This window comes from Micromonospora humi (assembly GCF_900090105.1).
Taxonomy (GTDB): domain Bacteria; phylum Actinomycetota; class Actinomycetes; order Mycobacteriales; family Micromonosporaceae; genus Micromonospora; species Micromonospora humi.
Genome location: NZ_FMDM01000007.1, coordinates 338,465 through 380,190 on the forward strand (window position 1 = coordinate 338,465; position 41,726 = coordinate 380,190).

Here is a 41,726-nt window from a genome sequence, read left to right on the forward strand (position 1 = left end):
CAGGCCGGCCTCGCGCAGCAGCGGGGCCAGCGGGGTGCCCGTCCACTCGGCGTTCCCCACCGCCTCCACCAGCCAGGGCTGGCTCACCGGGCGCGGGTGCAGCAACGCCCGGCCGTTGCCGGCACATTCCAACGTGACCTGACGGGTGACCCGGGGCCGCGCCCGCAGCGCCGCCAGGTCCAGCCGGAGCGGACGCGCCACGGCCCCGGACACGGTCAGCGTGTGCGCGTCCGGGTCGACGTCCGGGATGTCGTAGTGGATGAGCAGGTAGTGCAGGCCCGCCGGGGTCACGTCGTAGCGCAACGCCTCCAGCGGGATGCCGTGGTTGCGCGCGGCGAGCTGAAGCTCCTCGACGCTGATCGCCTCGTCCGGCCCGGCCACCCGGGAGGGCCGGCTGACGTCGTCCACCGTGGTCATCGCTGCTCCAACACGTCGTAACCGACGAACGCGAACATTCGCGCGCCCGGCGCCAGCGGTCGGGGCGGGCCGGTGAACCGGTGCGCGCCGACGCCCACCCCGTCGGCGGGGCTGTTCACCGCGACCGGCACGAAGCCCTCCTCGGCGAACCAGTCGCAGATGGTGGGCACCAGGTCCGGCTCGCGACGGTGCCGGGTCCACAGCACGGTGCCGCCGGTGGCGCAGAGCGACGCGCAGTGCCGCACCGTCGACCGGATGTCGTCGTCGGTGATGTTGCCGAAGATGCCGCACACGAGCACCAGGTCCGCCGGCGCCAGGTCGGCGTACCGATCGGTCACCGCCGCGTCGCCGGTCACCACCTCCACGCCGGTCAGCCCCGCCTCCGCGACGGCGCGGCGGGCCAGCTCGGTGTTGCGCGGATCCAGCTCGACCAGGCGGGCGGTCACCTCGCCACCGCGCGGATGGGCGGCGAGCACGGGGATCAGGTCGCGGCCCTGACCCGCGCAGAGGCTGATCGCGCGCAGCGGGCCGGGCGGCGCCGCGTCCAACGCCTCGGCGATCTGCCGCCGCACCTCGACGAGCCGCCGGGACAGCGCGGAGTCGGGTTGGTCGTAGTCACGGTGCCAGTCCAGCCAGTCCTTCGCCACGCGGTCAGCATAGGCGGCCCGGCCCTAGCAGATCCGTCCCGATTTCGAGGGCGGTCCACAACCGGCCGTTGTCCACAGTGTCGCTCCCCGGCGGGTATCCCGGCTCGGGCGTGCCCGGCAGAGTGCGCGGCATGAGGTTTCCGACCCGCCCGGTTCTGCTCCCGATCCTGCTCGTCGTGCCGACCCTGTCCGCCGAACCGGGCGCGCCGCCGGCCGGCTCCTCGTCGTCCGCGGGTCCGTCGTCGTCCGCGGGTCCGGCGTCGTCCGCGGGTCCGGCGCCGGACGGGGCGCTGCCGCCCGCCGCCGGGACGGCGGCACGCTTCCGGTGGCCGCTGCTCGGCCCGCCCCGGCCGGCGCGGCGGTTCGACCCGCCAGCGGCGCCCTGGCTACCCGGGCACCGGGGCGTGGACCTGGTGGCCGAGCCGGGTGCCGAGGTCCGGGCCGCGGGCGCCGGAACGGTCCTCTTCGCCGGCGTGGTGGCCGGACGGCCGGTGGTCACCGTCGGGCACGGCGACGGGCTGCGCACCACCTACGAACCGGTCCGGCCCGGGCTGGCGGCCGGCGACCGGGTCGACGCCGGCACCCCGATCGGCGACCTGCTCCCCGGGCATCCCGGCTGCGCCGCCGCGGCGTGCCTGCACTGGGGGCTGCGGCGCGGCGACGCCTACCTGGACCCCCTCGCCCTGCTCGGGCTGGGCCGGATCCGTCTGCTCCCGCTCGACCCGGCCGGTTCCTGAACCGGCACCCGCGTCGCTCAGCGTCGGGCGAGCAACGTGGGCAGCCGCACGGCCAGCCGGTCGTACTCTTCCGGGGTGTTGTAGACCTGGCCGCACAGCCGCAGGTAGCCGCGCCCGTTCCAACCGGCGACCGACACCTCCGCGGCGAGCCGGTCGGCGATCTCGGCCCGCAACGCCCGGGCGGCGTCCAACGTCGTCGCGACACCCGGCGGCAGCGGCACGAGCCGCATGGCGACCGCCGGTCCGCCGGGCGCCGGCAACCGCTCCGGCGCCACCCCCAACGCGTCCCCGACGACCCGTTGCCCGTACGCGGCCAGCGCCGCGTTGTGCGCGCGGACCCGGTCCACGCCGAGGCTGCGCAGGACGAACAGGCCGACCGGGGCGGCCAGCCAGCCGGTGTAGTCGAGGGTGGCCTGCCACTCGACCCGGGTGGGAAACCCGCTGCCCTGCTCCCACGAGACGACGAGCGGCTGGATCCGCTCCCGCCACGGCTCCGCCACCACAAGCGCGGCGGTACCCCGTGGCGCGTACGCCCACTTGTGCAGGTTGCCGACCCAGAAGTCGGCGCCCACCGAGGCCACCGAGGCCGGCAGCATGCCCGGCGCGTGCGCCGCGTCCACCAGCACCGGCACGCCCCGTTCCCGCGCCACCGCCACGAGCGCCGCCGCCGGGAACAGCCGGGCGGTCGGCGAGGTGAGCTGGTCGACGATCAGCAGCCGGGTCCGCCCCGGGCGCAGCCCGGCCCGGACGATCTCGACCACCTCCTCGTCGGTGGCCGTCAACGGCACGGTCACGGTGCGGGACACCGCCCCGGTCCGCTCGCACTCCCGGGCCACCGACAGGGCGACCGCGCCGTAGCCGTGGTCGGTGGTGAGCACCTCGTCGCCGGGGCGCAGCGCGAGCGACTGCAACACCACGGCGGCACCGGCGGTGACGTTGCCGACGAGGGCGGTGCCGTCGGGATCGGCGCCGAGGAAGGCGGCCAGGTGCCGCCGGGCGTGGGTGATCCGGTCGACCAGGCCCTGGGTGAAGAACCGCAGCGGGTTCGACTCCATCTCGTCGCGCAGGCGCTGCTGGGCGCGCTGCACGGCGACGGGTACGGCGCCGAACGAGCCGTGGTTGAGATGGCTGACGGACGGGTCGAGGGAGAAGAGCAGCCGAGCCCCGGGGATCGGCTCGGGCGGCGGCGGCACCGGCATCCGTCGATCCTAGCCCGCCGTGGATCATCGCCTGGCCGCTTCGGTCAGGCCCGCGGATGCGCCTGCCGGTAGGCCGCCCGTAGCCGCTCGACCGAGACGTGCGTGTAGATCTGGGTGCTGGCGAGCGACGAGTGCCCCAGCAGCTCCTGGACGGCGCGTAGGTCCGCCCCGCCTTCGAGCAGGTGGGTGGCGGCGGAGTGCCGCAGCCCGTGCGGCGTCACCCGCGGTACCCCGGCGGCACCGGCCCACCCGGCCACGATCCGTCGTGCGGTGGTCGGGTTGAGCCGCCCGCCCCGGGCGCCGAGCAGCAGCGCGCGGCCCGCACCCGGCGCCACCAGGGCCGGCCGGCCGGTGTGGAGCCACGCGTCGAGCGCCCGCTGCGCCGGGACCCCGAAGGGCACCGCCCGTTCCCGCCCACCCTTGCCCAGCACGCGCACCACCCGACGGGCCTGGTCGACGTCCCCGACGTCCAGCCCGCAGGCCTCGCTGATCCGTACCCCGGTGCCGTAGAGCAGTTCGAGCAGCAGCCGGTCCCGCAGCAGGACCGCGTCCGGCGGCCCGTGGTCGACCGGCGTGGTGGTGGCGGTCGCGCCTGCCGTCGCGCTCGCGCCCGTCGCGCGGCCGGCCGGGGCGTCCATCAGCGCGGCTGCCTGGTCGGCGCGAAGGACGGTGGGCAGCTCCCGCCCGGCCCGCGGGCTGGCCAGCGGCGCGGCCACGTCGGCGGGGAGCAGGCCGGCCCGGTGCGCCCAGGCGCTGAACGTGCGCGCGGCGGCGGCCCGCCGGGCCATGGTCGTCCGGGCGGTCCCCATCGTCCGCTGCTTCGCCAGCCAGCTGCGCAAGACCGCGAGATCCAGCCCGGCCAGGTCGGCGCAGCCCATCCGCACCGCGTGGTCGAGCAGGGAGACGAGGTCGGTGACGTACGCCCGGACGGTGTGCGCGGAGCGGCTGCGCACCCGGACCAGGTGGTCGGCGAAGTCGTCCACCGCGTCACGCATCGGCGCCGGCAGCTCCTCGTGCGCGGCCCGGGTGCCGCGCCGTCGCTCAGCCACCGGACGCCTCCGCCCGAGCCCGACGCGTGCGGGGGTGCCGACGGAGGCGGGCGCTGTCGTCGGACACCGGTCCAGACTACGGGCGGAGCCGGTCGCCGGGGGACAGCCAGCCCGCGATCGCCGACGGCCCGGTGAGGTCCGCGAGGTTCGGCCGTCCGGTGGCGTCGTCCGCCCGCCGCGCCCGCCGCCGTCCTGGAGCCCCGGCGACCGGGTGCGTTCGTCGCTGCCGGGGCGACGAGAAACGCACCCAAACCCGACGGCCACGCGCGCCGGTGCCCGCCCACGCCGGACGGGGGTGGCCCGAGCAGCGCTGGACAGGGGAAACTCGTGTCGCGAGGAGGCGGGCGTCGGCGTCGGCCGGCCCCGCCGGCCTCGCTCGGACGAGGCGTCGCCAGGGCGGTGGCGCCGATGCGAGGAGGGACCGGGCGTGGGAGTCGATGCCGTCCTCTACCGGCGGGTGCGCGCCGGCGCCGACCGCCGCCGATCGTCGTACGTGTCGATCGAGGTCGTGGCGGACCGGCAGGACGTGCTGCTCGACCTGCTCACCCGGGTCCGGGGCGGCGGGCGCACGCCGATGCTGGACCGCGTCGAACCCCTCGGCGAGCTGACCGTGGACGCCGAGCAGGTGCCGCACCTGCTCACCGAGCTGCGTTGCCTGCTGGAGGCGGCCCGGGCGCCGCAGGAGGTCGACCAGATCCGCCGGCTGGCCCGCCTCGCGCACCGCTGCCGGGAGGGGCGCGACGTCGAGCTGCGCTTCGAAGGCGACTGACGCGACCCGGTCGGTCCGGCCCCCGACGCCGGCGGCACTCATCCGCCGTCACCGGGAGGCGGCGCGAGCGCGTAGCCGCCGTCGCGGCGTACGACCAGGGCCAACTCCTCCAGCATGGACAGCTTCCGCATCGCGGTCCGCAGGTCCACCCCGGCTCGCGCCGCCACGCTCTCCAGGTCGATCGGTCGCCGCCGGGGCAGCGCCTCCAGCACCTGGGTGGCGTCGTCGTCGAGCCGGTCCCGCGGGCGCTCCGGGGCCCGCGCGAGCGGCGCCAGGTCGTCCCCGATCCGGCCCACCTCCTCCAGCACGTGCGCGACGCCGGCGACCAGCCGGGACCGGGGCTTCTCGCGGAGCACCTCGTGCCCGCCCACGGACATCGCCGAGGTGACCGGCCCGGGCACCACCATCGCCGGCCGCCCGAGGCCGAGCGCCCGGTTGAGGGTCTGGGTGGCGCCGCTGCGCGCGGCGGCCTCGACCAGCACCGTGCCCCCGGTCGCCGCGGCGATGACCCGGTTGCGGATGAGGAACCGTGGCCGCAGCGGCTCGGCGCCCGGCATCCACTCGCTCACCAGCAGCCCGGTCTCCGCGATCCGGTCGAACAGCGCGGCGTTGCCCATCGGGTAGGGGCGGTCCAGGCCACAGGCCAGCACCGCGACGGTGCGCCCGCCCGCGGTCAACGCCCCGCGGTGCGCCGCCGAGTCGATGCCGAACGCCCCGCCGGACACCACCGTCCACTCCCGGTCGGCCAGGCCGTAGCCCAGCTCGGTGGCGACGTGCGAGCCGTAGGGGGTGGCCGCCCGGGCGCCGACCACGGCCACCGAGCGGGTCAGCGCGTCGTCGAGCGGCCAGGCGCCGCGTACCCAGAAGCAGAGCGGCGGGTCGGTCTCCACGTCGACCCGGCGGGTGGCGTCGGGCAGCACCAGGTTGCGGAGTGCGGCGACCTGCGGCGGCCACTCGTCGTCCTCCGGGGTGACCAGCCGCGCGCCGAGCCGGTCGCCGCGCGCGAGCGCCTCCGCCGCCACCGCGCGGGCGTCGCCGGTCGCCGTCCGGGCCGCCACCGCCGCCCGGAGCGCCCGCTCCGGTGCGCCCCCGGCCAGGAGCAGGTCGAGCGCGGCCACCGGGCCGAGCTGGTGGACCAGCCGGTGAACCGACCGGGTGCCCGGCTCGGCGAGCCAGGTCAGCGCGACCCGGGCCTGTCTGCGGTCGTCGACGCCGGTCACGTGCCCTCTCCCGTCCTGAGTTGGATGGCTTCTCCGATGTCGTGCTGGTCGGGCCGGTCCCGCCCGTCCAGGTCGGCGATGGTCCAGGAGAGCCGGAGGACCCGGTCGTATCCCCGCGCCGACAGCGATCCGGTGTCCAGACGGCGGCGCAGCTCCTGGGTGACCCGCGCCGGCAGGTGCCACGGTGGCCGGCGCAGGTGCGGGCCGGGGACCTCCGCGTTCACCCGGTGCCCGGTGGCGGCCCAGCGGTCGGCCGCGGCGCGGCGCGCCTCGACGACCCGGGCGGCCACCGCGGCCGAGGACTCGTGCGGCGTGCCCGTCTGCAACAGTTCGGCGGCGCGCACCGGCATCAGACCCACCTGCACGTCGACCCGGTCGAGCAGCGGCCCGGACAGCCGGCCCAGGTAGCGCCGCCGGGCCTGCGGGGTGCACTCGCAGTCGACATCGCCGGACGGCTTGGCGCAGGGGCACGGGTTCGCGGCCAGCACCAGCTGGCTGCGAGCCGGGTATTCGGTGGCGCCCCGGGTCCGGGCGACCCGGACCCGGCCGCTCTCCAGCGGCTGGCGCAGCGCCTCCAGCGCGCCCTTGCCGAACTCGGGCGCCTCGTCGAGGAAGAGCACGCCCCGGTGGGCCAGCGACACCGCGCCGGGGCGGGCCAGCCCGGAACCGCCGCCGACCAGCGCCGGCACCGTGGCGGTGTGGTGAGGTGCCTGGAACGGGGGACGGCGCAGCAGGCCGCCGCCGGGTGGGAGCAGGCCGGCGATCGAGTGCAACGCGGTCACCTCGAGGGCGGCCCCGTCGTCCAGCTCCGGCAGGATCGACGGCAGGCGCTCGGCGAGCATCGTCTTGCCGGCGCCGGGCGGGCCGAGCAACGCGAGGTGGTGACCGCCGGCGGCGGCGATCTCGAGGGCTCGGCGGCCCAGGGGCTGCCCGGCGACGTCGCTGAGGTCGGGACCGCCGGGATCGCCGGCCGGGGACTGCCCGGGCGGGACGAGCAGGGGTACGCCGTCGCGGACGTGGGCGACGAGCCGGTGCAGGGTGTCGACGGCGCGCACCCGTACGCCGGGGATGACGGCGGCCTCGGCGGCGTTGCCGGCGGGCACCACCACGCGCGGGTATCCGGCCCGGGCGGCGGCGGCGACCATGGGCAGGGTGCCGCGGACCGGCCGGACCGTGCCGTCGAGGCCGAGTTCGCCGAGGATGACGGTGGCGTCGAGGGCGACCGGCGGCAGTTCGCCGGAGCCGGCGAGCACGGCCGCGGCGATGGCGAGGTCGAACGCGGAGCCGTACTTGGGCAGGGTGGCCGGGAGCAGGTTGAGGGTGATCCGCCGGTTGGGCCACTTCTGCCCGGAGTTGACGATGGCGGCGCGGACCCGGTCACGGGCCTCGTGCAGCGCGGTGTCGGGCAGGCCGGAGATGACCACGGCGGGCAGGCCGGGTGCGAGGTCGGCCTCGACCTCGACCACGTGCCCGGCCACCCCGGCCAGGCCGACGCTGAGGATCTTGGCGTAGCCCATCTCAGAACGCGCCCCGGAGGTGCTCGACGCGGGCCTGGCCGGTGACCGGCAGCCGCACCGAGAGCACGTCGAAGCGGACCTCGTCGGCGGTGGTGCCGGTCTCGGCGAGCCACCGGGCGGCCAGGACGCGCAGCCGGCGCGCCTTCGACCGGACCACGGCCTCGGCGGGCGAGCCGTACCGCTCGGTGCGCCGCGTCTTCACCTCGCAGAAGGCGAGGACCGGGCCCTCCCAGGCGATGATGTCGATCTCCCCGTCGGGGCAGCGCCAGTTGCGCGCGATCGGGCGCAGCCCGCTCTCGATCAGGTGCCGCAGCGCGCACCGTTCGCCGTAGGCGCCGACGGCCTGGTTCCGGTTCGTCATGCCGGTGAGGATGTCGGCGGCCGGCATGATCGTGGGTGTCTGGTGGGGGCGGCTTGTGGACGACGGCCGCTTGTGGACGGACCCACGATCTTGCCGCCGGTGTGCTAGGTCGGGTGCGATGGCGGACGGTGATCGCGCCGCCGCTCTCGGGACCACATGGGCGGTTTGTGGCTACCAGTTGTGACGCCTCTTTACAGCGGAAGTTGACGTTCCTTACTGTCACGTCGCCGACAGGTACTGAACGGGGGCTCGGGTGGACCTGCGCAAGGCGTTAGCGACATATCGATGCGGTGCCGGCACGACGACGGCCGCACTCCCTTCGACGAACCCACGGTGCGGCCACTGATCACCGCCCCTCCGTGGTGATCCACGCACGTCGACATGGCCTGACCGTCGGCGCGGTGTCGGGCGTCGTCGCCCCTGCCGTACCTGATTGACCCTCACTCACTTTTCCCCGCGTACCGCGCGGGTCCTTCGGTGTGCTCACACACCTGCGCAATGAGGAGTGCTTTGGTGACAAGACGTGGAATCGCCCCCGAGCGGCGCCGTCGCGGCCTCGCCGCGTCGGTCGTCGCACTGGCCCTGGTGGCCGTCGCCGGTCCGACCGCGATGCCGTCGCCGGCCGGGGCGGAACCGGCGGCCCCCGAGCCGGCGGCCGCCCCCGAGGCGCCCGCGCTGAGCGAGGTCGACGCCCTGGCGCAGGCCGGGAAGCTCAAGGCGCCGGTGGAGGTGACGAGCCTCAGGAACGAGCACTCGCGTGTGCTGGCGACCCCGCGGGGCACCCTCGTGCTGGAGACCTACGCGGAGCCGCAGTGGACGAAGGGCCGCGACGGTGGTCCGTGGCGGAAGATCGACACGCGGCTCGAACGGCGGGCCGACGGATCGGTGGCGCCGGTGGCGACGCTGACGGACGTGTCGTTCACCGCCGGCGGCAGCGGCCCGACGATCCGGCTGCCCCTGGCCGAGGGGCAGGTTTCCCTGTCCTGGCCCGCTGACCTGCCGGCACCGACGCTCGACGGTGACACCGCCGTCTACGCCTCGGTGCTGCCGGACGTGGACCTGCGGCTGCGGGCGCTTCGTGACGGGTTCACCTGGGCTCTGGTGGTCAGGTCCGCGCAGGCGGCGGCGAACCCGGCGCTGGACGAGCTGCGCTTCGCGCTGCGTACCACGGGATCGCTCACCAAGCGGTCCCGGTCCGGCGGTGGGTTCGAGGTCGCCGACGGCAACGGTCGTTCCGTGCTGTCCGCTGGCGGAGCCCTGATGTGGGACTCGGCCGGTGTGGCGACGGGCGCCACGGGCCGGGCGGCGGCTGCGTTCGCGGCGCAGGACCGGCGTGACGCGCTGCGGGTGGTGCCGGACCGGGCGCGCAAGGCGGAGATCCCGACCGGGGTCCAGGGCGAGGATCTGGTGATCCGGCCGGACCGGTCGCTGCTGCGCGGCAAGAGCACCGTGTACCCGGTCGTCATCGACCCGTGGAGCACGATCGAGAAGACCCGGTGGGGTTACTCGAGCACCAACGACGCGACCCGCAACGACGGGGTGGCCCGGGTCGGCAAGGACCCTGAGGGATCCGGCACGTACCGCTCCTACTTCTCGTTCAAGCTCACCTCGCTGTCCGGCAAGACGATCCGCGACGCCAAGTTCCTGACCGAGATGACGCACTCGTGGGACTGCGGCAACACGCCGGTGAACCTGTGGCGTACGGCCGACATGGCGACCACCGGCAAGCAGGCCTGGTCCGGGCCGAGCTTCTCCAAGTGGTTGGAGGAGCGTTCGGCGCACGCGCACAAGCCGTCGGGCGGTGCCGGCTGCAGCGACGATCCGCAGCCGGACAAGCCGATGGAGTTCGCGAGCCAGAACGTCATCGACGACATCAGCGCCAACCGGGGCCAGGACATCTACACGCTGGCGCTGTCGATCCGGCAGTCCGACGGAACGTCGGAGTCGACGAGCAACTGGTGGAAGAAGTTCGACCCGGTGCAGACCAAGCTGACGATCGAGTACAACACCAACCCCAACACCCCGACCGCGGCGCAGCTGACGACCCACGCCGGCTACACCGCGCCGGCGCAGCCCTGCGTGACAGGCACGTCGCGGCCTGCGGTGCGCTCGGACTTCCCGTGGCTGAAGGCGACGGTGAGCGACCCGGACGGCAGCGGCGGCGGCAGCCTCGCCGGCGTCTTCACGCTCCAGAAGCTGGTGGGCAGCACCTGGACGAACGTGTCCGGCTGGCCGAAGACCGACTCCGGGGTCGCGCCCGGGGCCAAGGCGGAGCTGCAGTTGACCACGAAGACGGTGAACGGCGAGCTCTACCGGTGGCAGGTGCAGACCAGGGACACGCTGGGCGGGGTGTCGGCGAGCGCGTCACCGTGGTGCGAGTTCTCCATCGACTACTCGGCGCCCGCCTCGACCCCGACCGTCACGGCCGCCGACGGGCTCTACCCGGAGGCGCCACCGCGTGGCACCGATCTGGATTCGCACGGATCGCCAGGCTACTCGGGACGGTTCACGTTCTCGGCCAACGGCGCGGCGGACGTCTACGACTACGTCTACCAGGTCAACGGAGGCCCGGAGATGACGGTGCGGGCAAGCCAGCTGGGCGGCCCGGCGACGGTCTGGATCACGCCGACCGTGCGGCTGGAGAACGTGGTGACCGTGCGCAGCCGCGACCAGGCCGGCAACCCCTCCGCCACGTACGACTACGTCTTCTACGCCGGTGACCCCTCGGCCCCGGTCGCCCACTGGGCGATGGACGAGGGAACCGGCACCACCCTCGCCAACAAGATCGACGGTGGGGCCGCGGCGACGCTGACCCCCACGCCGAAGTGGGCGGACTCCCGAGTGCTGGGCACGCACAAGCAGTCCGGCAAGGACTGGGCGGTCGAACTCGACGGCGTCGACGACCAGGCCGCCACCGCGGGAGCGGTGATCGACACGACGCGCAGCTTCTCCTTCGCGGCGTGGGTGCGGGCCGACGCCGTCGGCGGAGTGGTCGTGGCGCAGGTGGGCGCCAACAAGAGCCCGTTCGAGCTGCAGTACTACCCGACGAAGCAACGCTGGTGTTTCGTCAGCTACGCCTCGGACACCGCCTATGCGGCTTCCACGCCTTCGCCCGCCTGCGCCACCGACCCGGTGCAGCCGGGAGTGTGGGTGCATCTGACGGGCGTCTACGACGCCGGCGCCAGCAGCCAACTCGCCCTCTACGTCAACGGCGTGCGCAAGGGCACCGGTGCGACCAGTGCCGCTCCGTGGTCCGCGACCGGTCCGCTGCTGATCGGCGCCGGGCGCAACGGCGCACCGACCGGATGGGTCAAGGGGGCGATCAGTGAGGTGCGCGTCTGGAACCGGGCGATCGATCCGGACATCGACCTGGTCGGCCTCGTGCGTCCCGTTCGCGTGGGCCAGTGGGAGATGGAGGACGACGACCAGGAGGAACCTCGACAGGCTGGTGACTCGTCCGGCTACCAACACCCGCTGAGCCTCACCGCTTCGCCCTCCGCCCAGTGGACGTCGGACGGCTTCGACTCCATGGGTCTGACCTTCAATGGGTCCGGTGGCGCTGTGTCGGACGGTCCGGTGTTGCGCACCGATCAGTCCTACACGGTCTCGGCGTGGGTACGTTTCACCGGCGGTACCGGCGCGCGGACCGTGATCGCGCAGGACGGTACGAACATCTCCAGTTCGTTCCTGAGCTGTCGTACCGACGCCAACGGTTCCCGGTGGTCGGTGATGGTCCGATCGGGTGACTCGACGGCCGCCTCCGGGTTCTACGTCTACGGCAGCAACTGCGTGGTCAACCAGTGGGCGCACCTCTCCGCTGTGCAGGACGTGACCACCAAGACCATCAGCCTCTACGTCAACGGCTTGCTGGTCAGTCAGAGCACGCCCACCTTCGCGCCGTGGCACGGCGCGGGCGGCCTGTCGGTCGGTCGGGGCAAGTGGGGTGCGCCGACCGACTACTTCAACGGCGACATCGACCGCGTCCAGGTGTGGCAGGGGGCGCTCAGCGCCGCCGAGGTCCAAGCCGTGGCCGCCGGATTCTGACACCGCACCGCATACGTCGATCTCTCGAACGGTTCGGGTGCCACGCGGAGAGCGTGGCGCCCGGACCTCCCAGCAACCTCCCGCGCGAGCCGGTGCGGGGGCGGACACCCGTGACCCTTCGAAGGGACCTGATGAGAACTGCCAGAGCTGGTCGGTCGCACCGCAATCGCGGGCGAATGCCGGCCGTCAACGCCATGAGGAGCGGAACCCGACGGGCCGTCACCATCGGCCTGGTCGCGTTGCTCGCCGCTGCGGTCGGCGGGCAGATTCCCGCCCGGGCGCAGCGCCCGGCCGGGGCTCCCCACCTCGAGCCGCAGCGGTATCCGTCCGCCCCGCTGCACGAGGTCAAGCGGGCCAAGCCGAGCAAGGACACCGGCTCCGCGGACGTGAAGCGACCCGCCCCGGTGTGGCCGAGCACGTCCGCCGCCGAGGTGGCGCTGCCGGCGACCGCCGCCGGCGACCGATCGGCCACAACCGCCGTACGCGCCGGCACCCTTCCGGTGACGGTTCGGCCCGTCGCCGGCTCGCCGACGGCCCGCTCGGCCGCATCCGTCCCCGGCAAGGTGCGGGTGGAGGTGTTGTCGCGCACCGAGACCGCCGCCGCCGGAGTGAACGGTTTGCTCCTGCGGGTGGGCCGCTCCGACGGGACACGATCGGCCGGGCAGGTCGAGATCGGCGTCGACTACGCCGCCTTCGCCTCCGCGTACGGTGCGGACTGGTCGACGCGGCTGCGGCTTGAGCGGCTGCCCGAGTGCGCGCTGACCGCGCCCTCTACCAGGGACTGCGGTCCGGTCGCGTTGGGCTCGCGCAACAACGTCCGCACCCGGACGGTGTCGGCGACCGTTTCGGCGGCCCCGGTGAGCGGGGCGGTGTCATCCGCGGAGGCCAAGCGGCTCGGTGTCGCTCCGGCGGCCGCCAGTGCGGGGACCCTCGTCGCGCTGACCAGCGGTCCCTCCGGCGGTGCGGGTAACTTCACCGCGTCCAGCCTCAGCCCGTCCTCGTCGTGGAGCCAGAGCGGTGCCACGGGCAGCTTCCAGTGGTCCTACCCGATGCGCACGCCGCCGGGGCCGGGTGGGCCTTCGCCCTCGCTCACCGTCGGTTACTCGTCCCAGTCCGTGGATGGCCGGCACGCCGCGTCCAACAACCAGCCGGGCGCCTTCGGTGAGGGCTTCGACTACTCTCCGGGCTTCATCGAACGCCGTTACAAGGCCTGCTCCGACGACATGGGCGGCAACGCCAACAACACGGTCAAGACCGGTGACCTGTGTTGGGGGCCGGACAACGCCGTGATGTCGCTCAACGGCAGCTCCGTGGAACTGCTCAAGGGCAGTGACGGCAAGTGGCACCCGCGCAACGAGGACGGTTCGAAGATCGAGCTGGCCACCACGCCCGCCTACAGCAACGGCGACGACAACAACGAGTACTGGAAGGTCACGACCACCGACGGCACCCAGTACTGGTTCGGCCGCCACCAACTGCCCGGATGGACGACAGGGAAGCCCACGACGAACTCGGTGCTCACCGTCCCGGTCTACGGCAACAACCCGGGTGAGCCCTGCTACGCCGCCACATTCGCCGCCTCTGACTGCAACGACAAACGGCAGGCCTGGCGCTGGAACCTGGACTATGTCCAGGACATCCACGGCAACACCATGTCCTACTGGTGGGCCAAGGAGACCAACTACTACGCCAAGAACAAGGTCACCTCGACTCCGGTCGTCTACGACCGGGCCGGCTACCTGACCCGCATCGACTACGGCAGTGACAACCGGGACAACAACGAGTACGCCGCCTCCTCGCCCTACGTCGAGAACGTCCCCGTTCGCATCGACCTGACGAACATCGACCGCTGCCTGTCCAATTGCACGACCAAGAACGAGACCACCTGGCCGGACACACCGTGGGACCAGGAATGCCTGGCCTCCACCAAGCCCTGCCTGAACGGGTCGCCCACGTTCTGGTCGGCCAAGCGGACCACCGAGGTCCTGACCAAGGTGTGGAAGGGGAGCGCATACCAGAAGGTGGATTCCTGGACGTTCCGGCAGTCCTTCCCGGACCCGGGTGACGGCACCCGCGCCGGCCTGTGGCTCGAGGGCATCACCCACAAGGGCCTCAACGGCGGCACGGTCACCGCGCCGGAGGTGACCTTCGAACGAGTCCAGATGCAGAACCGGGTCGACGCGGCGGGCAGCGACTGGGCCCTCGCCATGAACTGGCACCGGGTCAAGCAGATCAGCCTGGAGACCGGCGGCAAGATCTTCGTCACCTACAGCGACCCGGAGTGCGTCAAGGGCAGCAAGATGCCGTCGAAGAGCGCGTTGGACAGCAATACGCTGCTCTGCTACCCGGTCAGGTGGACGCCGCCGGGTTACACCGACAAGGTCACCGACTTCTTCCACAAGTACGTGGTGAAGGAGGTGCAGCAGATCGACGAGGTCGGCGGCGCGCGGCCGGTGCGCACCGCCTACGACTATCTCAACGACAACGACGAACCGCTGTGGCACTACGAGGACGACACCGGTATCGCTCCGGACGACACCCGTACCTGGTCGCAGTGGCGGGGATACCCGACGGTCGTCACCTACCTCGGTGAGGGCGTCGACCGCACCAAGACCGAGACCCTGTACTTCCGCGGCATGTACGGCGACAAGCTCGCCGCGGGCGGGACCCGCACCACAAAGGTGCAGGGCAGGGAGGGTGGTCCGGCCAACGACTACGAGCACTTCGCGGGCAGCCCTCGGGAGACCATCACCTGGCTCGGCGCCACCGTCCTCGCCGCCACCGTCACCGACATGTGGCGCTCCGACCCGCCCACCGCCACGCGTTCCGGCACACCCGTCGCGGAGGCCCGGTACGCCCGGATCGGCGCGACGCACGCCCGCGGGACAACCGACGGCGGTATCCAGCGGACCACGACCACCACCAGCTATGACGAATACGGCATGCCGACCGACGTCGAGGACGGCGGGGACGACAGCAAGACCGGCGACGAAGCATGCGTGAAGACCGAGTACAGCCGTAACACCACGAAGTGGTTGCTCGACCCGGTGCGGCGGACGCACGGCTGGGTCGGCGGGTGCGGCACCACTCCCACCGCGGAGAACCAGATCACCGCGGACACCCGCTTCAGCTTCGACTCGCAGGCGTACGGTGCGGCGCCGACCAGCGGTCTGGCGACCGCGGTGGAAACGATCACGGGCTTCAGCGGCGGAACCCGGACGTACAAGAAGGTGTCTTCGGCCACCTACGACGCCTACGGGCGGGTCGACGCGAGCTTCGACATCGCCGGGGAGAAGACCGACACGGACTACGTGCCGGCGTCCGGCGGGCCGGTCACGCAGGTGATCACCACGAACCCGCTCTTGTGGAAGAGCACCGTCGATCTCGACCCCGCCTTCGGTGTGCCGGTGAAGATCACCGATCCCAACAATCGGGTGACCGAGGTCACCTACGACGCCGCGGGGCGCACCACCGCGGTCTGGCTGCCCAACCGTGACCGCGCCATCTACGGGTCGGCGCCCTCGAACAGCTACAGCTACACCCTGTCCAGGTCGCAGCCCTCGTTCATCACCACCAAGGCGTTGAACGCCGGCGGCGGCACCGACACCTCCTACCTTCTTCTCGACGGTCTGGGCCGCCCCCGGCAGGCACAGGAGCCGGCGTACGGCAGTGGCCGGATCCTGGCCGACACCTTCTACGACGCCGCCGGCCGCATCTACAAGGAGAACGCCGCCTACTTCGACGCCGGCGCCATCGACACCACCATCATCAAGTTCCGCGACGACAAGGACGTGCCCAGCCAGACCAAGACCCTGTACGACACGGCCGGCCGCCCGATCCACTCGCTCCTCCTCGGCACCAACGCCGGCGTGCAGGTGGAGAAGGCCCGGACCTCCACGACCTACCACGGCGATCACACCACCGTGACGCCGCCGACGGGTGACGCGGCCACCACGGTGTGGACGGACCTGTACGGCCGGACCGAGAAGCTCTGGCAGTACCACGGTCCCACCGCGACCGGGACCTACGACGAAACCAGCTACACCTACCACCCGGTGGGGCAGTTGGCGACCGTCAAGGACCCGTCCGGCAACACCTGGTCCTACTCCTACGACATCCAGGGCCGGCCCACCTCCACCACCGACCCGGACACCGGCATCTCGACCAGCAAGTACAACGACCTGGGCGAGCTGGAGCGGACCACCGACGCCCGCCCCGACACCCCGGACATCTGGTACACCTACGACAGGATGGGGCGGCCACTGACCACCCGGGAGGGCAGCCTCACCGGCCCGAAGCGGACCGAGTTCACCTACGACTCGCCGATCAAGGGCGCGATGAAGTCGTCCTCACGCTGGATCGGCGCGGAGGAGTATCGCAACGAACTGGTCTCGGTCGACAAGATGGACCGGCCCACCCAGACCAAGCTGACGCTGCCCTCCTCGCAGGCAGGCTTCTGTGGCATCGGCGCGGTCACCTGCACCTTCACTTCCAAAGCCAGCTTCCTTGCCGACGGATCGCCCAACACCCGCACCCTCCCTGCGGCCGGCGGACTCAGCGAAGAGGTCCTCAATTACCAGTACGACAGCACCTACGCCCTGCTGGACAAGCTCGCGACCAACTACGGCGATGCCAGCTACTACGCGATCGAGTCCAAGTACACGAGCCTGCACGAACTGAGCATCATCACCCGCTCCACCCAGCTGACCGGCACGAAGTCCGTCAAGACGCAGGACACGTTCGATCCGGCCACCGGCCGGGTCACGAACAGTTCGCTCCAGCGCTCGACCGGGCCCGTTCCGGTCGCGAACACCTCCTACGAGTACGACGCGAGCGGCAACCTTCTCAAGATCGATGACAATTCGGTCGCAAGACCGCGTGACACCCAGTGCTTCGCCTACGACCACCAACGCCGCCTGACCGAGGCCTGGACGCCGGCCTCCTACGACTGCGGCGCGAAGCCGCAGGCGGAGTCGGAACTGGGCGGGCCGGCACCGTACTGGCAGCAGTGGTCGTTCGGCGCTGCGGACCACCCGCAGGGGCGCGTCGGTAACCGCCTGACCCAGGTCGAGCGCGGCACGCCGACCGGCACGGTCACCACCTCCTACTCCTACCCGGCGGCCAAGGCGGCGCAGCCGCACCGGCTCGACGGTTGGAGCAGGACCGACAACACCGGCACGACCACCGGTTCGTACACCTATGACGAAGCCGGCAACATGAAGACCCGCCCCGGAAAGTCGGGGCAGCAGACCATGAGCTGGGACGTCGAGGGACACCTGACCTCGGTGACGGACAGCGCCGGGAGCAACTCCTACATCTACGACGCCAGCGGCAACCGGCTCATCGCCACCGACCCCACCGGCAGCACGCTGTTCCTCGGCGACCAGGAGGTGCGCAAGAACGGCACCAACGGCCAGGTGAGCGCCATCCGCTACTACGGGTTCAACGGCGAGGTCATCGCCCAACGCACCGTCACCGGCATCACCTGGTTGGCCAGCGACCACCAGGGGACCTCCCAGGTCAGCATCACCAACGACACCAACCAGACCATCACCCAACGCCGCCAGACGCCCTACGGCGCTCCGCGCGGCGCCGCGGTCACCTGGCCGAACCAACAGGGGTTCCTCGGCGGCTACCAGGACCCCACCGGTCTGACGCACCTGGGCGCCCGGGAGTACGACCCGTCCATCGGCCGGTTCGTTTCCGCCGACCCGATCAACGACCCCGGCAACCCACAGCAGATGCAGGCGTACGCCTACGCCTCCAACAACCCCACCACCTACGCCGACCCCAGCGGCGAGATCATCCCCGAGTACGCAGGGATCGACACCCCCAAGGGCCTCTGCCCGCGCACCATCGACGGATACGCCTGCCAGGACGTTGTCGAAAAGTACAAGCCACAGTCGACCCGTCGTGACAAGGGCCTGGTCAACAACAAGGTGCTTCACGACGCGGCGGGGGTGGTGTCCTGGGTGCCGGTCCTCGGCACGGGAGCCGACGCGGCCGATGCCGCTCTCTATCTCCACGAAGGCGACACGAAGTCGGCCATCATCACGATGGCCCCGGGCCCGCCGGTCTGCAAGTTCGCGAAGCGGGCTTGCAAGTGGGTCAGTGAGCAGCTCGGCAGAAAGGCGGAGAAGAAGGCCGCCCAGACCTTGAGCAAGGAGGCGTTGGAACGCCTCACGCCCAAGATCAACCCGCGCCAGGAGTTGGCCGAGATGGCCATGCTCAAGGCCGAGGCACGGGCCAAGGACCTCGCGAAGGTCAAGCCGAAGGCTCCGCCCGCTCCCGCGAAGAAGCCGGACCCGGGCACGAAGGGCAAGCCCGCAACCAAGAACACCGACGCGCCGCCGGAGAAGTCGTGCAAGCACAGCTTCGCCGCCGACACCCCCGTCCTGATGGCGGACGGGGAGAGCAAGCCGATAGCGGAGGTCGCCGAAGGTGAGGAGGTCATCGCCCACGATCCCGAGACAGGTGCCACCAGCGCGGAGCCCGTCGACGCCGTCCACGTCAACGAGGACGAGGCGCTGACCAATCTCTCGGTCCGCGACGGTGACGGCGAGTTCGTCACCCTGCACACGACGCAGCACCACCCCTTCTGGAGCGAGAGCCGCGACCGGTGGGTCGAAGCAGTGGAGCTCCAGCCGACGGAGGAGTTGCTGTCGCCGGACGGGGTCGCCGTCACGGTGGCGAAGGTCGACAACTTCAGCGGGCAGCGCACGATGCGCGACCTCACCGTCCGCGGCGTCCACACGTACTATGTGATGGCCGGTGGCACGCCGGTGCTGGTGCACAACTGTGGTGGATCGATCAATCCGGGTCTGGTGCGATTCTCGCAGGACACGGTCAGCCCGCGCTTCAGCACTGGAGAGACTATTGAGCAAACGGCGGCTGCCCTGCGCTCTGGTTACACTAAGCCGACCGATCTCCCGCCCGTGCGTCTGACCGTAAGAGACGGCCAGGTCTATTCACTCGACAACCGGAGGCTGGTGGCCTTCCAGAAGGCAGGCATTCAAATGCCCTTCCGCATGGCTACACCAGAAGAGGCGGCGAGTGAAGCATGGAAATTCACCACCAAAAATGAAGGACGGTCGATCGTGATCAACTATTTCGATCCGGTGGAGTGGGCTCCATGAACTGGCCTGATGAGGAATTGAACTCCATTGTGACCCGTGAGGATCTCGCTCATTACCTGGTGCAACTCGCGGCGAAGATCGACGACGGGCGGATCTCTGTCGAAAACTCAACGACCAGCGCATTCTTGGACTCTGCCGGGCGCTGGACGAATTCGATGGATGGGTTCTTCGATAACGTCATGAAAGAGCCGGTGCCCGATCTCCCTGATTGGGCCATGATTGCTGCGATCTTCCGCGCGGCGCTGGTATACGAATAGGCCATGAAGAATTAACTCACGGGAGCGCGTGGAATTCTCGTGGTTGGTGTAGTGCGGAGCGGTGCCATCGCCGAGTGTGCTGGCACCGCTCCATCGTGCATTCGGCGAAGCGACAAGCCTGTGTCGGTGGTAGATGGGTGGGCCGCCCGAGGTTCTGACCGTGTGCCTCTATGTGATCGCCGATCTGCTTCGACGGCTGACCGCCCCCCACCGCCACGAGAAGTATCGAATGAGCGCGCGACAGCCGCTGCGAGCTGATCTGCCAGCCCGACTGGCCCGAATGGCGTCGCTGGTGGCGGTCGCATACCGTGCCGGTCGTGGACGGACGACGCAGCTACCCTGAGGATCAGCAGGAACCGCGGTGGGGCGACCGCGGGTACGAGTCGGACTGGCGCGCCACCGGCGAGCCGCGCTACCGCGACGACGACTACCGCGCCCCGGAGCAGCGCGCCGGCGAGAGTCGCTACGGCGCGTACTCCGCGGCCGACCCGCTCGTCGACGACACCAGTGGCTGGCGGTCGCAGCGCCCGGACGACCCGGAGGTCTCCGGTGAGCTGCCCGGCCGCGCCGGTCGCCGGGCGGCCCGTGAGGCCGCCGGTGGTGAGGACATCGTGTCCCGCAGCGGCGTCGACGCGCTCGGCACGGCGTCGCGCGGGGCGGCGAACCCGTCGGCCGGCGTGGCCGATCCGCTCACCGGTGCCCGTGGCGGCACCGACCCGTACGGGCTCGGGGCGCGGGGCGCCGACGCCCTCGCCGGGAGCGCCGATCCGGCCCGCCCCGGTCCGCTGGGCGGCTACCCGATCGTGGACACCGGCCGGTCGGCCGAGCCCGCCACGTCCGGTGGGACGCAGATCTCGCTGGGGGGCCGGACCGGTCCCGGCGCGGCCACGCCGTTGACGGTGGGGGAGCGGCCGACCGGCCCGGCGGACCCGGCGGCGCCGGTGAACCCGTTGGAGATGCCGACCGGCCCGATGCCGGCGCTGGTTCCCCGTCCGGACACACCGTCGCCGGGTGACGGCGTCTACCGGACCCGGCGTCCGGCGCTGGCGGTGCTGCTGGCGGCGCTGGTGCTGGTGCTGGAGGTGCCGGCGGTGCGGGTGTTGCTGCACGGGCTGGTCGGGGACCCGGTGTCGACGTCGCACGTCGTGGTGGGCACGTTCCTGGTGGTCGGCCTGCCGATCTTCGGCGCCGGGCTGTACGGGCTGCGCACCGGCGGGCTGGCGCTCGCCGACGGCAGCCGGGGTTGGCTGCGTCCGCCGACCGCCTACCTGACCGTCGGTCTGGTGCTTTTCGTCGCCGCCGCCCTCGCGGCCCGCTGACCCGGAAGCGGCCCCGGGCCCGCTTGATCCACACCGGTACGCCGAGGTGGCGGCATCCCCGCCGCCGTGATGCCGTCACCTCCCCGAGCTGGAGTGGATCAAGCCGCCCCCCAGGCGAGCCTGGAGTAGATCAAGGGGGACCGTGCACCCCGGGGCCGAGGTGCGGAGACGGCGCGTACACTTGTCAACTGGCGACCGCCTCGCGCGGTCGACCTCGCGTGCCCTCTCCACGATCATTCCGTGGGGCGACGGCCTCCCTGGTCCCGGTTCTTCACCCGGGCCCACCCTGGCCGGCGACCGGGCGCCAGGCGTCCGGCCGCCGGCCGGACGGACAACCAGGGACAAAGTAGGAGTACCCACCATGGCCGTCGTGACCATGCGTCAGCTGCTGGAGAGCGGTGTGCACTTCGGGCACCAGACCCGGCGCTGGAACCCGAAGATGAAGCGCTTCATCTTCACCGAGCGCAACGGTATCTACATCATCGACCTGCGCCAGACCCTCGACTACATCGAGAAGGCGTACGAGTTCATCCGCACCACCGTCGCGGGCGGCGGCAGCATCCTGTTCGTCGGCACCAAGAAGCAGGCCCAGGAGGCCATCGCCGAGCAGGCGACCCGGGTCGGCCAGCCGTACGTCAACCACCGCTGGCTCGGTGGCATGCTGACCAACTTCCAGACCGTGTACAAGCGGCTCCAGCGGATGAAGGAGCTGGAGGCCCTGGGTGACCTGAGCGGCACCGCCGCCGGTTACACCAAGAAGGAGACCCTCCAGCTCTCCCGCGAGAAGATCAAGCTGACCCGCACCCTCGGTGGCCTGCGGGACATGCAGAAGCTTCCGGCCGCGGTCTGGATCGTCGACACCAAGAAGGAGCACATCGCCGTCGACGAGGCCCGCAAGCTGGGCATCCCGGTGATCGCGGTGCTCGACACCAACTGCGACCCGGACGAGGTCGACTTCCCGATCCCGGGCAACGACGACGCCATCCGCTCGGCCGAGCTGCTGACCAAGGTCGTCGCCGCCGCCGTCGCCGACGGTCTGATCGCCCGTTCCGGCCGTAACCGGGGCGGCGACGAGAAGCCCGAGGCGGGCCAGGTCGGCGCCGACGAGCCGCTGGCCGAGTGGGAGCGCGAGCTGCTCGAGGAGCCGAAGAAGGCCGACGAGCAGCCCGCCGCCGCCGAGCAGCCGGCCGCCGAGCAGCCCGCCGCCGCCGAGGAGCCGAAGAAGGCCACCGAGCAGCCGGCGACCGCCGCCGCCGAGTGATCTCGCCGTCGCGCCCCCACCGTCCGGGTTCCCGGGCGGTGGGGCGCGACGGGTACGCCGGGCAGCACCGGCCCGGAACGGGTAAGCAGCACCCCAGACCACCTCACTGACACCGAAGAGAGAGTCATGTCCAACTTCACCGCCGCGGACGTCAAGAAGCTCCGGGACCTCACCGGCGCCGGCATGATGGACTCCAAGAAGGCGCTGACCGAGGCCGAGGGCGACTTCGACAAGGCCGTCGAGATCCTGCGCGTCAAGGGTGCCAAGGATGTCGGCAAGCGGGCCGGCCGCACCGCGGCCAACGGTCTCGTCGCCCACTCCGGCCAGGCGCTGCTCGAGCTCAACTGCGAGACCGACTTCGTCGCCAAGAACGACGCCTTCATCGCGCTGGCCCAGCAGCTCGTCGAGCACGGCGTGACCAGCGGCGCCACCAACGCCGAGGAGCTGCTCGCCAGCAGCATCGACGGCAAGAGCGTGGCCGACCTGATCCAGGAGCAGTCCGCCAAGATCGGCGAGAAGCTGGTGCTCAACCGCTTCGCCAAGCTCGACGGCACCACCGCCGTCTACCTGCACCGCAAGAGCCAGGACCTGCCCCCGGCGGTCGGCGTGCTGGTGCAGTTCTCCGGCAAGACCGACGAGGCGGCCGACGCGGACGCCCGTGGCGTCGCGATGCAGATCGCCGCCATGCGCCCGAAGTACCTCACCCGGGACGAGGTGCCCGCCGAGACGGTCGAGTCCGAGCGGCGCATCGCCGAGCAGACCGCCCGCGAGGAGAACAAGCCCGAGGCGGCGCTGCCGAAGATCGTCGAGGGTCGGGTCAACTCCTTCTTCAAGGACTTCGTCCTGCTGGAGCAGGCGGCGGTCGCCGACAACAAGAAGACCGTCAAGCAGGTGCTGGCCGAGGCCGGCATCGAGGTGACCCGCTTCGTGCGGTTCGAGGTCGGCCAGGCCTGAGCCGCCGCCCGGGCCGCTGGGCCCGGGCGCAGGGGGAACGTGGACGAGGAGGCCGCAGGTGTACGCGACAGGCACCGCGGCCTCCTCGTCACATAGGGTCGGCAGGGGCAGTTACGCGATGCCCGCGCGTTGCGCGGGGAGAAGGGGCGGGGCGGATGACGCAGGTTGTGAGTGACCGGAGCCTGGCGGAGGACGACCCGACCGCCCCTCCGCCCGGTCGGTCCCGCCGGGTGGTGCTGAAGCTCTCCGGTGAGGTCTTCGGCGGCGGCGCGATCGGCGTCGACCCGGACGTCGTGCAGGGCATCGCCCGGCAGATCGCCACCGTGGTCCGCCGCGGCGTGCAGGTCTCCGTGGTGGTCGGCGGCGGCAACTTCTTCCGCGGCGCCGAGCTGCAGAAGCGCGGCATGGACCGGGCCCGCGCCGACTACATGGGCATGCTGGGCACGGTGATGAACTGCCTGGCGTTGCAGGACTTCCTGGAGAAGGAGGGCATCGAGACCCGGGTGCAGAGCGCCATCACCATGGCCCAGGTCGCCGAGCCCTACATCCCGCTGCGCGCGATCCGGCACCTGGAGAAGGGCCGTGTGGTGATCTTCGGCGCGGGCGCCGGGATGCCCTACTTCTCCACCGACACGGTGGCCGCCCAGCGGGCGCTGGAGATCCGCGCGGACGTGGTGCTGATGAGCAAGAACGGCGTGGACGCGGTCTACACCGCCGACCCCCGGATCGACCCGACCGCGAGCAAGCTCGACTCGATCACCTTCTCCGAGGTGCTGCGCCGCAACCTGCGGGTGGCCGACGCCGCCGCGTTCAGCCTCTGCATGGAGAACGGCCTGCCGATGCTGGTCTTCGGCGCGCAGGGCGACGACACCATCGTCCGGGCCGTCGGCGGTGAGAAGATCGGCACGCTGATCACCGCCTGACGCGGTCCCGCCGGACCGGCAGCGGTCCTCTGCCACAGCCTGAGAGCACAGCCCACGACGAGCGACAGAAGGAGGCGAGGAGACCGGTGATCGACGACACCCTCCTCGAGGCGGAGGAGAAGATGGAGCGTGCCATCGAGCACGCCAGGGAGGAATTCGGCGGGATCCGCACCGGTCGCGCCAACGCCGCCATGTTCTCCCGGATCGTCATCGACTACTACGGCAGCCCGACCCCGCTGCCGCAGATGGCGTCCATCGCGGTGCCCGAGCCGCGCATGGTGATCATCAAGCCGTACGACAACTCGCAGCTGAACGCCATGGAGAAGGCGATCCGCGACTCGGACCTCGGGGTCAACCCGAACAACGAGGGCAACCAGTTGCGCATCCTGCTGCCGCAGATGACCGAGGAGCGGCGGCGGGACATGATCAAGGTCGCCCGGCAGAAGGGCGAGGAGGCCAAGGTCGCCGTCCGCAACATCCGCCGCAAGGCCAAGGAAGAGCTGGACCGCCTGGTCAAGGACGGCGAGGTCGGCGAGGACGAGGGTCGGCGCGCGGAGAAGGACCTGGACGACCTGACCCAGCGCTTCGTCGCCACCGTGGACGAGATGATCAAGCACAAGGAGAGCGAGCTGCTCGAGGTCTGAGCGGCCCGCGTACTCCACACGGCACCGCGCCGCCGCCGCCCGGCATCCGGGCGGCGGCCCGGTGCCGTCGTCGTGCCCGGCCGGCGTCCACCCTCGCCGCCTCCCGGGTGCAGTAGGCTCGGCACGATTCGGCGACCACCACCGGGTGAACGGCGGGAGTCGCCCGGCCGTCGGCCGCTCAACAGGAAGTCTCACGCCGGTAGGGGATGGTCTTGGTCTTGCGTCATGTGGTGGCTTCCGTACCGTCTGCCGGTGCGTGATGTCCCACCCCGACCCCTACGGCAGCACCGAGCCGCGTGGCTGGGACCGTCCGGCCCCGGCCCTGCCCTGGCCGGAGACCGACCTGGAGCCCGGCCCGTGGCAGCGGCCCGCTCCCGGCCCGGACGCCTGGCCCGCCGACGCCGGGGCGTACACCCGGCCGGTTGACCGGGAGGCGTACGCCCGCCCGGACACGGACCCCTACCCCGGCGGTCCGCGGCCCCACGACGGACCGCCGCCCGGCGGTCGCGGCCCGCGCGGCGTCGACCGCCCCGACGGGTACGACCGACCGGACGACGAGTTCCCCACCGCGCAGATCGCGCCGGTGCGGGACGAGCCGACCGACCACCTCCCGGCGGTACGCGACGAGCCGGCGCCCGAGCCGCCGTCCGGTCGCCGGTCGAAGGGGCGTCGCCGGGCGAGCGCCGAGCGCCCGCCGACCACCGCACCCCGTTCGTCGAAGGCGGGGCGCAACCTGCCCGCGGCGATCGGCGTCGGGCTGGGTCTCGGCGCGGCGATCGTGGTGCCGCTCTTCTTCTTCCTGCCGGCGTTCCTCGCCGTGCTGGCCGCCGCCGTGGCGATCGGCACCTGGGAGATGGCCCGGGCGGTCCGTCGCAGCGGCGCCCACCCGCCGCTGGTGCCGCTGGTGGCCGGCGGGGTGATCATGGTCGGCCTGGCCTGGTTCGCCGGCCCGGACGCGCTCTGCCTCGGGCTGCTGGTGACCGTGCTGGGCACGATGATCTGGCGGCTGGGCGACGGCCCCGGCAACTACCAGCGTGACCTCACCGCGGCCACGCTGATCGTCGTCTACGTGCCGTTCCTCGCCGGTTTCGCGGCCCTGCTCGCGGCCGCGCCCGACGACGGTCACCTGCGGGTGCTGGTCACGCTGGTGGCCGTGGTGCTCTCCGACACCGGCGGGTACGCCGCCGGGGTGGCCTTCGGCAAGCGCCCGATGGCCCCGAAGATCAGCCCGAAGAAGTCCTGGGAGGGCTTCGCCGGTTCGGTCACCGCCGCCGCGGTGGGCAGCGCCCTGCTGCTGTGGCTGCTGTTCGAGGTGGCCCCGTGGTGGGGTGCGTTGTTCGGGGTGGCGATCTCCTGCGCCGCGGTGCTCGGCGACCTCGCCGAGTCGATGATCAAGCGGGACCTGGGCGTCAAGGACATGAGCAACCTGCTTCCCGGTCACGGTGGCCTGATGGACCGGCTCGACTCCATCCTGTTCGCGGTGCCGACGGCATACCTGCTGCTCGCGGTGTTCGTGCCGGTGGTGGGCTGAGGCATGGATCACCTGCGCGAAGCGGGGCCAACCGGCCGGTCGGGGGCGATTCGGCCCCCACGGATCGGTGCGTCCCGCCGCACCCGTGTCAGACTGGACGCGCCATGACGAGCCTCCCACTGATCTCCGTAGACCCCGACGGCCGCGGCCGTCGACCCGCGATGCCTCCCCGTCACCTCGCCGACCTGGACCTGCCGGGTCGGCAGGCACTCGTCACCGAGCTGGGCGAACCGGCGTTCCGCGCCAAACAGGTCTCCAACCACTACTTCGGCCGGCTGGTGCGCGACCCGGAGCGGATGACCGACCTGCCGGCGGCGACCCGGGAGAAGCTGGCCGGCACGCTGCTGCCCACCCTGCTCCACCCGGTGCGCGAGCTGGCCTGCGACGACGGCGCGACCCGCAAGGCGCTCTGGCGGCTGCACGACGGCTCGCTGGTGGAGAGCGTGCTGATGGGTTACCCGGACCGGGTGACCGTCTGCATCTCCAGCCAGGCCGGCTGCGGCATGGCCTGCCCGTTCTGCGCCACCGGTCAGGCCGGGCTGACCCGCAACCTCTCCACCGCGGAGATCGTCGACCAGGCGGTCTACCTGGCCGGGGTGGCGGCCTCCGGGGCGGTGGCCGGCTCACCGCCGCGGCTGTCGCACGTGGTGTTCATGGGCATGGGGGAGCCGCTGGCCAACTACGCCCGGGTGATCGCGGCGATCCGCCGGCTGGTCGCGCCGGCGCCGGAGGGGCTCGGCCTGTCCCAACGGCACATCACCGTTTCCACGGTCGGGCTGGTCCCGGCCATCCGCCGACTGGCCAGCGAAGACCTCTCGGTGACCCTTGCGTTGTCGCTGCACGCCCCCGATGATGAGCTGCGCGACGAACTCGTCCCGGTCAACCAGCGCTGGAAGGTGTCCGAGGTGCTGGACGCGGCGTGGGACTACGCGGCCACGACGGGGCGTCGCGTGTCCATCGAGTACGCGATGATCAAGGACGTGAACGACCAGCCGTGGAGAGCCGATCTGCTCGGGCGGCTGCTGGCCGGCAAGCTGGCCCACGTGAACCTGATCCCGCTCAACCCGACCCCGGGCAGCCGCTGGGACGCCAGCCCGAAGCCGGTCGAGCGGGAGTTCGTCCGGCGGTTGCGCGACGCCGGGGTGTCCACCACGGTGCGGGACACCCGGGGGCGCGAGATCGACGGGGCGTGTGGGCAGCTCGCCGCGGCCGAGGAAACGGACAGCGACCCCCGCGCGGCAACGGCGTAGCGGTACGAGACCAGGAGACATAGTGGCGAGTCAGGGTCAGCGTTTCCGGCGGAAGGCGCTCCGTCGGGGATACAAGGTCGACGAGGTGGACGCCTTCCTGGACCGGGTCGAGGCGACCCTCGACGGCCAGCCGGTCGGCGCGCCCGTCGCCTCCCAGGAGGTCCACGACGTCGTCTTCCGGGTCCGCTTCAACGGCTACGACGAGTGGCAGGTCGACCTGCACCTCGACCGGGTCGAGCGGCAGCTCGCCGAGCTGGAGGAGCGCTCCGGCGCGGCCGGCGGGCGGGGTGGCGATCCCCGGATGGCCGACCGGCTCGGCCCGCCGATGCGCGACGACCGCGGCCTGTCCCCGGTGCCCCAGCCGCCGATGCCGCCCCGGCAGATGCCGGCCCAGGCCGGCCCGCCGGTCGACCGCTACGGCAACCGCTACGACGAGCCGACCGGCGCGTTCGCCGGCGGGTACGACGGTCCGCGCGGCGGCTACGACGCGCCTCGCGGCCCGGCCGGTCCGGGCCCGATGGGCCCGGGTGCCCCGATCGGGCACGGCGGCCCGCCGCCGCGCAGCCTGCCGCCCGGTCCGGGCGGTTACGGTCCGCCGGACGCCGGCCCGGGTGGTTACGGCCCGCCGGACCCGACCCCGGGCGGTGGCTACGGCCCGGAGCCCGGCCAGGGTGGGTACGGCGGCCCGGGCGACCGCTTCGACGGCTTCGAGGCCGGCCGGCACGGTCGTGCCGACATGACCGCGGAGATCCGGATGCCCGAGCGTGAGCTGCGTGAGCTGCGCGGGCGCGGTCCGGCCGGCCCGCCGGCGCTGCCGCAGCAGGGTTACGGCCCGCCGGATCAGGGTTACGGCCCGCCCGACCAGGGCTACGGCGGTGGCCCGTCGATGACCGGTCCGCCGCTCGTCGGTCCGCCGGCCGCCGGCCCGCCGATGGTGGGGCCGCCGATGGCCGGCCCGCCCGGCAGCGACCTGCACCGGGTCGACCAGATCCGGCGCAGCTTCCAGGTCCGCCGGTTCGGCAGCGGGTACGACCCGGACCAGGTCGACCGCTTCTTCGAGACGCTGCTCGGCGGCATGCAGGGGCGCAACGCGATGCCGGTGAACCCGAAGGACCTCGACACGCTGCGCTTCGGGCTGGTGCCCGGCGGCTACTTCGAGGCGGAGGTCGACGCCGCGCTCAAGGACGTCCAGGACATCCTGCTCGGCCGCTGACCCGCCCACGACGGCGAAAGGGCCCGCCCCCGGCCGGGGGCGGGCCCTTTGCGTACCGCTGGCGCCGTGCGTCAGGACCGCAGGCCGTTGCGGCGCAGCACGGCGTCGCCGATGACGATGGCGAGCAGCAGCGCGGCGATCCCGAACAGCCAGATGTGCTCCACCCGGCCCTGCTCGGTGCCGCAGAGCGCCATCAACACCAGGGCCACCGCCGACACCACCGCACCGATCCGCCCGGACTTGCGGTGCCCCGGCTTGTGCTGATCTGGCGCGGTTACCGGCTCGTCTCCTGCCACTGTCGGTCCTTCCCTCGCGATCGGATCTCCGGCTAGTCTGGCACGCCCCGTGGCGGGCCCGGCGCAGGGTCCGGCCGGAGGGGGCGTGGATGACCCGCGCGGGCGACGCGGGCCGGCGCGCGGAGCGGGTAGCCCGGCCCGGGCCGTTGGGCCTGTCCCGGCCGGGCCGACGGGCACTACGGGCGTCGCGGGACGGCGGCCACACTGTCTCCGGTAGCGTCGGGGCGTACGCCTGATGCCTTTTTCGAGGGGGACTACGGTGCGAGTGACCGGTACGGGCCACGCCAGCATGCGGATCGACACGCCCGCGGGCAGCATCCTGTGCGACCCGTGGGTCAACCCCGCCTACTTCGCGTCCTGGTTCCCCTTCCCGGACAACTCCCAGCTCGACTGGGCGACACTGGGTCAGGTCGACTACCTGTACGTGTCGCACCTGCACCGGGACCACTTCGACGCCGCGCACCTGCGTGACGTGATCTCGAAGGACGCGACGGTCCTGCTGCCCGAGTTCCCCACCTCCGAGATGGAGGACGAGCTGCGGGAGCTGGGCTTCACCAAGTTCCTGAAGGCCCCGAACGAGCAGGTCGTGGAGCTGCCCGGCGGGCTGAAGATCATGATCCAGGCGTTGACCAGCCCGACCGACGGCCCGATCGGCGACTCGTCGCTGTGGGTGGAGTACGACGGCGTCCGCCTGCTCAACCAGAACGACGCCCGGCCCACCGACCTGACCGTCTTCGCCGAGCTGGGCCACGTGCACGCGCACATGCTGCAGTTCTCCGGCGCGATCTGGTACCCGATGGTCTACGAGCTGCCGCAGTCGGCGAAGACCGCGTTCGGCAAGCAGAAGCGGGACCGGCAGTTCGACCGCACCTGGCGCTACATCGACGACCTGAAGGCCGACAACGTCTTCCCGATCGCCGGCCCGCCGTGCTTCCTCGACGACGAGTTGTGGCAGTTCAACGACATCTTCGGCGACGAGGGCAACATCTTCCCCGACCAGTCGGTCTTCCTGTCCGAGTACGCGAAGGTCGGCGGCACCAACGGCATCGTGCTGCTGCCGGGCAGCGTCGCCGAGGTCACCACCGAGGGCACGACCACCACCCACCCGGTGCCGGTCGAGGAGTTCTTCGCGAACAAGGTCGCCCACCTGGAGGAGATGCGCGAGCGCAAGCGCCCGATCATCGAGGCGGAGAAGGCGTCCTGGCGGCACCCCGAGATCGACGTGCTGGGCGAGATGAAGCGGCGGATCGAGCCGCTGCTCGACGAGTCGATCTACCTGGCCAAGGGCGTCGGCGGTCCGGTCCGCTTCGACCTGGTGGGCTACGACGGCGTCGACGTCGAATCCATCGTGGTGGACTTCCCCGGCAAGGAGGTCCGGCCGTACGCGGACGAGAAGGTCCGCTACCGGTTCCGCACCGAGCGGGCGCTGATCGAGCACCTGCTGCACATCGGCGAGGTCGACTGGGTCAACTCGCTCTTCCTCTCCTGCCGGTTCTCCGCGGCCCGCATCGGCCAGTACAACGAGTTCGTCTACGCGTTCTTCAAGTGCCTCTCCGAGGAGCGCCTCCAGTACGCCGAGGGCTGGTACGACGAGCACGAGCGGGCGGTCGACGCCGAGGACATCACGCTCGACGGCTGGGTGGTGCAGCGACGCTGCCCGCACCTGAAGGCGGACCTGAGCCGGTTCGGCATCGTCGACGGCGACCAGCTCACCTGCCAGTTGCACGGCTGGAAGTTCGACCTGGCCAGCGGCCGTTGCCTGACCAGCGTCGGGCACAAGATCCGCGCCCACCGGGCCGACGAGGAGACTCCGGCGCCGGCCGGGGACGCACTCATCTGACGCTTTCGCCCCGCCCGCCGCCCCCGGCACGCGACCATCACTGGTGAGGGGGCGGCGTGACGGGTGCGGACAGGGAGCCGGAGTACCGGTTCGGGCGCAGCAGCGAGATGGCGCGGGACGCCTCCCGGGTGGAGGCGTTCAGCGACGCCGTGATCGCCATCGTGCTCACGCTGATGGCCGTCGAACTGCTCCAGTTCGGCCCGGACGCGCCGGACGACCATGGGCTGCCGGCCGCGCTGGCGCACGAGTGGCGGGCCTACCTGGCGTACGTCATCACGTTCGCGGTGGTGGGTCAGGTCTGGTTGACCCACCACAACATGTGGCGGTACGTCTGTCGGGTCGACCAGATGCTGCTGGTGCTGAACCTGCTGCTGCTGATGTTCGTGGCGGCCATCCCGTTCACCGCGAACCTGCTCGCGGACAACCTGCGCGGCACGCCCGGCGACCAGCGGTTGACCGCCGCGCTCTACGTCGGCACGGTGCTCGGTGAGGCGCTCTTCTTCAACCTGAGCTGGTGGTGGGCGCGCAGGCGCGGCCTGCTGCACCCGGATCTCGACCCGCGCCTGGCCCGGGCGGTGGCCCGCCGGTTCCGGCTCGGTCCGCTGCTCTACCTGGTCGCGTTCGCGGTGGTGTTCGTGGACCCGGTCCTCAGCCTGCTGGCGTACCTGCTGCTGGTCGGCCTCTACGTCATCCGCGGCCCCGGCGATCTCCCCCGCGCCGGCCAGGAGGCCGCCTCGTCGTGAGGTGTCAACAGGGGGCCCCTGCTCTACCGGAGGCGTTAACCGGGGGCCCCTCCTTACATCTCGGCGAGGATGCGGCGGGCGGCGTTGTGGCCGGCGGCGCCGATCACGCTGCCCGCCGGGTGGCAGCCGGCGCTGCCGGCGTAGACGCCGTCCACGCCGGTGGCGTACGGCATCCGGTCGGTGAACGAGACCGTGTTGTCGACGTGGTGGATGTGCCCGCCGGTGATGCCGAAGTGGGCCTCGATGCCGGGCGGGGGCAACGGCACCGCGTCCGCGATCAGGTCGCCGGTGCCCGGCGCGTACCGCTCGCAGATCGCGACCAGCTTCTCCACGTAGCCGGGCAGCGCCGCGTCCCAGGTGGTGCCGGCCAGCTCGTAGGGGACCGACTGGACGAACAGCGCCGACGAGTGGTGCCCGGCGGGGTCGTGCAGCGACGGGTCGACGGTGGTGTGCAGGTACCACTCGACGGTCGGCTCGTCCGGCAGCCGCCCGGCCCGCACGTCGGCCCACATGCCGCGCAGCGCGGCCATCGGCGACGCGCCGCCGGCGCCGACCAGCGAGTCGGAGCCGGGCAGCAGGTGGATGGTCGAGCCGAACGGGCTCGGCGCGTCGGCCGGCAGGCAGGAGAAGCGGGGCAGCCCGGTGAGCGCCAGGTTGAGCTTGAGTGTGGTGCCGGGCCGGCGGACCGCCGTCATCCGCGCGCCCAGCTCCGCCGGGAGCGCGCCGTCGGGCAGCAGCTCCATCAGCCGGTACGGGTCGCAGGCGCCCAACACCACCCGGGCGGCCACCTCGCGACCGTCGGCCAGCACCACGCCCGACGCGGCGCCGGAGTCGAGCGTGATCGCGGTGACCGGGGCGCCGGTGACGATGCGGGCGCCGGCGGCCCGGGCGGCGTCGGCGAAGGTACGCGACACCGTGCCCATCCCGCCCTCGGCGATCATCCAGGTGCCGTCCGCGCCGGGCAGCCGGCACATGTTGTGCACCAGGAAGTTGTGCCCGGTGCCCGGGTCGTCCGGCCCGGCGTTGAGCCCGGACAGGCCGTCGGTCACCGCGTACATGCTGACCAGCAGCTCGGAGCGGAAGTCGAAGCGGGCCAGGTGGTCGGCGACCGAGCCGCGCACCAGGTCGACGAAGACCTGCCGCAGGGCCGGCCGGACGTAGCGCTCGGCGGTCTCCTCCACCGGCAGCGGCTCGGCCAGCCAGGCCGGCGCCAGGTCGTCGCGGAGCTGGGCCAGCTCGGCCTGGAGCGCGTCGTCGGCGGCCACGTCGGCCGCCGAGAACATGTCGGTGAGCTGCCGCCGGGTGGCTGCGGTGTCGCGGCCGAAGAGGAGGTACGGCGAGCCGGGCCCGCCCGGCGTGGGCAGGAAGTAGTGCGGGTCGCGGCGCACCACCGGGATGGTCACGTCGAGCGTGGCGAGCAGCTCCGGCGGCATCAGCCCGAGCAGGTACGACCCGGTGGAGTGGCGCAGCCCGGGCACCTTCGGGAACGGGTTCTCGGTGCGGGTCGCCCCGCCGATCACGTCGGCGGCCTCCAGCACCAGCACGTCGAGGCCGGCGCGGGCCAGCAGGATCGCCGAGACCAGGCCGTTGTGCCCGGAGCCGACCACGACGACGTCGGCGCGTGCCGGCAGCTCACTCGATTCGCTCATGCCCGCGCAGCCTACTGGCGGGCGGACCGTGGCGGGAGGGTTCGCGGCGGGCCGCTACCGTGGCCGGCATGCCCGAGGCTGTCCAGTTCGCGCTCCTGGTCGTGCTCGTCGTCCTGCTGCTGCTCGTGTTCGTGCTCCGGCGGGCCGGCGGCCGTCCCCGGGACCTGGTCGCCCCGGACCCGGCCACCGGCGGTGGGCAGGGGGAGGTGCTCCGGCTGGCCCGCGCGGGGCGCACGGTCGAGGCGGTCAAGCTGCTCCGCGAGCAGACCGGCCTGCCGCTGCTGGAGGCGAAGCAGGCGGTCGACGCGTTGCGGGCAGGCGGCACACTGCCGGCCCGATCCGGTGACCTGGCCGCGCCCGGCGTCGACGACGGGGTGCGCGCCGAGGCGACCCGGCTCGTGCGCGCCGGGAAGAAGATCCACGCGGTCAAGCTGGTACGGGAGCACACGAGGTGGTCGCTGGCGGACGCGAAGCGGTACGTGGATCGGCTCTGACGTCACCGCGCGTTCACCACGCAGCGGCAGCGGTCGATGCCGAACGAGGGCTACGGTCGACGCAGCGCCAACCGCCACCCCGGGAGGTCAACCGATGGACCGTCGTACCGTCCTGCGCGCCGTCTCCGTCGCCGGGGGCACCGCCTTCGCCGGCAGTCTCTGGGCCGACGCCGCCGCGCCGGCCGCGCCCGCCCAGCCCGGTCCCGGCCCCTACGGTGACCTGCTGGCCGCCGACGCCAACGGCCTCCAGTTGCCCGCCGGCTTCACCGGCCGGGTGGTCGCCCGGTCCGGCCAGCGGGTGCCCGGCACCTCGTACGTCTGGCACTGGGCGCCCGACGGCGGCGCCTGTTTCCCGGCCGGCGACGGCTGGATCTACGTCTCCAACTCGGAGGTCCCGCTGGTCGGCGGCGCCTCGGCGATGCGCTTCGCGGCCGACGGCTCGGTCGCGGCCGCCTACCGGATCCTGAGCGGCACCAGCACCAACTGCGCCGGCGGGCCCACCCCGTGGGGGACGTGGCTCTCCTGCGAGGAGGTGCCGCTGGGTCGGGTCTTCGAGACCTGGCCGGCCGGCGGCCGGTCCGGCGAGGAGCGGACCCGGATGGGCCGCTTCAAGCACGAGGCGGCGGCCTGCGACCCGGTCCGGCAGGTGGTCTACCTGACCGAGGACGAGCCGGACGGCTGCTTCTACCGCTTCGTCCCGGACACCTGGGGCGACCTGCGCACCGGCCGGGTGCAGGTGCTCTGCGCCCGGGACGGCCAGGTGACCGGGGCGGTGACCTGGCAGGACCTGCCCGATCGGGACGGCTTCCCGGTGCCGACCCGTTTCCAGGTGCGCGGGGCGCAGTCGTTCGACGGTGGGGAGGGCTGCTGGTACGCCGACGACACCTGCTGGTTCACCACCAAGGGCGACAACCGGGTGTGGGCGTACGACGCGGTGGGGCAGCGCCTCGACCTCGCGTACGACGACTCGCTGGTGGAGGCCGGCGCGGCGCCGTTGACCGGGGTGGACAACATCACCGGCACCGCGGGCGGTGACCTCTACGTGGCCGAGGACGGCGGCGACATGGAGATCAACATGATCACGCCGGCCGGGGTGGTGACGCCGTTCGCGCGGCTGCTCGGGCAGCCGGCCTCGGAGATCACCGGCCCGGCGTTCTCGCCGGACGGCAGCCGGCTCTACTTCTCCTCCCAGCGCGGCGTCAGCGGCGCCAAGGCCGGCAGCGGCGGCATCACGTACGAGGTTCGCGGCCCGTTCCGGCGCTGACCCTATCCGGGGCGGGCCGCCAGGCGGGCGGCCCGCCACCGGCCCAGCGCCAGCGTGGCCGAGTAACCGGCCAGCACGATCACGTGGAACAGGTAGAGCCAGAGCAGCACGGCCACCCCGCCGCCGATCTCGTCGAACCCGCCGAACGGCACGCCCAGCTTCAGCGGCAGCGAGCAGAACAGCACGAAGCCGTGCAGGAAGCCGGAGAGGTTCGCGGCGGTGAACGAGCCCATGCCGAGCGTGGCGAGCCAGTCCGGGGAGGCCGGGCCGACCACCCGGAACACCCACACCAGCACCGGCGTGAGCACCAGCCAGACCGCCAGGAACGACAGCACCACGCCGAGCGCGCCGATCCAGCCGCCCTGCCGCACCAGCCGGGTGGTCAGCGGCAGCGCCAGCAGGATCGACAGCAGCAGCGCCGGGGCCGGCGCGAGCAGCGGGAGCAGCAGCAGCCGGCCGCGCCAGCCGACCAGCGCGCCGGACTCGGCGCGCGGCTCGGCCACCGAGACGAACGCCCGGCGCAGTCCCTCGCCGTAGAGCGAGGCCGGCAGCAGCGAGGCGAGGGCCAGCAGCGGGGTCAGCCCCAACCCGGCCTCGACGAGCGCGGCCACCGCCCGGTCCGCGCCGATCTCGGTGGGCAGCGTCTCGATGGCGTACGAGGTGAGCCGGCGCACCCGGTCGGCGCCGGCGAGCAGCCCGGTGAGCCAGATCGCCAGCAGCGCCACCGGCACCACGGCGACCGCTCCGTAGAAAGTGATCGCGGCGGCGTGCAGCGAGAGGTCCCGCCCCCGGACCGGCCGGAACGCCGCCGAGGTGATCCGCTTCGTGCGTTGCCAGCCGTCGCCCATCGCCCCCTCGTTCCCTGTGCGCTGCCCGGCCACGCATTACGATCCGGCGTCATGATGATTGTCTCGACCGAGCGGCTCGTCGTCCGGGACTGGACCGAGTCACCCGACGACCTCGCCCGGGTCTACGACATCTACTCCCGCGAGGAGGTCATGCGCTGGCTGGGCGGCGGCAAGGGGCGGCTGACCGATCCGGCGGAGGCGGTGGAGCGGGTGCGGTCCTGGCGCGAGCGCAACGCCCCGTACGACGGTCGGTGGGGCCTGTGGGCGATCGAGCCCCGCGCGGCGGTCTGCGCGGCCGGCAGCGTGCTGCTGAAGCCGTTGCCGGGCCGGGACGGCGTCACCCCGACCGACGACATCGAGGTCGGCTGGCACCTGCACCCCGACGCCCAGGGCCACGGCTACGCCACCGAGGCGGCCCGGGCGGTGCTGGAGCGGGAGTTCACCACCGGGACTCCCCGGGTGTTCGCGGTGGTGATGGCCGGCAACGAGCCGTCCGTCGCGGTGGCCCGGCGACTCGGGATGACCCCCGTCGGGGTCCGGACCGACTGGTACGGCGGCGCCGAGCTGGAGACGTTCGTCCTGGATCGCCCCGTCTAGCTCGTTGGCGCTTTGCCGTCGGCCTCCCTACGGTGGTGGGGACACGGGGAGGTGCGCTTTGGTCGACGGCGGCGATGCGGCGCGCTGGCTGCACCTCAACGCGCCCCGTGGCGGGCCGGACGAGCTGTCGCTCCTGGTGAGCCGGGCCGCGCCGGCCGTCGGCGCCACCGAGATCGTGATCTACCTCGCCGACTACACGCAGTCTTCACTCGTACCCCTGGTCGGCCCCGGCCCGCCCCGGGCCGAGCTGACCATCGAGACGACCCTGGCCGGCCGGGCGTTCACCAGCCTCCAGGTGCAGCGCGCTCCCGACCACCCGGATCGGCTCTGGGTGCCCCTGCTGCTCGGGTGTGAACGGTTGGGGGTGCTGGAGATCGTGTCGCCGGCCGCCGGCGACCCCGCGCTGGACCGGCCGGCCTGGGAGGTGGCGGTCGCCGTCGCCCAGCTCCTGGTGAACCGCCGGCTCTACGGCGACGTCGTGGAACGGGTCCGCCGCCGCCTTCCGATGCAGGTCGCCGCCGAGATCGTGTGGGGGCTGCTGCCGCCGTTGACGTTCGCGACCGACGAGCTGGTGATCACCGCGATCCTCGAACCCTGCTACGACGTCGGCGGGGACGTCTTCGACTACGCGCTCAACGGCGACGTGCTCAGCGTCGGGCTCTTCGACACCTGTGGGCACGGCATCAAGGCGAGCGCGTTGGCCTCGCTCGTGGTCAGCGCCTACCGCAACGCCCGACGCACCGGCCTGGACCTGGTCGACACGGCGATCAGCATCGACAGGTGGGTGCGCTCCGAGCACCCCGGCACGTTCGCGACCGCGTTGCTCGCCGAGCTCGACCGGCGGACCGGCCTGCTCAGGATCATCAACGCGGGCCACCCCGGCGCCATGCTGCTGCGCGACGGCAGGGCGGTCCGGGCGCTGCCGGGGCCGACCGCGCTGCCGCTCGGGTTGGGCAACCTGTCGGCGAGGCGTCCGCGGGTGCACGAGGAGGGCCTGCACCCGGGCGATCGCATCCTCGCCTACACCGACGGCATCACCGACGCGCGCAGCGACGACGGGGAACGGTTCGGGCTGGACCGGCTGGTCGACTTCGTCGAGCGGGCCCTGAACGACCAGTTGCCCAGCCCGGAGACGATGCGCCGGCTGGTACGCGCGGTCCTCGCCCACCAGCAGGACGAACTCGACGACGACGCCACCGCGCTGTTCCTGGAGTGGCAGCCGCCGCACCTGCCGTTGGCGCACCTGGAGCACCTCACCGTGCCCCACGGGACGATCGCGTCCACGTAGCCGCCGTCGACCCGGACCGCCGCACCGGTGGTCGCGGGGGCGAGCGGGGAGGCGAGGTACGTCACCATGGTGGCGATCTCCTCCGGCTCGATCGGCCGCTGGAGCAGCGACTGCGAGTCGGCCCGTTTTCTCGCCGATCTCTACCGCGCGCGGCGCGATGGCGTCATCTCCTGAGCAGGCCACGACGGACCACGTGTGCGAGCCGGGCTGAGCGGGACAGCGCCGCTAGGGTGGGTGGTAGCACGATTACCCGCTGAGGGGGTGAGCCCGATGGCCCAGGCCGCATTCGCGCCCGAGCCGGCACCGCAGCCCGCCGAGCCGTCGTTCGACGTGCTCCGCTGGCGTGACGAGCCGTGGACCGCGCAGCTCGCTCTCGATCTCCTACCGGAGACCAATGGCCCGAAGGTCGAGGTCCTGAGCGGAAGCGTGATCGTGACACCACATGCCGGCTATGACCACCAGGACGCCGAACTCGACCTGGCCTACCTGCTGAAGCAGGCCGCCCGACGCGCCAAGCTCTGGCTCTACCTGGAGAGCAACGTCGTCTCGGATAATGACCTGTTCATCCCAGACATCGTCATCCTCGACGTTCCCGGGGGCGGACGAACGACGATGGACATTCGTCATGCGGTTCTGCTCGGCGAGATCGTCTCCCCGGGTAACCGTCGGAAGGACGTGATCGACCGGCCACGGGAGTACGCCGCCGTCGGCGTGCCGTACTTCCTCCGGGTCGACCTGCGGAACCGGGTGCCCACCATCGCCCTGTTCGAGCTGGTCGACGGCGACTACCGGCCGTTGGCCGCGGCGGCGGCGGGCACTCCCTTCGTGATGCGGCAGCCGTTCGAGTTCACCGTCGACCCGGGCGACCTGCTCGGCGAGGAGGCACCGGAACAGGCCGGGTGAGGCGTCGGGCGGGGCTGGGGAACAATGGGCGGGTGACCACTCCCCGAGATCTCGTGCTGCTCGGCTCGACAGGTTCCATCGGCACCCAGGCCATCGACATCGTCAAGCGCAACCCGGACCGGTTCCGGGTGGTCGCCCTCGGCGCCGGCGGCGGCAACGTGGAGCTGCTCGCCGCGCAGGCGCTGGAGCTGGGCGTGGACGCGGTCGGCGTGGCCCGGGCGTCCGCCGCGCAGGACCTCCAGCTCGCGTTCTACGCCGAGGCGAGCCGGCGCGGCTGGGCCACCGGCGACTTCAAGCTGCCCAGGATCGTGGCCGGGCCGGACGCGATGACCGAGCTGGCGCAGTGGCCGTGCGACGTGGTGCTCAACGGTGTGGTCGGCTCGCTGGGCCTGCCGCCGACGCTGGCCGCGCTGCGCGCCGGGCGTACCCTCGCCCTGGCCAACAAGGAGTCGCTGGTGGCCGGCGGCCCGTTGGTCAAGGCCGCGGTGACCCGACCGGGGCAGATCGTTCCCGTTGATTCCGAGCACTCGGCGTTGGCGCAGTGCCTGCGCGGGGGCACCCGGGGCGAGGTGCGCCGGCTCGTGGTCACCGCCAGCGGCGGCCCGTTCCGGGGCCGGCGGCGCGACGAGTTGACCGCTGTCACACCGGAGCAGGCCCTCGCCCACCCGACCTGGAACATGGGCCCGGTCGTCACGATCAACTCCGCCACCATGGTCAACAAGGCGCTGGAGGTGATCGAGGCGCACGAGCTGTTCGACGTGCCCTACGCCGACATCGAGGTGATGGTGCACCCGCAGTCGGTGATCCACTCGATGGTCGAGTTCGTCGACGGCTCCACCCTCGCCCAGGCCAGCCCGCCGGACATGCGGCTACCCATCGCGCTCGGCATCGGCTGGCCGGACCGGGTGCCCGAGGCGGCCGCCGCGGTCGACTGGACCACGGCCCACACCTGGGAGTTCGCGCCGCTCGACGACGCCGCGTTCCCGGCCGTGGCGCTGGCCAAGGCGGCCGGCGAGGCGGGGCGCTGCCGCCCGGCGATCTACAACGCGGCGAACGAGGAGTGCGTGGCCGCGTTCGTGGCGGACCGGCTGCCGTTCCTCGGCATCGTCGACACCCTCCAGCGGGTGCTGGACGACGCTCCCGACTTCGACGAACCAGGTACCGTCGAGGACGTGCTCGCCGCCGAGTCGTGGGCACGGGCGCACGCCCAGGAGATCATCGTCGGGTCGGTGGAAGGAGCTCGATGAGCTATCTGCTCGGGGTGGTGCTGTTCGCCCTGGCGATCCTCATCTCGGTGAGCCTGCACGAGGCGGGGCACATGATGACCGCCAAGGCGTTCGGGATGAAGGTCACCCGCTACTTCGTCGGCTTCGGCCCGACGCTCTGGTCGTTCAAGCGCGGCGAGACGGAATACGGCGTCAAGGGCATCCCGCTCGGCGGATTCTGCAAGATCGTCGGGATGACCCCGCAGGACGACGACGTCGAGCCGGGCGACGAGAAGCGCGCCATGTGGCGCTACCCGGTGTGGAAGCGGACGATCGTGATGTCCGCCGGCTCCGCGATGCACTTCGCCATCGCGCTGGTGGCGCTCTGGATCATCGCGGTCAGCGCCGGCCTGCCGAACCCGAAGTTCCCCACCACCGAGGCCGGCTTCCGGGCCGAGCCGGCGGTGATCGCGCTCACCCCGTGCGTGGTGGTGGAGAACGCGGCCCGCGCCTGCACCTCCTCCGACCCGGCCAGCCCGGCCGGCACGGCCCAGCTCAAGGACGGCGACCGGATCACCGCGGTGAACGGCCGGCCGGTCTCCACCTGGGGCGACATGCTCGACGTGGTCCGCGGCACGAAGCCCGGCCCGGCCACCGTCTCCTACCTGCGCGACGGCACCCCGGCCACGGCCACCGTCGACCTGGCCTCGGTGCAGCGCCCGCCGCTGGACGACCCGAAGGGCGCCACCTCGGCGGTCTCCGCGCTCGGCGTGGCGCTCCAGCCCAGCACCCCGACCCGGGTGGAGTACGGCCCGGTCGCCGCGTTCGGCGCCACCGCCGACTTCACCGGCAACATGGCGGTGCAGACGGCGCACGCCATGCAGCGCATCCCGCAGAAGGTGCCGGCGCTGTGGAACGCGATCACCGGCGCGGAGCGCGACGTGGACACCCCGATCAGCGTGGTCGGCGCCAGCCGGCTCGGCGGCGAGGCCGTGGAGAACAACGCCTGGCTGGTGTTCTTCATGCTCTTCGTGTCGCTCAACTTCTTCATCGGCGTGTTCAACCTGCTGCCGCTGCTGCCCCTGGACGGCGGTCACATCGCCATCGCCTGGTTCGAGCGCGCCCGGTCCTGGCTCTACTCCAAGATCGGCCGCACCGACCCGGGGCGCGTCGACTATCTCAAGCTCATGCCCCTCACGTACGCGGTGATCCTGGTCGGTGGCGTGTTCACGCTGCTCACCGTCACCGCGGACGTGGTCAACCCGATCACGCTCTTCTCAAGGTGAGTGCCTGAAGTGACCGCTGTCAGTCTCGGTATGCCCCCCGTACCGCCGCCGCCGTTGGCCCCGCGTCGGGCGAGTCGTCAGATCATGGTCGGCTCGGTGCCGGTCGGTGGTGGTGCGCCGGTGTCGGTGCAGTCCATGACCACGACCCTGACTTCCGATGTGAACGCCACGCTTCAGCAGATCGCGGAGTTGACCGCGTCGGGTTGCCAGATCGTGCGGGTGGCGGTGCCGTCGCAGGACGATGTGGAGGCGTTGCCGGCGATCGCGCGTAAGTCGCAGATCCCGGTGATCGCGGACATTCATTTCCAGCCGAAGTACGTGTTCGCCGCGATCGACGCGGGTTGCGCGGCGGTGCGGGTGAACCCGGGCAACATCCGGCAGTTCGACGACAAGGTGAAGGAGATCGCGCGGGCCGCCGGGGATGCGGGGGTGCCGATCCGGATCGGGGTGAACGCCGGTTCGTTGGACAAGCGGCTGTTGGCCAAGTACGGGCGGGCCACGGCTGAGGCGTTGGTGGAGTCGGCGTTGTGGGAGTGCTCGTTGTTCGAGGAGCACGGTTTCCGCGACATCAAGATCTCGGTGAAGCACAACGACCCGGTGGTGATGATCCGCGCCTACCGGCAGCTCGCCGAGCGGTGCGACTATCCGCTGCACCTGGGTGTGACGGAGGCGGGTCCGGCGTTTCAGGGCACGATCAAGTCGGCGGTGGCGTTCGGGGCGCTGCTGGCCGAGGGGATCGGCGACACGATCCGGGTGTCGCTGTCCGCGCCGCCGGTGGAGGAGATCAAGGTCGGTAACCAGATCCTGGAGTCGCTGGGTCTGCGCGAGCGTGGCCTGGAGATCGTGTCCTGTCCGTCCTGCGGTC

33 protein-coding genes (1 of these 33 cut by a window edge) are annotated in these 41,726 nt (G+C 72.2%); 23 read left to right on the forward strand and 10 right to left on the reverse strand.

All coding sequences use genetic code 11. The annotated features are described in order from the left end of the window. Positions 1-417: the 5' portion of a sulfite oxidase gene (locus GA0070213_RS16545; protein WP_091064216.1), read on the reverse strand. It extends 690 nt beyond the left edge of the window; the window shows 417 of its 1,107 coding nt (coding positions 1-417); the start codon lies at positions 415-417; the stop codon falls past the left edge of the window. Further along, positions 414-1,064, reverse strand: coding sequence for a class I SAM-dependent methyltransferase (locus tag GA0070213_RS16550; protein ID WP_091064219.1), 651 nt, complete (start codon positions 1,062-1,064; stop codon positions 414-416). The genes GA0070213_RS16545 and GA0070213_RS16550 overlap by 4 nt, the downstream gene beginning before the upstream one ends. Before the next feature lie 131 nt (positions 1,065-1,195). Between GA0070213_RS16550 and GA0070213_RS16555 the strand changes: the two genes are divergently transcribed. Further along, complete coding sequence (locus tag GA0070213_RS16555; RefSeq protein WP_091064223.1) at positions 1,196-1,801, forward strand: M23 family metallopeptidase; 606 nt, start codon at positions 1,196-1,198, stop codon at positions 1,799-1,801. A gap of 17 nt (positions 1,802-1,818) precedes the next feature. On the opposite strand, the gene GA0070213_RS16560 is transcribed toward GA0070213_RS16555, so the two are convergent. Next, positions 1,819-3,000: an aminotransferase class V-fold PLP-dependent enzyme gene (locus GA0070213_RS16560; RefSeq protein ID WP_091064232.1), complete on the reverse strand. Its 1,182-nt coding sequence runs from the start codon at positions 2,998-3,000 to the stop codon at positions 1,819-1,821. Between the two features lie 44 nt (positions 3,001-3,044). Beyond that, positions 3,045-3,995: a tyrosine recombinase XerC gene (locus tag GA0070213_RS16565; protein ID WP_175441369.1), complete on the reverse strand. Its 951-nt coding sequence runs from the start codon at positions 3,993-3,995 to the stop codon at positions 3,045-3,047. A gap of 481 nt (positions 3,996-4,476) precedes the next feature. Here GA0070213_RS16565 and GA0070213_RS16570 point away from each other — a divergent pair, with 481 nt between their 5' ends. Beyond that, entirely contained in the window at positions 4,477-4,818 is a 342-nt protein-coding gene (locus tag GA0070213_RS16570) for a hypothetical protein (RefSeq protein WP_091064238.1), read from the forward strand. Positions 4,819-4,856: 38 nt separating this feature from the next. On the opposite strand, the gene GA0070213_RS16575 is transcribed toward GA0070213_RS16570, so the two are convergent. From GA0070213_RS16575 to GA0070213_RS16585, 3 genes are read right to left on the reverse strand one after another with little or no spacing between them, the layout of a single operon-like run. Next, positions 4,857-6,038, reverse strand: coding sequence for a DNA-processing protein DprA (locus tag GA0070213_RS16575; RefSeq protein WP_091064242.1), 1,182 nt, complete (start codon positions 6,036-6,038; stop codon positions 4,857-4,859). Next, positions 6,035-7,555, reverse strand: a complete 1,521-nt coding sequence (locus GA0070213_RS16580; protein WP_091064247.1) for a YifB family Mg chelatase-like AAA ATPase — start codon at positions 7,553-7,555, stop codon at positions 6,035-6,037. Before GA0070213_RS16580 ends, GA0070213_RS16575 begins: the two co-directional genes overlap by 4 nt. Position 7,556: 1 nt before the next feature. Continuing rightward, positions 7,557-7,916 carry a YraN family protein gene (locus GA0070213_RS16585; protein WP_091064480.1) on the reverse strand — a complete coding sequence of 120 codons (360 nt, stop codon included), beginning with the start codon at positions 7,914-7,916 and terminating at the stop codon, positions 7,557-7,559. A 513-nt stretch (positions 7,917-8,429) separates the two neighbouring features. On the opposite strand from GA0070213_RS16585, the gene GA0070213_RS16590 reads away from it, so the two are divergent. The 11 genes from GA0070213_RS16590 to GA0070213_RS16640 all read left to right on the forward strand — a co-directional run bounded on the left by GA0070213_RS16590 (position 8,430) and on the right by GA0070213_RS16640 (position 28,448). Continuing rightward, positions 8,430-11,960, forward strand: a complete 3,531-nt coding sequence (locus GA0070213_RS16590) for a LamG domain-containing protein (RefSeq protein WP_139128684.1) — start codon at positions 8,430-8,432, stop codon at positions 11,958-11,960. 239 nt (positions 11,961-12,199) lie between these two features. Beyond that, on the forward strand, positions 12,200-19,096 hold the full coding sequence (locus GA0070213_RS16595) for an RHS repeat-associated core domain-containing protein (protein ID WP_139128685.1): 6,897 nt from the start codon (positions 12,200-12,202) through the stop codon (positions 19,094-19,096). Beyond that, positions 19,093-19,353: a DUF7660 family protein gene (locus GA0070213_RS16600; RefSeq protein ID WP_091064484.1), complete on the forward strand. Its 261-nt coding sequence runs from the start codon at positions 19,093-19,095 to the stop codon at positions 19,351-19,353. Before GA0070213_RS16595 ends, GA0070213_RS16600 begins: the two co-directional genes overlap by 4 nt. Positions 19,354-19,661: 308 nt before the next feature. After that, on the forward strand, positions 19,662-20,672 hold the full coding sequence (locus GA0070213_RS16605; RefSeq protein ID WP_091064261.1) for a hypothetical protein: 1,011 nt from the start codon (positions 19,662-19,664) through the stop codon (positions 20,670-20,672). Positions 20,673-21,033: 361 nt separating this feature from the next. Beyond that, positions 21,034-21,933: a 30S ribosomal protein S2 gene (gene rpsB / locus GA0070213_RS16610; RefSeq protein WP_091064264.1), complete on the forward strand. Its 900-nt coding sequence runs from the start codon at positions 21,034-21,036 to the stop codon at positions 21,931-21,933. Between the two features lie 126 nt (positions 21,934-22,059). Continuing rightward, on the forward strand, positions 22,060-22,887 hold the full coding sequence (tsf, locus tag GA0070213_RS16615; protein ID WP_091064266.1) for a translation elongation factor Ts: 828 nt from the start codon (positions 22,060-22,062) through the stop codon (positions 22,885-22,887). A 155-nt stretch (positions 22,888-23,042) separates the two neighbouring features. Further along, positions 23,043-23,810, forward strand: a complete 768-nt coding sequence (gene pyrH, locus GA0070213_RS16620; RefSeq protein ID WP_091064271.1) for a UMP kinase — start codon at positions 23,043-23,045, stop codon at positions 23,808-23,810. A gap of 86 nt (positions 23,811-23,896) precedes the next feature. Further along, on the forward strand, positions 23,897-24,454 hold the full coding sequence (frr, locus tag GA0070213_RS16625; protein WP_091064274.1) for a ribosome recycling factor: 558 nt from the start codon (positions 23,897-23,899) through the stop codon (positions 24,452-24,454). A gap of 259 nt (positions 24,455-24,713) precedes the next feature. Beyond that, positions 24,714-25,985, forward strand: coding sequence for a phosphatidate cytidylyltransferase (locus GA0070213_RS16630; RefSeq protein ID WP_091064279.1), 1,272 nt, complete (start codon positions 24,714-24,716; stop codon positions 25,983-25,985). A gap of 104 nt (positions 25,986-26,089) precedes the next feature. Next, the gene (rlmN, locus tag GA0070213_RS16635; RefSeq protein WP_091064283.1) at positions 26,090-27,235 is read left to right on the forward strand and encodes a dual-specificity RNA methyltransferase RlmN; all 1,146 of its coding nucleotides are present in this window, start codon (positions 26,090-26,092) and stop codon (positions 27,233-27,235) included. Positions 27,236-27,257: 22 nt separating this feature from the next. Then, the gene (locus GA0070213_RS16640) at positions 27,258-28,448 is read left to right on the forward strand and encodes a DivIVA domain-containing protein (protein ID WP_091064287.1); all 1,191 of its coding nucleotides are present in this window, start codon (positions 27,258-27,260) and stop codon (positions 28,446-28,448) included. A 71-nt stretch (positions 28,449-28,519) separates the two neighbouring features. On the opposite strand, the gene GA0070213_RS16645 is transcribed toward GA0070213_RS16640, so the two are convergent. Beyond that, entirely contained in the window at positions 28,520-28,744 is a 225-nt protein-coding gene (locus GA0070213_RS16645) for a DUF2631 domain-containing protein (protein WP_091064291.1), read from the reverse strand. A gap of 259 nt (positions 28,745-29,003) precedes the next feature. On the opposite strand from GA0070213_RS16645, the gene GA0070213_RS16650 reads away from it, so the two are divergent. Both GA0070213_RS16650 and GA0070213_RS16655 read left to right on the forward strand, forming a co-directional pair. Beyond that, positions 29,004-30,584, forward strand: a complete 1,581-nt coding sequence (locus tag GA0070213_RS16650; protein ID WP_091064295.1) for a Rieske 2Fe-2S domain-containing protein — start codon at positions 29,004-29,006, stop codon at positions 30,582-30,584. 107 nt (positions 30,585-30,691) lie between these two features. Then, the gene (locus GA0070213_RS16655) at positions 30,692-31,327 is read left to right on the forward strand and encodes a TMEM175 family protein (RefSeq protein WP_175441371.1); all 636 of its coding nucleotides are present in this window, start codon (positions 30,692-30,694) and stop codon (positions 31,325-31,327) included. A gap of 53 nt (positions 31,328-31,380) precedes the next feature. On the opposite strand, the gene GA0070213_RS16660 is transcribed toward GA0070213_RS16655, so the two are convergent. After that, the gene (locus tag GA0070213_RS16660) at positions 31,381-32,976 is read right to left on the reverse strand and encodes a phytoene desaturase family protein (protein ID WP_091064302.1); all 1,596 of its coding nucleotides are present in this window, start codon (positions 32,974-32,976) and stop codon (positions 31,381-31,383) included. Positions 32,977-33,044: 68 nt separating this feature from the next. Here GA0070213_RS16660 and GA0070213_RS16665 point away from each other — a divergent pair, with 68 nt between their 5' ends. Both GA0070213_RS16665 and GA0070213_RS16670 read left to right on the forward strand, forming a co-directional pair. Beyond that, positions 33,045-33,470 carry a 50S ribosomal protein L7/L12 gene (locus tag GA0070213_RS16665; RefSeq protein WP_091064487.1) on the forward strand — a complete coding sequence of 142 codons (426 nt, stop codon included), beginning with the start codon at positions 33,045-33,047 and terminating at the stop codon, positions 33,468-33,470. Positions 33,471-33,564: 94 nt separating this feature from the next. Further along, positions 33,565-34,734: an alkaline phosphatase PhoX gene (locus GA0070213_RS16670; RefSeq protein ID WP_091064306.1), complete on the forward strand. Its 1,170-nt coding sequence runs from the start codon at positions 33,565-33,567 to the stop codon at positions 34,732-34,734. Between the two features lie 2 nt (positions 34,735-34,736). On the opposite strand, the gene GA0070213_RS16675 is transcribed toward GA0070213_RS16670, so the two are convergent. After that, positions 34,737-35,582: a YhjD/YihY/BrkB family envelope integrity protein gene (locus GA0070213_RS16675; protein WP_091064310.1), complete on the reverse strand. Its 846-nt coding sequence runs from the start codon at positions 35,580-35,582 to the stop codon at positions 34,737-34,739. A gap of 51 nt (positions 35,583-35,633) precedes the next feature. Between GA0070213_RS16675 and GA0070213_RS16680 the strand changes: the two genes are divergently transcribed. The 6 genes from GA0070213_RS16680 to ispG all read left to right on the forward strand — a co-directional run. Then, positions 35,634-36,179, forward strand: a complete 546-nt coding sequence (locus tag GA0070213_RS16680; RefSeq protein ID WP_091064314.1) for a GNAT family N-acetyltransferase — start codon at positions 35,634-35,636, stop codon at positions 36,177-36,179. Positions 36,180-36,237: 58 nt separating this feature from the next. Next, complete coding sequence (locus GA0070213_RS16685; protein ID WP_175441362.1) at positions 36,238-37,467, forward strand: PP2C family protein-serine/threonine phosphatase; 1,230 nt, start codon at positions 36,238-36,240, stop codon at positions 37,465-37,467. 270 nt (positions 37,468-37,737) lie between these two features. Next, complete coding sequence (locus tag GA0070213_RS16695) at positions 37,738-38,370, forward strand: Uma2 family endonuclease (RefSeq protein WP_091064317.1); 633 nt, start codon at positions 37,738-37,740, stop codon at positions 38,368-38,370. A 32-nt stretch (positions 38,371-38,402) separates the two neighbouring features. Then, positions 38,403-39,617, forward strand: a complete 1,215-nt coding sequence (dxr, locus tag GA0070213_RS16700) for a 1-deoxy-D-xylulose-5-phosphate reductoisomerase (protein WP_091064321.1) — start codon at positions 38,403-38,405, stop codon at positions 39,615-39,617. Further along, complete coding sequence (locus GA0070213_RS16705; protein WP_091064324.1) at positions 39,614-40,861, forward strand: M50 family metallopeptidase; 1,248 nt, start codon at positions 39,614-39,616, stop codon at positions 40,859-40,861. The genes dxr and GA0070213_RS16705 overlap by 4 nt, the downstream gene beginning before the upstream one ends. Positions 40,862-40,870: 9 nt before the next feature. Beyond that, a partial coding sequence (ispG, locus tag GA0070213_RS16710; protein ID WP_091064494.1) for a flavodoxin-dependent (E)-4-hydroxy-3-methylbut-2-enyl-diphosphate synthase occupies positions 40,871-41,726 on the forward strand: 856 nt, incomplete at its 3' end.

Coding starts and splice junctions, on each gene's coding strand:
- GA0070213_RS16555 (WP_091064223.1), top strand. CDS start 1,196: ATGAGGTTTCCGACCCGCCCGGTTCTGCTCCCGATCCTGCTCGTCGTG.
- GA0070213_RS16560 (WP_091064232.1), bottom strand. CDS start 3,000: ATGCCGGTGCCGCCGCCGCCCGAGCCGATCCCCGGGGCTCGGCTGCTC.
- GA0070213_RS16565 (WP_175441369.1), bottom strand. CDS start 3,995: ATGCGTGACGCGGTGGACGACTTCGCCGACCACCTGGTCCGGGTGCGC.
- GA0070213_RS16580 (WP_091064247.1), bottom strand. CDS start 7,555: ATGGGCTACGCCAAGATCCTCAGCGTCGGCCTGGCCGGGGTGGCCGGG.
- GA0070213_RS16585 (WP_091064480.1), bottom strand. CDS start 7,916: ATGACGAACCGGAACCAGGCCGTCGGCGCCTACGGCGAACGGTGCGCG.
- GA0070213_RS16600 (WP_091064484.1), top strand. CDS start 19,093: ATGAACTGGCCTGATGAGGAATTGAACTCCATTGTGACCCGTGAGGAT.
- rpsB (WP_091064264.1), top strand. CDS start 21,034: ATGGCCGTCGTGACCATGCGTCAGCTGCTGGAGAGCGGTGTGCACTTC.
- tsf (WP_091064266.1), top strand. CDS start 22,060: ATGTCCAACTTCACCGCCGCGGACGTCAAGAAGCTCCGGGACCTCACC.
- pyrH (WP_091064271.1), top strand. CDS start 23,043: ATGACGCAGGTTGTGAGTGACCGGAGCCTGGCGGAGGACGACCCGACC.
- GA0070213_RS16630 (WP_091064279.1), top strand. CDS start 24,714: ATGTCCCACCCCGACCCCTACGGCAGCACCGAGCCGCGTGGCTGGGAC.
- rlmN (WP_091064283.1), top strand. CDS start 26,090: ATGACGAGCCTCCCACTGATCTCCGTAGACCCCGACGGCCGCGGCCGT.
- GA0070213_RS16655 (WP_175441371.1), top strand. CDS start 30,692: ATGGCGCGGGACGCCTCCCGGGTGGAGGCGTTCAGCGACGCCGTGATC.
- GA0070213_RS16660 (WP_091064302.1), bottom strand. CDS start 32,976: ATGAGCGAATCGAGTGAGCTGCCGGCACGCGCCGACGTCGTCGTGGTC.
- GA0070213_RS16665 (WP_091064487.1), top strand. CDS start 33,045: ATGCCCGAGGCTGTCCAGTTCGCGCTCCTGGTCGTGCTCGTCGTCCTG.
- GA0070213_RS16670 (WP_091064306.1), top strand. CDS start 33,565: ATGGACCGTCGTACCGTCCTGCGCGCCGTCTCCGTCGCCGGGGGCACC.
- GA0070213_RS16675 (WP_091064310.1), bottom strand. CDS start 35,582: ATGGGCGACGGCTGGCAACGCACGAAGCGGATCACCTCGGCGGCGTTC.
- GA0070213_RS16680 (WP_091064314.1), top strand. CDS start 35,634: ATGATGATTGTCTCGACCGAGCGGCTCGTCGTCCGGGACTGGACCGAG.
- GA0070213_RS16695 (WP_091064317.1), top strand. CDS start 37,738: ATGGCCCAGGCCGCATTCGCGCCCGAGCCGGCACCGCAGCCCGCCGAG.
- GA0070213_RS16705 (WP_091064324.1), top strand. CDS start 39,614: ATGAGCTATCTGCTCGGGGTGGTGCTGTTCGCCCTGGCGATCCTCATC.